At 42.8% G+C, this 57,671-nt stretch carries 51 protein-coding genes, 1 tRNA gene and 4 pseudogenes (1 of these 56 running past the window's edge); 28 read left to right on the top strand and 28 right to left on the bottom strand.

Going from position 1 to position 57,671, the window contains the following annotated elements; all coding sequences use genetic code 11:
• Both BIY37_RS01720 and BIY37_RS01715 read right to left on the bottom strand, forming a co-directional pair.
• On the bottom strand, positions 1-78 hold the 5' portion of the coding sequence (locus BIY37_RS01720) for a UDP-glucose dehydrogenase family protein (RefSeq protein WP_070066119.1). It extends 1,227 nt beyond the left edge of the window; only the first 78 of its 1,305 coding nucleotides appear in the window; the start codon lies at positions 76-78; the stop codon falls past the left edge of the window.
• Between the two features lie 111 nt (positions 79-189).
• Positions 190-912, bottom strand: coding sequence for a hypothetical protein (locus tag BIY37_RS01715; RefSeq protein WP_070066118.1), 723 nt, complete (start codon positions 910-912; stop codon positions 190-192).
• A 459-nt stretch (positions 913-1,371) separates the two neighbouring features.
• On the opposite strand from BIY37_RS01715, the pseudogene BIY37_RS01710 reads away from it, so the two are divergent.
• A pseudogene (locus BIY37_RS01710) lies at positions 1,372-1,932 on the top strand (ISNCY-like element ISCku10 family transposase); the annotation flags it as partial.
• Between the two features lie 132 nt (positions 1,933-2,064).
• Here the strand turns inward: BIY37_RS01710 and BIY37_RS13330 are convergent.
• Positions 2,065-2,226 carry a hypothetical protein gene (locus BIY37_RS13330; RefSeq protein ID WP_179129219.1) on the bottom strand — a complete coding sequence of 54 codons (162 nt, stop codon included), beginning with the start codon at positions 2,224-2,226 and terminating at the stop codon, positions 2,065-2,067.
• A 308-nt stretch (positions 2,227-2,534) separates the two neighbouring features.
• On the opposite strand from BIY37_RS13330, the gene serS reads away from it, so the two are divergent.
• The gene (gene serS, locus BIY37_RS01705) at positions 2,535-3,815 is read left to right on the top strand and encodes a serine--tRNA ligase (RefSeq protein WP_070066116.1); all 1,281 of its coding nucleotides are present in this window, start codon (positions 2,535-2,537) and stop codon (positions 3,813-3,815) included.
• Between the two features lie 48 nt (positions 3,816-3,863).
• Here the strand turns inward: serS and BIY37_RS01700 are convergent, their stop codons facing one another.
• The 4 genes from BIY37_RS01700 to BIY37_RS01685 all read right to left on the bottom strand — a co-directional run bounded on the left by BIY37_RS01700 (position 3,864) and on the right by BIY37_RS01685 (position 7,334).
• Positions 3,864-4,415 carry a hypothetical protein gene (locus BIY37_RS01700; RefSeq protein WP_070066115.1) on the bottom strand — a complete coding sequence of 184 codons (552 nt, stop codon included), beginning with the start codon at positions 4,413-4,415 and terminating at the stop codon, positions 3,864-3,866.
• Between the two features lie 25 nt (positions 4,416-4,440).
• Positions 4,441-4,917 (bottom strand): 2-C-methyl-D-erythritol 2,4-cyclodiphosphate synthase, encoded by a 477-nt coding sequence (gene ispF, locus BIY37_RS01695; protein ID WP_070066114.1) that lies wholly within the window; start codon positions 4,915-4,917, stop codon positions 4,441-4,443.
• 34 nt (positions 4,918-4,951) lie between these two features.
• Positions 4,952-6,697 carry a dynamin family protein gene (locus tag BIY37_RS01690; RefSeq protein WP_070066113.1) on the bottom strand — a complete coding sequence of 582 codons (1,746 nt, stop codon included), beginning with the start codon at positions 6,695-6,697 and terminating at the stop codon, positions 4,952-4,954.
• Between the two features lie 253 nt (positions 6,698-6,950).
• Positions 6,951-7,334, bottom strand: coding sequence for a RidA family protein (locus tag BIY37_RS01685; RefSeq protein WP_070066112.1), 384 nt, complete (start codon positions 7,332-7,334; stop codon positions 6,951-6,953).
• Between the two features lie 275 nt (positions 7,335-7,609).
• Here BIY37_RS01685 and BIY37_RS01680 point away from each other — a divergent pair, with 275 nt between their 5' ends.
• The 5 genes from BIY37_RS01680 to BIY37_RS01660 all read left to right on the top strand — a co-directional run bounded on the left by BIY37_RS01680 (position 7,610) and on the right by BIY37_RS01660 (position 11,875).
• Positions 7,610-8,110 carry a DUF2141 domain-containing protein gene (locus BIY37_RS01680; protein WP_070066111.1) on the top strand — a complete coding sequence of 167 codons (501 nt, stop codon included), beginning with the start codon at positions 7,610-7,612 and terminating at the stop codon, positions 8,108-8,110.
• A 597-nt stretch (positions 8,111-8,707) separates the two neighbouring features.
• A complete protein-coding gene (gene gpmA / locus BIY37_RS01675; RefSeq protein ID WP_070066110.1) occupies positions 8,708-9,457 on the top strand; it encodes a 2,3-diphosphoglycerate-dependent phosphoglycerate mutase in 750 nt (249 codons plus the stop codon).
• A complete protein-coding gene (locus tag BIY37_RS01670; RefSeq protein ID WP_070066109.1) occupies positions 9,454-10,242 on the top strand; it encodes a hypothetical protein in 789 nt (262 codons plus the stop codon). Before gpmA ends, BIY37_RS01670 begins: the two co-directional genes overlap by 4 nt.
• 63 nt (positions 10,243-10,305) lie before the next feature.
• The gene (locus BIY37_RS01665) at positions 10,306-11,328 is read left to right on the top strand and encodes a ParA family protein (RefSeq protein WP_070066108.1); all 1,023 of its coding nucleotides are present in this window, start codon (positions 10,306-10,308) and stop codon (positions 11,326-11,328) included.
• Complete coding sequence (locus BIY37_RS01660) at positions 11,318-11,875, top strand: hypothetical protein (RefSeq protein WP_070066107.1); 558 nt, start codon at positions 11,318-11,320, stop codon at positions 11,873-11,875. The genes BIY37_RS01665 and BIY37_RS01660 overlap by 11 nt, the downstream gene beginning before the upstream one ends.
• Positions 11,876-11,982: 107 nt before the next feature.
• Here the strand turns inward: BIY37_RS01660 and BIY37_RS13325 are convergent, their stop codons facing one another.
• The gene (locus BIY37_RS13325) at positions 11,983-12,141 is read right to left on the bottom strand and encodes a hypothetical protein (protein ID WP_179129217.1); all 159 of its coding nucleotides are present in this window, start codon (positions 12,139-12,141) and stop codon (positions 11,983-11,985) included.
• Positions 12,142-12,230: 89 nt separating this feature from the next.
• A complete protein-coding gene (locus BIY37_RS01655) occupies positions 12,231-12,929 on the bottom strand; it encodes a DUF445 domain-containing protein (protein ID WP_070066127.1) in 699 nt (232 codons plus the stop codon).
• 489 nt (positions 12,930-13,418) lie between these two features.
• Here BIY37_RS01655 and BIY37_RS01650 point away from each other — a divergent pair, with 489 nt between their 5' ends.
• The 5 genes from BIY37_RS01650 to BIY37_RS01630 all read left to right on the top strand — a co-directional run bounded on the left by BIY37_RS01650 (position 13,419) and on the right by BIY37_RS01630 (position 16,556).
• The gene (locus tag BIY37_RS01650) at positions 13,419-13,907 is read left to right on the top strand and encodes a bactofilin family protein (RefSeq protein ID WP_070066106.1); all 489 of its coding nucleotides are present in this window, start codon (positions 13,419-13,421) and stop codon (positions 13,905-13,907) included.
• 45 nt (positions 13,908-13,952) lie between these two features.
• The gene (locus BIY37_RS01645; RefSeq protein WP_070066105.1) at positions 13,953-14,507 is read left to right on the top strand and encodes a bactofilin family protein; all 555 of its coding nucleotides are present in this window, start codon (positions 13,953-13,955) and stop codon (positions 14,505-14,507) included.
• A 324-nt stretch (positions 14,508-14,831) separates the two neighbouring features.
• A complete protein-coding gene (locus BIY37_RS14455) occupies positions 14,832-15,101 on the top strand; it encodes an AAA-type ATPase lid domain-containing protein (protein WP_478210138.1) in 270 nt (89 codons plus the stop codon).
• 234 nt (positions 15,102-15,335) lie between these two features.
• Complete coding sequence (locus BIY37_RS01635; RefSeq protein WP_070066103.1) at positions 15,336-16,040, top strand: glycosyltransferase family 2 protein; 705 nt, start codon at positions 15,336-15,338, stop codon at positions 16,038-16,040.
• Between the two features lie 165 nt (positions 16,041-16,205).
• Positions 16,206-16,556, top strand: coding sequence for a hypothetical protein (locus BIY37_RS01630; RefSeq protein ID WP_070066102.1), 351 nt, complete (start codon positions 16,206-16,208; stop codon positions 16,554-16,556).
• A gap of 158 nt (positions 16,557-16,714) precedes the next feature.
• Here the strand turns inward: BIY37_RS01630 and BIY37_RS01625 are convergent, their stop codons facing one another.
• A complete protein-coding gene (locus tag BIY37_RS01625; protein WP_070066101.1) occupies positions 16,715-17,329 on the bottom strand; it encodes a DinB family protein in 615 nt (204 codons plus the stop codon).
• 89 nt (positions 17,330-17,418) lie between these two features.
• Complete coding sequence (gene proB, locus BIY37_RS01620; protein WP_070066100.1) at positions 17,419-18,561, bottom strand: glutamate 5-kinase; 1,143 nt, start codon at positions 18,559-18,561, stop codon at positions 17,419-17,421.
• A 450-nt stretch (positions 18,562-19,011) separates the two neighbouring features.
• On the opposite strand from proB, the gene BIY37_RS14235 reads away from it, so the two are divergent.
• A complete protein-coding gene (locus BIY37_RS14235; protein WP_143299125.1) occupies positions 19,012-19,155 on the top strand; it encodes a DUF4160 domain-containing protein in 144 nt (47 codons plus the stop codon).
• Positions 19,156-19,161: 6 nt separating this feature from the next.
• Here the strand turns inward: BIY37_RS14235 and BIY37_RS01615 are convergent, their stop codons facing one another.
• The 5 genes from BIY37_RS01615 to BIY37_RS01595 form a co-directional block, all read right to left on the bottom strand.
• A complete protein-coding gene (locus tag BIY37_RS01615) occupies positions 19,162-20,919 on the bottom strand; it encodes a B12-binding domain-containing radical SAM protein (protein WP_070066099.1) in 1,758 nt (585 codons plus the stop codon).
• On the bottom strand, positions 20,919-22,214 hold the full coding sequence (locus BIY37_RS01610; protein ID WP_070066098.1) for an argininosuccinate synthase: 1,296 nt from the start codon (positions 22,212-22,214) through the stop codon (positions 20,919-20,921). The genes BIY37_RS01615 and BIY37_RS01610 overlap by 1 nt, the downstream gene beginning before the upstream one ends.
• A gap of 409 nt (positions 22,215-22,623) precedes the next feature.
• Positions 22,624-26,391: an SBBP repeat-containing protein gene (locus tag BIY37_RS01605; RefSeq protein WP_179129216.1), complete on the bottom strand. Its 3,768-nt coding sequence runs from the start codon at positions 26,389-26,391 to the stop codon at positions 22,624-22,626.
• 255 nt (positions 26,392-26,646) lie between these two features.
• Complete coding sequence (locus tag BIY37_RS01600; RefSeq protein ID WP_070066096.1) at positions 26,647-28,515, bottom strand: response regulator; 1,869 nt, start codon at positions 28,513-28,515, stop codon at positions 26,647-26,649.
• A 19-nt stretch (positions 28,516-28,534) separates the two neighbouring features.
• Positions 28,535-30,259, bottom strand: coding sequence for an FAD-binding protein (locus BIY37_RS01595; protein ID WP_070066095.1), 1,725 nt, complete (start codon positions 30,257-30,259; stop codon positions 28,535-28,537).
• A gap of 627 nt (positions 30,260-30,886) precedes the next feature.
• Here BIY37_RS01595 and floA point away from each other — a divergent pair.
• The 3 genes from floA (at position 30,887) to BIY37_RS01580 (ending at position 33,621) form a co-directional block, all read left to right on the top strand.
• Entirely contained in the window at positions 30,887-31,924 is a 1,038-nt protein-coding gene (floA, locus tag BIY37_RS01590; protein ID WP_070066094.1) for a flotillin-like protein FloA, read from the top strand.
• A 47-nt stretch (positions 31,925-31,971) separates the two neighbouring features.
• Positions 31,972-32,057, top strand: a tRNA-Leu gene (locus tag BIY37_RS01585).
• A 196-nt stretch (positions 32,058-32,253) separates the two neighbouring features.
• Positions 32,254-33,621 (top strand): bifunctional folylpolyglutamate synthase/dihydrofolate synthase, encoded by a 1,368-nt coding sequence (locus BIY37_RS01580; protein ID WP_070066093.1) that lies wholly within the window; start codon positions 32,254-32,256, stop codon positions 33,619-33,621.
• 249 nt (positions 33,622-33,870) lie between these two features.
• Here BIY37_RS01580 and BIY37_RS01575 read toward each other — a convergent pair.
• A pseudogene (locus BIY37_RS01575) lies at positions 33,871-34,362 on the bottom strand (ISNCY-like element ISCku10 family transposase); the annotation flags it as partial.
• Positions 34,363-34,835: 473 nt separating this feature from the next.
• Here BIY37_RS01575 and BIY37_RS01570 point away from each other — a divergent pair.
• The 8 genes from BIY37_RS01570 to BIY37_RS01540 all read left to right on the top strand — a co-directional run bounded on the left by BIY37_RS01570 (position 34,836) and on the right by BIY37_RS01540 (position 40,273).
• The gene (locus tag BIY37_RS01570) at positions 34,836-35,624 is read left to right on the top strand and encodes a LysM peptidoglycan-binding domain-containing protein (protein ID WP_070066091.1); all 789 of its coding nucleotides are present in this window, start codon (positions 34,836-34,838) and stop codon (positions 35,622-35,624) included.
• 51 nt (positions 35,625-35,675) lie between these two features.
• Entirely contained in the window at positions 35,676-35,801 is a 126-nt protein-coding gene (locus tag BIY37_RS13995) for a hypothetical protein (protein WP_261340823.1), read from the top strand.
• 113 nt (positions 35,802-35,914) lie between these two features.
• Positions 35,915-36,082, top strand: a complete 168-nt coding sequence (locus BIY37_RS13630) for a CBS domain-containing protein (RefSeq protein WP_080324771.1) — start codon at positions 35,915-35,917, stop codon at positions 36,080-36,082.
• Positions 36,083-36,109: 27 nt separating this feature from the next.
• A complete protein-coding gene (locus BIY37_RS14230) occupies positions 36,110-36,343 on the top strand; it encodes an FmdB family zinc ribbon protein (RefSeq protein ID WP_080324770.1) in 234 nt (77 codons plus the stop codon).
• 51 nt (positions 36,344-36,394) lie between these two features.
• Positions 36,395-36,871 (top strand): HIT family protein, encoded by a 477-nt coding sequence (locus tag BIY37_RS01555; protein WP_070066089.1) that lies wholly within the window; start codon positions 36,395-36,397, stop codon positions 36,869-36,871.
• A gap of 12 nt (positions 36,872-36,883) precedes the next feature.
• Complete coding sequence (locus BIY37_RS01550; RefSeq protein WP_070066088.1) at positions 36,884-38,038, top strand: deoxyguanosinetriphosphate triphosphohydrolase; 1,155 nt, start codon at positions 36,884-36,886, stop codon at positions 38,036-38,038.
• A 211-nt stretch (positions 38,039-38,249) separates the two neighbouring features.
• A complete protein-coding gene (gene ispD / locus BIY37_RS01545) occupies positions 38,250-38,930 on the top strand; it encodes a 2-C-methyl-D-erythritol 4-phosphate cytidylyltransferase (RefSeq protein ID WP_070066087.1) in 681 nt (226 codons plus the stop codon).
• A gap of 170 nt (positions 38,931-39,100) precedes the next feature.
• Positions 39,101-40,273, top strand: coding sequence for an FprA family A-type flavoprotein (locus tag BIY37_RS01540; protein WP_070066126.1), 1,173 nt, complete (start codon positions 39,101-39,103; stop codon positions 40,271-40,273).
• 35 nt (positions 40,274-40,308) lie between these two features.
• Here BIY37_RS01540 and BIY37_RS01535 read toward each other — a convergent pair whose 3' ends face one another.
• The 6 genes and pseudogenes from BIY37_RS01535 to BIY37_RS13990 form a co-directional block, all read right to left on the bottom strand.
• On the bottom strand, positions 40,309-42,528 hold the full coding sequence (locus BIY37_RS01535; protein WP_070066086.1) for a GGDEF domain-containing response regulator: 2,220 nt from the start codon (positions 42,526-42,528) through the stop codon (positions 40,309-40,311).
• 527 nt (positions 42,529-43,055) lie between these two features.
• Positions 43,056-44,591: a multiheme c-type cytochrome gene (locus BIY37_RS01530; protein WP_080324769.1), complete on the bottom strand. Its 1,536-nt coding sequence runs from the start codon at positions 44,589-44,591 to the stop codon at positions 43,056-43,058.
• 75 nt (positions 44,592-44,666) lie between these two features.
• Complete coding sequence (locus BIY37_RS01525) at positions 44,667-45,143, bottom strand: nucleoside deaminase (RefSeq protein WP_070066084.1); 477 nt, start codon at positions 45,141-45,143, stop codon at positions 44,667-44,669.
• An 83-nt stretch (positions 45,144-45,226) separates the two neighbouring features.
• Entirely contained in the window at positions 45,227-45,841 is a 615-nt protein-coding gene (locus BIY37_RS01520) for a hypothetical protein (protein WP_070066083.1), read from the bottom strand.
• A 478-nt stretch (positions 45,842-46,319) separates the two neighbouring features.
• Positions 46,320-47,103 (bottom strand): annotated as a pseudogene (locus BIY37_RS14225) (ISNCY-like element ISCku10 family transposase); the annotation flags it as partial.
• Between the two features lie 801 nt (positions 47,104-47,904).
• Entirely contained in the window at positions 47,905-48,027 is a 123-nt protein-coding gene (locus BIY37_RS13990) for a hypothetical protein (RefSeq protein ID WP_261340822.1), read from the bottom strand.
• A gap of 309 nt (positions 48,028-48,336) precedes the next feature.
• Here BIY37_RS13990 and BIY37_RS01510 point away from each other — a divergent pair, with 309 nt between their 5' ends.
• A complete protein-coding gene (locus BIY37_RS01510) occupies positions 48,337-49,104 on the top strand; it encodes an MBL fold metallo-hydrolase (protein WP_070066081.1) in 768 nt (255 codons plus the stop codon).
• A gap of 31 nt (positions 49,105-49,135) precedes the next feature.
• The gene (locus BIY37_RS01505; RefSeq protein ID WP_230402405.1) at positions 49,136-49,678 is read left to right on the top strand and encodes a cysteine hydrolase family protein; all 543 of its coding nucleotides are present in this window, start codon (positions 49,136-49,138) and stop codon (positions 49,676-49,678) included.
• Positions 49,679-49,772: 94 nt separating this feature from the next.
• On the opposite strand, the gene BIY37_RS01500 is transcribed toward BIY37_RS01505, so the two are convergent.
• The 4 genes from BIY37_RS01500 to BIY37_RS01485 form a co-directional block, all read right to left on the bottom strand.
• On the bottom strand, positions 49,773-50,153 hold the full coding sequence (locus tag BIY37_RS01500; protein WP_070066080.1) for a c-type cytochrome: 381 nt from the start codon (positions 50,151-50,153) through the stop codon (positions 49,773-49,775).
• A 50-nt stretch (positions 50,154-50,203) separates the two neighbouring features.
• Positions 50,204-50,614 (bottom strand): cytochrome c, encoded by a 411-nt coding sequence (locus BIY37_RS01495; protein ID WP_143299123.1) that lies wholly within the window; start codon positions 50,612-50,614, stop codon positions 50,204-50,206.
• A 611-nt stretch (positions 50,615-51,225) separates the two neighbouring features.
• Positions 51,226-51,756: a hypothetical protein gene (locus BIY37_RS01490; protein WP_070066078.1), complete on the bottom strand. Its 531-nt coding sequence runs from the start codon at positions 51,754-51,756 to the stop codon at positions 51,226-51,228.
• A 677-nt stretch (positions 51,757-52,433) separates the two neighbouring features.
• Complete coding sequence (locus tag BIY37_RS01485) at positions 52,434-54,155, bottom strand: phosphohexomutase domain-containing protein (RefSeq protein WP_230402404.1); 1,722 nt, start codon at positions 54,153-54,155, stop codon at positions 52,434-52,436.
• Positions 54,156-54,376: 221 nt separating this feature from the next.
• Between BIY37_RS01485 and BIY37_RS01480 the strand changes: the two genes are divergently transcribed.
• Positions 54,377-54,811 carry a PPC domain-containing DNA-binding protein gene (locus BIY37_RS01480; RefSeq protein ID WP_070066077.1) on the top strand — a complete coding sequence of 145 codons (435 nt, stop codon included), beginning with the start codon at positions 54,377-54,379 and terminating at the stop codon, positions 54,809-54,811.
• Positions 54,812-54,886: 75 nt separating this feature from the next.
• Here BIY37_RS01480 and BIY37_RS01475 read toward each other — a convergent pair whose 3' ends face one another.
• A complete protein-coding gene (locus BIY37_RS01475) occupies positions 54,887-56,125 on the bottom strand; it encodes a COG1470 family protein (protein WP_080324768.1) in 1,239 nt (412 codons plus the stop codon).
• A 224-nt stretch (positions 56,126-56,349) separates the two neighbouring features.
• Here BIY37_RS01475 and BIY37_RS01470 point away from each other — a divergent pair.
• Positions 56,350-57,671 (top strand): annotated as a pseudogene (locus BIY37_RS01470) (IS1634 family transposase); the annotation flags it as partial.

Here is a 57,671-nt window from a genome sequence, read left to right as displayed (position 1 = left end):
GACATCATTTCCCATATCTGCCAGACAGATACCAGCAACAAGACCTACGTAACCACAGCCGATGCAACAAATTTTCACATAACCCTCCGTACCAACAAAAGGACTTTCTTAAAAAAGAAAAAGCAGTAAAAAAAATAAATATTTATTAATTATTACTGCTTTTTAAAACTTCTAAGAAACACTTTAAGTTTATTGTAAAGGATTTTTTACCAACTTCGTTCGAAAAGCATTTGCAGTTTTTCCTATACGATATTCACCATCTACAGCTATAATTATTTCCTTAACCATGCTATTGGATGAAACATTTTCTGGTTCACCATCATTCAAAATGGCGTAGTACGATAAAGACCAATCTTTTATATCTCTATCCGGATCGACAAACAAAGATCCGATCTTTTTTGAAAGTTCGTTAACCTTTTCCGTAACAAAAATAAGACGAATGTTGTTAAAATTAATCAAACGTTCTTGAAACACCTTAGAGCATTGGAAAGCTGGTTTAAACTCGGGTATAAATTCCACAACTTTTCCTAAAGGGATAGGATTGTTGAGAAATTTTATCGTGCATTCCTTAACCCGGAAAGTTTTTTGCCCCTCAGACAGATCCTCGCCATAATAAAATCTATACTCAAGATCATTGCCATTTTTTTTAAGATAATAAAAATCGTGAATTGTAACGTCATATAAAAATGTTGCCCTTAGGCTGTTTTCATCTTCCGGTTTAACTATCATATACCGACGGAATGGTTCCTCTTCACAGTACAAATAGCTCGGCTTCCCAAACTTTTCATTAATCTCTGCCTTCGTTGACCAAAGGATACCATCTTCGAGACTTTCTCTTGCATGAAGGTTATTCACCTGCAAAAGACATGCGCCAAACAAACTAAAAAGAGCAAACGCTAAATTTCTTTTCATAAAACTTTCATCCCTTTCTAAAATTATTTATCCAATACTTTCCAGATTGAACAGAAACTATTTCAAGACAATAAAAAAACAAGACAGAAGTATATAACGATGTATAATATTTGTCAATTAAATAAATGCACGGCTGTTTTCAGGTTTTTTTGTGTGTTTTCGTATTCTTTGATTTCCTTTGATTTTATCAGCATTCTCAAGCCATACAGGGGAATTTATTTCTCGTTTCTTTTTATCTGTTTTGATATGTTTTTACGATTAGGTACGAAGTAATTAGGGTCTGAACGAAAACCAGCCAAAGGCAGATAATACAAGAGAAAGAAGGAAAAAGAACCAAATAAAAGCATGGAATATAGAAAGTAGGAGAGGTAAACTTATGGCGGAAAATGAGGATTTCGCTTTTAGCGAGACGGGAAAAAGGGCAAATATTCGATAGAAGATGAGAATGAGACCTGTACTGAGTTAATCGAAGTAAGGGTGATACAGGGTGAGCAGATACCGGCAGGTGAGAAGGTATATTCGTTATTTGAGCCGCATACGGAGTGGCTGTACAAAGGGAAGTCAAACAAACGGGTGCAATTGGGACATAATATTTTGGTGGCAAGCGATCCATGGGGATTTATCGTAGAGCATCAGGTTATTGAGAAAGAGGCGGAGGTGTTATTGTCGATTCCCCTGTCAGACAGGTTATTGAATCGATTTGGAGACGATGCGATAGAGAGCATAAGTTTTGACAAAGGTTTTTACAAACGGGAGAACAAGGAATTGCTCAGTTTGTATATACCGGAGGTAATCATGCCCAAGAAGGGCAAGAAGAACCAGGCGGAACAGACAGAGGAGTCGGGCAGGACGTTTAATAAGCTAAGACATAAGCACTCAGCGGTAGAATCGGACATCAATCGTTTGGAACACCACGGCCTGGATAGGTGTCTGGACAAGGGGTTGCATGCATTTAAAAGGTATTGTGCACGGGGAGTGGCGGCTGCGAATTTACGCAAGCTGGGGAACGTGCTTCAGGAGGGACGCAAAAGAAGCACGAGAAGCTGCTTAAAAATTACAAGAAACAGCATGACAAGGGAGATACTATCTCCAGACAAGTCTAAAATGAAGGGAAATGAGTAAGAAATACTTATTTCTGCCAAAAGTCTAATATCAAATTTTATGAAAAGATTTTAGTAAGCGTAAAATCATCCTGATGCCTTTCAAAAAAAGGGATGTTTCCGTTCTGACACGAAATACCTCTGCCCATTCAACGACGGTTGTTGTGATAAAGTATGGATAACCGGAATAGTTCCACCGGTTTCTTAGTCCCATAGTACCTCCTGTTGTTGTTCCTCGTGCAGCCAGGAACTACCTCCTGACTGCAACCGTGCCGCAACCGTATCGGGGGCAAGGTGGCAGGAGTTTTCCCACAACCCGTGCTGTCGGGAGTTTCCTCCTGACAGCAACTTAACCTGTGTGTGCTATTGTATAAAAGGCATATGGGGGAAAAAAATTGAATTCCCTTGAATGCTTTAAAATTACTTGTAAAATAAAAACAATTAAAAAGGCCTTGGAATGTATCACTTAATAATAAGATACACATTAAATATATTCAAAACTTTCGGAGGCATATTAAACCTATGCTTGACATCAATTTTATCAGGAACAACCCAGAGAAGGTAAAACAAGCGATCGCCCACAAGCAGGAAAATGCCGCCAGCGTAGACCAGCTCCTGGAGCTTGACGCGCAACGCAGATCTCTGATTCATACCTGTGAACAGTTGAAAAGCAGGCGGAACGAGAAATCGAAAGAGGTCAGTGAACTAAAAAAAAGGGGACACGATGCCTCCGGCATCATCGGGGAAACAAAAAAGATCGGCGATGAAATAAAATCTTTCGAGGAAAAGCTTAATGGACTGGAACCACAGATCCAAAACTTGCTCCTTCGCATCCCCAATATTCCTGCTGCGGACGTGCCTATTGGCAAAGACGCCAATGATAATGTCGTTGTTAAGACCTGGGGACAACGAAAGACCTTTGATTTTACCCCTTTGCCGCACTGGGAGTTGGGTCACATGCTAAATATCCTGGACCTGGAACGGTCATCCAAGATTACGGGTTCCGGTTTTATCCTTCTGAAAGGACCAGGCGCAAAACTTGAACGCGCCTTATTTTGTTTTATGCTGGACCTCCACACCCGGGAACACGGCTATACGGAATTGTTTCCCCCGTTTCTCGTTAACCGCACATCTATGACAGGCACAGGGCAGCTACCAAAGCTGGAGGAGGATATGTACCGCACTTCACCAGACGACCTCTTCCTCGTTCCTACGGCAGAGGTTCCGGTTACCAACATCCACCGGGATGAGATCCTCCCATACAAAGATCTTCCCGTTTATTACACCGCCTATACCCCCTGTTTCCGGCGCGAGGCGGGTTCTTACGGCAAAGATACGAGGGGCATTATCCGTGTTCATCAATTCAACAAGGTGGAATTAGTCAAGCTCGTAAGACCTGAAACTTCTTACGATGAGCTCGAATCGCTGCTCGGCAATGCGGAAAAGGTGCTTCAACTTCTGGGTCTCGAATACCGGGTGGTAAAACTCTCTACCGGAGATATGAGCTTTGCGGCTGCAAAATGCTATGATATTGAGGTCTGGGCGCCGGGGGCAGACAAGTTTCTTGAAGTTTCTTCCTGCAGCAATTTTGAAGACTTCCAGGCGCGACGCATGAACATTCGTTTTCGGGATGAAGACGGAAAATTGCGGTTTGTACACACTTTAAATGGTTCAGGATTGGCGTTACCTAGAACGGTTATTGCAATCCTTGAAACCTATCAGAATAAGGATGGTTCTATTACAATACCCGACGTTCTCCAGCCATATATGGGAGGAATCAGAATCATTGCCAGACAAGGATGAACCAGCACGTCTTAAAAAAACCGATTCTTGTAAAAAGTATCTCTATTGTCATTCAAATGTGTAGCGCTTCCCAAACATTTCAATGCTAAACCACTTCCCTTCCGAAGCAATAAGTAATCTGCCTTTACCGGTAATAAGCAAGAACAATATAAGAAGCGGAAAGAAGACAGGAAGTGCAATAATAAAGATGAACAGGGTTATAAAGACCGCAGGAATCAATGCAAAGAGTACTATTGCCAGTAAGGGGAAAACAAGCATGCAGACAATGACGAGGATGCTTAAAGGAAATATCAATACCGGCGGCAGGACGAATATCGACAATACACCCCAGAATCCCTTGACAAAAAAACCAGAGATCTTTCTGTCGCCTACGATTACTCCTCCGTGTATATATCTCTCAAATTCCACTCCTGACTCACGGTCTTTACCTTCCGGTGGTTGTTCAGGATCGGGCTCTTTATTCTTTGGCTGTTCTTTTGTCAGAGGTTCTTCTCCGGATGATTCCGGTGGAATACCCAGACGGATTTCTTCAGGAACGACTTCTTTCTGAAGACTTTCTTCAGATCCCTTTTTCTTCCATTTTCTTTTCCATATTGCCATGGTAAAATCGCTTTATCCTTTAGAATTACCGTTCCTCACATAAACTTGCAATGGCCTGGGCTGCAATAGCTTCACCACGACCAATAGCATCAACACCTTCCATCGTTGTCGCCTTAATGTTAACCCTGCTAACATCTATACAGAGCCACTCCGCAATATTTTTTTTCATCTCAATTTTTTTTTGTCCAAGCTTCGGCCTTTGGGCAAGGATCGTTACGTCCACATTGTTAATCAGACAGCGGCGTTCTTTCAAAAGGTCAACAACTCTCAAAAGAAATACCTTACTGGAGACACCTTTCCATCTCGGGTCAGTATCAGGGAAGTGCTCTCCAATATCACCAAGTGCAGCCGCTCCGAGTAACGCATCGCAAATGGCATGAAGCACGACATCAGCATCAGAATGACCAAGCAATCCCAGCGGGTACTGGAACTCAACCCCGCCTAACACCAACTTACGATTTTCAACAAGTCTATGAATATCGTATCCTATCCCGAATAGCATCTGATCTTTGTTGAATAACGGTTTTCCATTTTCATTAACTCAAACCACTTTTTCGCATGAGACTCTTCACATTTTCCAGCAAGGTGTTTACCTCAGACACCTGACGCACCGTCTCTTCACGTTCTGTCCATCGGAGATCGCGGTATGATGAAATATTGTTACTGATATCTTCTATCACGCGATCGATCGCCTTATTAACCTCAAATTTCATAAACTCTACAAACCGTTCACAGATTGCATCGGTACGTTTGGTAAATTCGTTACGGAACGACTTCCTTCTTTGAGGAAAAATAGCAAACCCAATACATGCCAGCGCCACGGCTATTCCAATGGGTACCGGAGGTGGTATAAGCCACGAGAGCACCATGGTAACCGCAACTCCAATACCAATGGCAAACACTTCCATCGTCAAAAAGCCAATAAACCCCGCCTGAACCGAACTGTTTAATTTCTCTGCTTCACGTTCAATATCCAGCTCTCTGAATTCCCGGGAACGCGCCTTTAAGGCAACTTCTATTTCATGCTTCCGGTCATCATAGTGCCGTTCCACAGGTCCATCAAGGATACTCCCTGCCCTGCGGTCGTACCCAACTTCCTTCTCGATATGATCGCGTGCCAAATCCCATAACGCACGGCTATTTCTCGAAACGTAGTCCATCATATCGTCGACAATCCGGTCCAGATCTGTTTGCGGATTTAACAGTCCGTATACTTCTTTTTTAAACCGTACGTCAATCTTTTCCCGTCCTACTTTGGAAAGAACTACGGACTTCATCGTAACGTAGGAGTCCAGGAAGTTGTCCAATTTCTCTTTTAAGCGCGAGAATACAAGTTTGATTTCATCCCGATATTTCAGGGTATACTCTTGCATATCCTGCTTTTTATTCTTCAGCCGCGTCTCAAACCGCTCGATACTTTTAATGTCGGTGTTGCACTTATTGACCTTCTCACTGAGATTTTGATGCAGATCATGAAACACATTGTGAAGGTATTTTAACGGACTCACCAGTTTAAAGTCGATCTTCGTATCGAGGTCAAGTTTATCAAAGATAAAGGCTTCGACCTCCTTGATCCTGCTTTTTTCCAGTCGAAGTATATCATTTTCTACCTTCGCCCAGTATGCCTCCTTTGCAGATACCAATAAAATCTTTGGTTCAAAACCGAGCAGCCGGTAACAATTCTTTTCCAGAAACGATACAATCTCATTAAGTTCTTCAGGAGTCTTTAGGTCGATCTTGTTCAGAACAAACAACACCTTTCGCCCCCATTTTCCCTTTAAAAATTGCAGAAATTGTCGCTCACTCTCGGTAAAGGGATGATCCGATGAAGTTATAAAGAGTACCAGTTCCGCCCTGTGAACAAAACTTTCTGTTAATGCAGCATGCTCAACAATAATTGAATTCGTCCCGGGGGTATCAACAAGGGTAATGTTTTTCAATGCTTCCATCGGATAGGTCGCCTGACACAAATGGTCGCTCACTTCCCTGATTTCCACCTTCTCACCATACGTCAACAGGGTGATTCGATTGGTCGTTGGCGTCGGGCCGTCCTGCAGGACGTGCTCACCACACATTGCATTGATAAAACTGGATTTCCCCGAGTTGTATTCACCGGCTACCAAAAGATAAAAAGGCTCTTCCAACTGGGTGCGCATTTCAACAATCTTTTTCTCCATCTCAGAGGCGCCAATTCGTTCAAAAAACTTCTTCGAGTTGTCAAGGAGGTTTACCACCTCAGGGAAAATATCTCTATGTTTTGCTTTTGCTGTTATCGTTAACATAAAAACAAACGAACCGAATATAAAATATTGATCATAGACGCGGGAATATTCTAATTAGGTAGATTTTAAAAGACAATAACCCAATAATTTTTTACCCATCCCTAACCCTTCCCGGGCAGGGAATTACAAAGACTCCTCTCACTCGGGGAATTAAGGAAATAAAGAATGGCACAGGGAAAAATCTTAAAATTCCTATACATTCAATATAAGTCACGATGTTAACAGTTTTTGTAATGCAAGTCAAACTTTTCTTTTAACCGCCAAAGGCAATAACTTCCATCTCCACGCCGGCGTCTCTCGGCAATCTTGCCGCCTGAACTGCGGATCTGGCCGGAGGTTTATGAGAAAAAAATTCCAGATAAACAGCATTCATTGCCGCATAGTCATTCAGATCTTTCATAAAAACAGTCGTCTTTACTACTTTGTCCAGTGATGAACCCGCAGCTTCCAGGATGTGTTTCACATTCTCCAATACCTGTCGTGTCTGAACCTTGATATCCCCTTGCACGATTTCGCCTGTTGCAGGGAGTAAGGGGATTTGTCCCGACAGAAACACCATATTTCCCATCCTGATTGCCTGAGAATATGGCCCAATTGCTGCAGGGGCATTATTCGTAGAAATGACCACCTTTTCCATTTCTGCCTCCTTTTGAAGAGATTTTTCAAAAAAAACGATTCAACCAGAAATAATTATTGTAGCCGTTCTGACAAACCGAGGTCAAGCATTTCCCGGAGTTCCTGCCGGTTTTCCCCGTCTCTGCCGGATGCCCAGCCCGCTCTTGCATTTTTTGTCTTTTAACAGTATCATCACCTTATCTTTAGAAACCATCGCAAAACGAAGTAAAAGTTTATATCAGTACACCCTCTGAAAGGCTTACTTTAACGACACTTTGTACGAATTGTAAAAACAACATGGCTATATTCTCTTTAAAAGACAAAGAAGGATGGAAGAACGGAAGCAAGATTCTCCTCCTGGCAGGTTTGCTGTGGTCTGTTTTTTCATTTCGTCTTTATGCGAATGATATAATTGTTACCGTAGACAGGTTTACAGATATCGAAAATAAAGCCCCCGTGCGTTTTTCAATCTGCAACGGTAATGAATGTCACAAAAAAAAAGACGAGGGTTATGCGGAAATAGAGGCGCACCTCATCGAACAAAAGGAATACATCAGGAAATACAAGATTCAAAATATCGCACCAGGAGAATACTCGCTTTCAGCCTATCACGATCTTAATAACAATGGCAAATTAGAACGCAGCGCCGTCCTGGGAATACCGAAGGAACCAATCGGCTTTTCAGCGCTTGACATAGCTAAAATGCAGCGATATCCAAAATGGGATGAAGTTAAATTTGAAGTAAGAAAACAGGAAACATCCGTTAATGTTCATCTGATACAAAGATTCGGATTGTAAAGGGGTGTCCCCATTTATCGAGGGCAAACGATACTTGGCTAGTCTGGCGTAAAGGAATTACAAACTGATATTTTTCAGTATTCCATTAACTCAGAATCCGCTGAATTTTTTTGTTCTATCATCGCAGGGTTTTGTATATAATGGGATTTTAAATTCTCTATCGTATAAAATCGGGCTGTCTGTAGCGGTGACCTTAAGCTTCCCTCTTTTGGTAGGTCAACCGTCCCCGCTTGTCATGATGGTATTAACCGGGGACGGTTGACCTACCTACAGGCATGGGAGGGGGTGTCAGTATTTTACACACCCGTGATTCACCCCTTCCTAAAGGGGAATCATGGGCATGTGCCCTCTTTGGAAAAGGGAAACTACCCGTCTGAAATTCCATGATATCACGTTATATCTTCGGCTACAGGGTGGCATGGACAAACTTGTTTGTCCATGTTGTTTGAATATACTCACGGATTTGGAATATATCACACGGACAAACAAAGTTTGTCCGTGCCACCCCGTTACCCGCTTAAATAAAATGGAAATTCCCATATAATTAAATTACTTTTACTGATAAGCAGAATAACAACAGAGCGAGGAATCGAATCCATGTATAAACTTGTAGTGGTGAGACACGGAGAAAGCATTTGGAACAGGGATAATTTATTTACCGGCTGGACCGACGTTGACCTTTCAGAAAAAGGCGTTGAAGAAGCCAAACAGGCCGGAAAAACTCTTAAGAAGGAGGGATATGCCTTTGATATTGCCTTTACCTCCGTGCTCAAACGGGCAATACGCACGCTGTGGATTATTCTGGATGAAATGGACCTTATGTGGGTACCGGTAACAAGGGACTGGCGGTTGAATGAGCGGCATTACGGCGCCCTGCAGGGACTTAACAAAGCAGAAACAACGGAAAAGTACGGAGAACAACAGGTTAAACTCTGGAGACGCAGCTATGATATTCGCCCCCCCGCACTGGAGTTGCACGATCCACGGAGCCCGGCTTTTGACCAACGTTATAAAGAACTGGCAAAAGAACATATCCCTTTCACGGAATGCCTGAAAGATACTGTAGCACGGTTTCTTCCCTGCTGGCATGAAGTGATTGCACCCACAATTCGTTCAGGAAAGAGAGTGATTATCTCTGCTCATGGCAACAGCCTCAGGGCATTGGTAAAATACCTGGACAATATTTCTGATAAAGATATTGTTGAACTCAACATCCCTACCGGCATTCCGCTGGTTTACGAGCTTGAGGACAATCTAACCCCCCTGCGCAGTTACTACCTCGGAGATCCGGAGACGGTAAAACGGGCTACTCAGGCCGTTGCCAATCAGTTGAAAAAAACAAAATGAAACGTTCTGTCGTAACAAGTATCAGTATCATATCGATCATCACAATGGTTTTCGGAGGTAACGTATTTCCCGAAGGAAGTCCGCAAGCCGGGATCCGGAAATTATCCAAAGACATCAACAACTGCAGTCTGAGCAAAGAAGAAAACGATGGTAGTTATCAGGAAAACTTCTCAATTGACTTTTCAGATTATTTTGAAGGTTCCGTCAAAAGATGGTTAGCGTCGAAGGGATTTTGTTTTAATGGCGGAATACGAGACAACAGAATAATTGAATTATCTGCAAATAAACAGGCACTATCGGTTAGGACGAAACAACCCGGCAGAGTATTTATTTTCAACAACTCCGTTGATCTTAAAGAATTTTCGAAGGTAAAGATTGAATGGGGAATTATTCAATACCCAAAAGATGCCTCCTATGAAAAAAATATTAATAACGAGGCATTGATGGTTTATATTTTTTTTGGCAATGTTAAACTGCCCAGTGGATGTTTTTTAGTACCGGACAGTCCGTATTTCATCGGTCTGTTTCTTAGCAAAGAGGACCAAATTAACAAGCCTTACACGGGGAGATATTTTAAAGAAGGCGGCCGTTTTGTTTGTTTAGGAAACCCTGAACCCAGAGATACGGTAATTTCAGAATTTGATTTGAACCGTGCGTTTCGATTATATTTCAATGATGCTGTCCCCCCAATATCAGGGATTAGTCTCGAAGTTGATACCTCTTCATCGAAAGACGAAGGAAAAGCCGAGGCATTTATTAAACGCATCGAATTCCTCGGTAGATAGTCCGGATATAAACCCCATTATTCCTTTATAAATCCATAAATCCCTATAAAGGAGAACGCAGGTATGGCAAAGATTATTTCATGTATTAACTATAAAGGTGGCGTTGGTAAGACAACCACCACCTATCATATCGGATGCGCCCTGACCCTGTTCCACAACAAAAAGGTATTGCTTGTTGATGTCGATCCTCAGGCCAACCTGACCTTTCTCTGTACTTTGCCCGACCGGTGGGAATTATTTAAAAGGGATAACGGAACAATTGCACAACTCTTTGAGTCGTATTTAAAAGATTCTTTTGATCCTTACCAAGTTGAAAATATTATATGGAAATCCCCTGTTGAATTACCCTCAAAGAGCAAGGGCGCAAAAGATGTCGTGAAGAATCTTGACCTGATTCCTTCTGACGTCGATCTGCTGGGCGTTGACCTTGAATTGGCATCAAAGACGTGGAGGAAGATAGAGTCGGGTTTTTATCAGGAGCAACTCCAAATCCTCCGGCGGACAATCAACGGGATAAAAGGGATATTTGGCATGGATACTTCCGGTGATATGCGGGACGCCCTTCTTTACTTAGAACAGCGCCATATTTTGAAAAATGCCCTCCACCGGATAAAGGACAACTATGATTACATCCTCATTGATTGCCCACCCAATCTCTATCTGGTAACTCAAAACGCACTTGCTGCCAGCGATACCTATATCATAACGACCATACCAGACCATATGTCAACCATAGGAATAAACATACTCATCAAAAAAATCAGGGAACTTCATGATAGGATAAATCTCAAATGCCGGTTGACGAATGCAGAAACAGATGACATAGCCCTGAAAGGAATAGTATTTACCATGGTGCGTACCGCTGGCCAGGGTATTGTCAGCACCCACAAGGACAAAATGAACGAACTCCGAAAAGACTATAGCGGCCTATGCTTTGAAAACGCTATTTCATGGGGGGCTGGCTATACCGAGGCCTCTGCGCTGGCGGTTCCCGTGTTTGCAATGAGCGATGAAAATGCAATGCGGGTAGCAGAACAATACAAAAAAGTTACAAAGGAATTTTTAGAGAAAGTCGATGGCAATTAACATGGCGAAAAGAGTAAAAAAACTCGAACTGATTGATACCGTCACAAAAATAAAAGAATGCCTGTCAATACTTCCTGGGGAGGAAGACCGGCAAAGAATGACAAACCTTATCACAGAGGTAATGCAAGAGCTGGAGGTATTACGGGAAGGCATTGGTCGTTTTCCCGATGCATCTGAAGCGCACCAGGTATCACATGCCATCCATACCCTGGTATCATTCTTTGATACCCTGAAAGACAAACCCCTCCTTGCCGAACTACTCCTTCCGAAAACTGCAAAGCCCCGAAAAATCCAGAGGAGTGCCGTTGACGTTCATGCTTTACAAAGCCAGTTAGAGGGGCTACCCACGGAGAAGATCATTGAAGAACTCACAAAACACAAAAAGGATGTCCTTGTTGAGTTATCAACCAGGATGAATATAACCGTAAATAAAAAACAGACAAAAGACGCCTTGGCGGACAGGATTTTCAAGCTGGGTTTTGCAAATAAGAGAGGCTACGACCTGTTAAGCGGCAAGCAGGCTGAACAATCACAGCGGCCATTGTGAAGAAAACACATCCTCAAACCGGGCAAGGGCAAGGTTGCAAAAAACCCGTCCATCGGAAGATGGCTCAGAAACTCATTCGTAAACTGGCAAATCCTTTTCTTGCGTAGTCATCTCATCCTCCGTTCAATATGACACCCCAGAAAGTCAAATCCTCGTTTTGGGGTGGTGTTTACTATTCTGGTGTTTGTTGAATGCAGTGCTAACGCCCTTGCTTCAAGCATTCCTTTCATATCTTCCTGCACTCTCAGGCGTACTGGCTTGTTCAAGCCCAGTCAGACCTCCCCTCACTCCAGCATCTTCAATAAAAATCTGTATGACATTACACCTGATTTTTTCCCGTCGTGACCCCTTCGCATCAAAAAAACACGGCACTGATAAAACCAATCAAGGCGCCAAAAACCCCGCCCCAAACGACCAACCAGCCTAAGTGTGCACGCATTATTTCCTCTACGATTTCCTTCACCCGTTGTGGGGTAAGTTCACTTACGGTAGTATTCACCATAGCAGCAATTTTTGACCTGAAAGTTTCAAAATCGGTTTCCTTTTGCAGAATAGAGGCGACGTCAATATTTCGCAAAATTTCAGCGGTCTTTCTCTCAAATTCCCTTTTAAAAGGCTCACGCAAGGGGGTGAGGGCTTTTTCTCCCCCAAACAAGATAAACATACCACCGAAAGACGAATTTTTAATCACCGCCACAAGACCACGAAACACATCATCAAAATTAATCTTGTCCAGAACCATCTCTGGCTGAATCGTATGGGGAAGCGCATTTTGGGTAACCTTCACAAAATTTTCTTTGGTAAAAAAATTTTCCATAATCAGAGAACGAATACTCTCCTTAAATTGATCAAACCTCAGGGTAACAATACCTGAACCATAAAGTCCTGGTATTTTTTCAAATAACATGTAAACGGCCAGCCAGTTAGTTAATGCGCCCGACAAGGCAAAAAGGCTGGACAGCATAATAGCGTTTCTGCCAAAAAATCCTGGCATTTCATAAGAAACACCAAATACCACAGCCGCAATGGCATTGGTCAGGAAACTTTTATTCATAAAAGCCCTGCCCCTAAGAAAATCTATCCATGCGGTTCCTTCACGAAACACCCCCGATGATAGTTTGTACGAAATTGATTCCGATTTTTCTTTTGTTATCATTTCAACAACCCCTGGCTCTGAAAAGTTTGCCTGTTATCGTAATTTATCTTTCCGGCATAATGCCATGAAGTCACCGGTATAAGCATCGCTCCGCGCAATATGCCGGTTTTTCCTATGAATGAATTATATCTTACGTTCTGCTTGACTGACAAGACCATTTTGTCATCAGACACGCCTTAGATTATGAATGAACCTCCGTTCATGCTACCCTGTCATCATGATTTAAAGAAGGTTATCATCAAAAAAGGTTGCAATTTTTTTAAATTTTGTTTTTAATATCTAATCGCGGGTAAAAGGCGATTTTCTGTCACCCATCATTCGCTCCCCGTAGAAACAAATAGTTCATAACCATTTAATACCATGATTAAGAAAAGAAAGGGATAGCATATGAGTTTGTTCCGGAAAAGTGCGAATGAGACAAAAACAAACGATGGGTCAAAAGATGTGTCTGAAATAAAAAGAGAAATCAGAAAGGAGAGTAAAATGGCTGAAGAAAAAGCAGCAACCCTGACGCAGGATGTTGAAATCAAAGGTACTATCAAGTTTAGCAATGCCATGAAAATCGATGGAAAGTTTGAAGGGGAAATGTTGACGGAAGAGGGAGAATTATTTATTGGTAAAACGGGCAGTGTTAAAGCAAACGTTAAGGTAAAAAATGCCGTTATTGAAGGTCGTATGGATGGAAATGTTACTGCAACAGAAAAAGTTGAGCTGAAGGAAAAGGCGCATCTTGTTGGCGATCTGAAGGCAAGAATCCTGGTAATTGAAGAAGGGGTTGTTTTTGTTGGAAATTGCAATGTAAACCCGGATGGATTTAAGACAGAAAATACCAATTTTAAGGAATGGAAAAAGGAAACAAAAAAGGGGCCGGAATAATTTTGCAGTGAGGAATGCGTAATTTATCCAAGATAGAATCAATTTATGAATTCTAAAGCAGGCGAACTGCCGGAAACCAGAGATATTGTTTGCCCCTATTGCCATCGGAATTTTCCGGTTTCAATTCGTTGCATTTCAATACCATGCCGTTACTGTAATCGCCATATCAATATCCAGGAAGTGCTTTTTCCCCCTAAAAAAAGGGAGAAACCTTCCCGTGGAGAACGGAGGATATTTTGTTATAAGTGTGGAAAGGAAATCTATACTCACGCAAAGGCTCAGGCAATACGGTGTAATCACTGCTATCATCAAAATGACATGAACGATTACAAGATAAAAGCCCTGCTGGGAAAAATAATCGAGACGCATGGCACCTTATACCTGAAAAAAAAAGGGATCATTGAAATCTCAAATATCCGGGTTGGAAATGCTATCGTAAAAGGGAAAATTCATGGGGATCTTTATGCAAATGGTACGGTTGAAATTTTAAAGCCTGGCGAAATTTACGGTAAAATTACCTGCCGCAAATTAATTATAAAAAAGGGTGGAACGTTCAGCGGAAAGGTACAGATGTTACCGGCAAATCAGGAATTTTCGTAAAAAATATTACTGCACGGGTTTTGCTTCGCTTGCGCCAGGCATGAAAAAACACCTGCCAATGAATCATTCCTGTCCGACATGCGTCATAAACTATCAAGTATGCAAAGACAGAAAAACGCCAAGTGGCAAACACATAATGATGAAATGATGTGTCTTGTATCTGCAAGTACCCGTTGAAACTATGAAATACATTCAACGTTATTTACATCATCCTTCTTCTCAGCCTCTTCACACAACGATCATGAATACGGTTATATACCAAAGAAGGGGATCTTTGCTCAAACCCTCCATTTGAGAAATCCACAGTCATATAAACCATTTGTAGTGGCTAACGGTGCTACTTTGCAGGAACGAAAAGAGGACCTGCCGCTTTTTACTGACCCTTATCTCCAGGGCTTTTTCCAGAATATGCTACAAAAGAAAATGCTTCCGGCGACAATAGCAACAATGACTCATTATACTCGGCCAGGTAACGTATATAAATTGGAAAACCCCATGAAGCGTCTCGCAATAATAACGGAAGACGAGAACATTTCCGTTGAGAATTTACCCGAAAACACTTGCGGGACATCCTCTTTTCCGAATACAACCTAACATACGAAAGGTACCCTCCCGGAGGTGGAGAAGAAATACGTCCTCAAGGCATAATACGAAAAACGATGGAACAAAACCCTACTGCAGTAACCCTTGGTACATCTCTGAAAACGTTGTACAATAAATTAAAGTTTACCCTATTGATCGGGAATGAATTTTTTCATCATTGAATATCCCAGAATATATTATCAACTTGAACCCTTGTAAACATCGTGCGACGATAAAAGACGAATAATGAATCCGGATATTTCCATTGTTATCCCTGTCTATAACGAGGTCGATAATATCGAACCTCTTGGTCATTCTATCATCAACGCTATGCAAGGCCAGAACTACGAAGTAATCTTTGTAGACGATGGAAGTACCGATGGCAGTAACCAAAAACTCGATGAATGGTGTGTCAGATATACAAACTTCCGCACCCTTCATTTTAAGATAAATGCGGGTCAGACAGCCGCCATGGATGCCGGTTTTAAACATGCCTCAGGAAAATATGTGATTTCCATGGATGCGGATATGCAGAACGATCCTGCAGACATCCCGAGACTGATTGAAAAACTCAGCAGGTATGATCTGGTATGCGGATGGAGACAAAAGAGGAATGACCCATGGCTCAAACGCATCTCATCGAAGGTAGCAAATTTTATTAGAAACAAACTTTCCCAGGAAAATATTAAAGATACGGGATGTTCTTTGAAGGCGTACCGGAGGGAATGTCTCCGTCAGATCAAATTATATAACGGTATGCATCGTTTTTTGCCAACCCTGTTCAAAATGGAAGGTTTCACGGTTACCGAAATTATTGTAAGCCATTATCCAAGGAAGTTTGGAAAATCGAAGTATGGTATATCGAATAGGGCATTCAGGGCATTTATCGATTTACTGGTTGTACGATGGATGAAGAAACGGAAACTTAATTACGAGATAGATACTGGCTAATCGTGCCAGGCATATCGATGTATGAACGACTTAGACTTTCCTGGATACTTTATATTTTGTCTGGGATTTTTTGCAGAATACCTTGTTTTGGAAAGGTGTGGCGAAAGTATTATTTCAGAGATATCTGGTATCTGAACATAGCAGGAATCACCATAGTTCCAACATATGCAATCTACCGGTATGCATTCCATGAATTTCCGGTACAACGCAAGCCCTCTGTTTTTTGTATGTTTTTTATTACGCCTGTGTTTTAAAGACACATATTTTGACTGCTGTGACAGGGCAGACTTTGTCGCGGGGCTCAAGGATTACAAACGGTCCCTCTTCAGCTATATTTCCCGGGCCATCCCGTTAATACATCTCGTAATACTTCATGGCATAGACGGCCAGATCATGTTAGACATTGATTTGATAAATCTTACTGCTCATACGGAAGCGGTCTATCTATTTGGCGCAAGATTCAGGTATGCGTCTGTAGTCAGAAAGATTTCTCAACGACAGGAAGAGGCACTCTGAAAGATTTGAAAGTCCAAAACGCCATCAAAAATCCTGGAACTCATTGAAAATAGTGACCATTTTTATTGGGGATAAGAAGGCCTTGTTTTGCAAAAGGTTTGCACCCTTTTCACAGATCAAAGAAAAGAGAGTACCCGATAATATTGGCATGAGAGCATTCATGATCCGTCATCAGGTCGCTCTGTACAGGGTTTGTCGCCGGGTCCCGGCAGCGGGGCTTTGATTCCTCCCCGCGATTCACCATCAATAAGCGCTTCTATGGTGGGGTAAGGATATATGGTTGGAGCATTATGTATCATCAGTCCGCCGGTATCAGCGGAAGGGCCGTAGGTACTGTAAATTTCACGCCCCAACATTCGCAACATCACGGTTAGCTGCCCCCGGTGATGTGCTGAATGTGTGATCCTCCTCGTCATGATCCATGCCTTCGACCGTTTTGCATCAAAGAATGGCATAACCTTTTCCCACCATGCCTTATCGGTCTTTTGTAAGGCTGCAAGCCGTTTTAATGAATCCTCCGCATAGCGTTTTATAAACTCCAAACGAGACTCCTGCTTTGGTAAAGGCGGAGCGCCAACGTCGATCTCCAGCATATTACGAAACCAGAGGTTTTCACTCATACACTGATGCACCATATGCTCCAGGGCATTTCTTCCGCGCCTGTCGTTGGGACGTGGGCGCACATGCATATCCTCATCCTGAAACATGCTCCAGGCGCTCAATGTCTTCATCCGCTCGGTCTCATAGGTATCGATTAGAAATTGATATTCCATGTGGAACGTCCTTGTGTAAATGTGTTGTTAAAACTTGCCAAAACGTGTTCTTACAAAAATGAAGAAAAAGAAGATTTTGCAAGGCAATACTATAAAATTACCATATTGTCCCGATGAATAACCTCGTCGTATAACTTATAACCCAGCACTTTGGCAATATGAACGGTACTACAGCCCTTAATCTTCTCAATTTCTGCTGAAGAATAGTTGGTCAAACCGCGTGCGATGATCACCCCGTTCCCTTTTCCGCTAATCGAGATAATATCACCTTTAGAGAAAATCCCTTCCACGGACACGATTCCTGAAGCAAGCAGGCTCTTCCCCTTGTCTCTTAGGGCATGCATGGCCCCATCGTCAATATAAATCTTCCCTTTTGGCTTTATGGTATAGCCTATCCATCGTTTACGGCTTGCCAGTTTCTCATGCTTAGGAAGGAAGAGTGTGCCAAGATGCTCACCCTGTACGATCTTTTTTAATACTCCATCCATCCTCCCGTTGGCAATAATAACCGCCTCCCCGGCATTTGTTACAACGGATGCCGCCTCCAGCTTTGTCTGCATTCCACCCACACCCCTTTTGGTCTTTAAATCAAAGGCCAATTGCCGTATCTCATCCGAAACATTTTCTACAACAGGGATAACTGCCGCCTTGCTTTTTCCTGTGGGATGTTTATCATATAAACCATCAACAGAAGAAAGAATAATCAGCAACTCCGCATTCAGGAGGTTCGTTACCAGTGCTGAAAGCGCGTCATTATCGCCGAATTTGATTTCGTCCACGGAGATTGTATCGTTTTCATTCACCACGGGAATAACCTTAAGTTGAAACAAGGTATGGATCGTATTGCAGGTATTCAGGTATCTCTGCCGGTCCTCAAAGTCTTCACGGGTAAGGAGTATCTGCGCTGCATGGTAGCCATGTAATTTAAAGCAATCATCATACATGCTGATTAATTTGCTTTGACCTACTGCTGCAACTGCCTGCAACTCAGGCAGCGTAACGGGCCTTTTCTCAATACCGAGTTCCCCCATGCCAGAACCAACAGCACCTGAGCTCACAACGACAACGTGATATCCCATCTGGTTCAATTCCACAGCCTGCCCTGCCAGGTTCTTTATCTGCTCTTTATCCAGATGCCCATCATCGGTCGTCAGAATACCGGTACCTATCTTAACAACGACCTTCTTTACCTTAGATAAAATCTGACTTCTTAAATCATCCTTTAGTTTCATAAGTATGCATCAATCTGGTAAAATTCTTCGCTTTGCCCAGAATAACCCTATTTATCATTTTGAGGAATGAATCGATGAAGAATCCTAAATTTACGTATAAGAATTTTCATTTTATTTAAGCGGGTTACCGGGTGGCATGGACAAACAAGTTTGTCCATGCCACCCGGTAACCGAAGACATAACTTAATCGCTTCGAAGCCTGTTTAAACTGGATGCGGATCTTTGCAGGCACATGATATTGGGGTTTAAGATTTTTAACCCCTGCATTTTAAATAATCTGTATTTACCCGTATTTGTCTGTGACCCACAGATAATCGTTACAAAGAAATGTATTTTATTCGTTTTATCTTCGGAACCGCCTGAAACCTCATATTTCTATCAATTTAGTCTCATTAAGGTAGTTACAATTTCAGAAAAAGTCAAGTAATATGTCAATGAAAGATACGGCGAATGCCTGAAATCAGCCTATTCTACGGTATCGCTATCTTAATGCATTATAATAATCACGAACTACCACATTTTCATGCCTGTTGTCCAGAACGGGAAGTTACTAGTGAAATCAAGCAAACGAAGATTCCGGAACAGACGCTTTGAACGTTTTTAAAACGGTAACGCATGTCTTCTGTGGGTAATGTATAACAGCCCGTCAGACAAAGAATAATTATAGGGAAACGGACACAATTTCTCACTTAGCCGGCTTATTACGTAATGATACATTCGTTCGGCTTCTTCCGGGGACATTCCCTGTTCTACTTCATAAAAATAACCTAATCCCAGGTCCTCACCGGAGGGCGCCATAATACTCCTTAATCCATGTGCCGCCGGATTTTGAGTAATCGGAGAATCTTTCTCCATTCCATAAAGGGACGGCAAACAGGAAAAACCCGGTGAATTCAGATAATCTTTATTCAGTACAAAGTCGAGCGTCTCCAATGCTTCTTTTTCCGTTTCCGTCGGAAACCCAATTATTACATAGAGGTGGAATGATATACCGGTCTTCAGGCAGTCACCCAGTATTCTTTTCACAACATCGACGTTTATCCCCTTTTTCATGAGATCCAATATGCGTTGATTGGATGACTCCAGTCCAAAGACCAGTTTCCTGCATCCGGACTCATACATCTTCTCAAGCACGTCCCTGCTCAAGGCATTCTCAAACCGTACCCCACCCATCCATCGTATTTCCCATTGGTTTTTCAATATCCCTTGCGATATCTCACGTAATTGATTGACAGGAACAGATTCGTCCGTAAAGAAAAAATATGGGGTGTGATATTTTTGCGAAAGCACATGGATATCCTCCAATAGCAACTCCGGCCGACGCAAGCGGAAATTTCTGTGATCCAGGTGCAGATTGCAAAAGGCACACTTCCGGTAATAACACCCCCGCGAGGTCTGCACCGGCAGGATGGACGCAGGGGCATAGTAAAGCTTCAAAGGAAGCCCATCAAAGTCCGGTGTGGGAAGTCTGTTTAAATCCTCCGCAAAAAAAGGCTCATTGACCCTGACACCATTGCTATCCCGATAGATCAGATTGGGCACTTTCCTGAAATCTCTTTTGCCATCCAGCTGTCCGATAAGTTCCAGGAGGGCATGCTCACCCTCAAAAACAATAAAACTGTCAACAATGGAAAATAACCCATGTACATTTTTTATATTTTCAATGAGCTTGGTAAAGACACTTCCACCAATGGTGATGTGAATTCCTTTGTCCCGATCCTTTATCAATTTTGCCAGGGTCAGCCCGGGAATGATCTGGGAGGTGCTGGTTACGGAGATACCCAGCACCTTGGGAGAAAACTCCAGGATAGAAGCAAGAATGTAGTCCTGGTACAGATTGAGAAAGATGTTTTCTTCTTCATCATCAAGCGCTTGAAAAATCTCCCGGGACGAATAAACGGAATACCGCATATCATTATTGAGCGCAGTCATAGACGAAGGGTAATACAGGGCAGAAAGCATTCCAAGCGCTTCATTTATGATACTGACACTTTCCATATACCTTTTGAGGTCATAAAATCCTTCTGACCTCAGGGTGTTTTTTGCAGGTTCCACCTTTTTCGCAAAAGCAGGAATTGTTTCCACCGCATGAATTAATACCTGGCGTTTTTCCTGCTCTCCCGGGATATCCCGGCAGGGGGACCCGGGACGATCCAGGTATTTTAATTTATCAAGAATTTTCTGATAAAATTCACGGCAAGTCTTTTCAGTAAGGAGGATATCCAGTAATTCGATGTTGAGATCCCGCTGGATAACATCAGACACACCATTTTGTCTTAAAAAGGCCGTTAACGAAGGCAGGCTGAGGTAGGGTTGTGAAGGATGCCACGACGGTGGGAATAGTAAAAGCACTTTCATTACTTCACCTTTTTATCCCCCTCGGCTTTTTCAAGAGATTTAACCTTTGGCGGCATGATCGAATCCAGACGCAAAGCCTCTTTGCCTGCTAAAATATCCATCTGCTTCTGTGCCTGTATCTTTACCGGCAGCCCATATATTTTAATAAATCCAAGAGATGCGCTGTGATCGAAGGTGTCTTCTTTCTGATAGGTTGCCAATTTTTCGCTATACAATGACAATGGCGACTTGCGTCCCACGACGGTGCATGTCCCTTTCGACAATCTGACGCGGATGGTCCCCGTCAAAAGACGCTGACTGCTCAGCACGTAGGCCACCAGATCCTGGTGAAATGCAGAGAACCAGAGTCCGTTATAAATCAAATCTGCATAATGCGCCGAGACAATATCCTTAAAGCGCAGGGCATCCTTTGTCATAATCATGCCTTCCAGCGCCTTGTGGGCTGTATGCAAAATGATCGCCGCCGGGGATTCATAGATTTCCCTGGACTTAATACCCACCAGACGATTCTCCAAATGATCAATACGGCCTACGCCGTGCTTTCCTCCCCGCGCATTCAGGGTGTTAATCAGAGTCACTCCATCCATTTCATTCTCATGAATGGCTACAGGAATGCCTTTTTCAAAGTAGATCTCCAGATATTCCGGTTCATCCGGGGCGTCCTTTGCATTTTTTGTCCACGTGTAAACCTCCTCCGGTGGCTCTGCCCATGGGTCTTCCAACACGCCGCACTCAATGCTCCTGCCCCAAAGATTTTCATCCGTGCTGTAAGGGCTCTTAATCTTTGCTTCCACCGGGATATTATGTTCCTCCGCATAACGAATCTCCTCATCCCGGGTCATCTTCCACTCCCTCACAGGGGCAATAATTTGTAACTTCGGATTCAATACCTGCAAAGACACGTCCAGCCGGACCTGATCATTTCCCTTTCCCGTGCATCCGTGAGCCACGGCATCCGCCTTCTCCTCATGTGCCACGTCTGCCAATAGCTTCGCAATGAGCGGTCTGCCCAGGGCCGTTGCCAGTGGATAAACTCCTTCATACAGGGCGCCAGCCTGCAGGGCGGGAAATATAAAATACTTGACAAACGTGTCCTTCGCATCAATGACAATCGCCTTCTTCGCACCAATTTTTAGCGCCTTTTCCCGAATAGCATCCAGATCCTTCACTGCGCCAAGGTCGATGGTCACCGTAATGACATCCATATGATATTTTTCAGGAATCCATCGAATCGCTACTGAGGTATCCAGCCCACCTGAATAGGCCAGCACGACTTTTTTTCGTTGTTCTGTCATAAATACAACCCTCCTGTTGCTTGCTTAAAAACCATAATGCAGTAAAGCTTTAACCAAATTCCCTATATTAAATGGAAAAAAGATAGGATAAAAACTTCAAAAAAGGTAATCGGTCAGTTTTATAAAAAATCCCGGAAACATGGAAGATTTCTGCACTCTATAAAAATACGGCGTTTGTCCGTACCAAACACACCCCCGGCCCTTCTTTTTAGAGAGGAGAACAAGAGTCCCCCTCTAAAAAGAAGGGATTTAGGGGTGTGTCACAAGGCGGCAAATGTTTCTTCTCTTGTCGTACACATGAAATACATAGGAAATTCCTTTCAAAAAACGAAACGACCATTTTTTTGCCTTTGAATTGAGATTCGGCCCTTTTCATTGCTCAACGTGTCAATCCCGTATTGACAGATCATTACTTTTTCTTCACCTTTACGGTTACATCGCCTGTCAGGTTTTTATATTTGAATCGCACTACTGCATTACCCGTCTTCTCTGTAGCGGTAATCGTAAACGCGGCTTTGCCATGCTCGTCAGTCTCTTTCATGGCTGGTAAAACCGTCACGCGTTTTTTGCCACTCACTATTTTAACCTTCACCAGACGGTTTGCCGATGGTAAACCTTTTTTGCAGGTTAAGGTCACGATTTTTTGCACACTCGTCAGCCTTGCAAGTTTTAAAGACTTTGGACTCACGTGAAGTTTTTTCGGTTTACAGGGTTCCGGAGTTGGCGATGGGGTTGGGGTCGGCGTGCCCGGGGTTGATGTTACCATAGGCGTGGGTGTTGGTGCGCCTGGCGTAGCTGTAACAGTTGGCGATGGTGTTGGTGTAGCAACAGGCGTAGGCATTGCGTCTGCGCCTATCTTTGTCACAAAGGCATCGGTATAACCACCATTATGGGTTCCGTACATGGCGTTTTTCGTTGAGAAATCGGAAGAATCTGTCTCTCCCGTCACATATGCATTGCCGGCGCAGTCTATCGCTATGCTATTACCAACATCGTAATCACTTCCCCCGAGGTACGTGGAGTAGGAAAGGCTTGTGCCCGATGCATCGATCTTTGTCACAAAGGCATCATAAAAACCAGTATTGCTTCCATACAGGGCGTTTACCGTTGGGAAATCGGAAGACACTGTCCACCCCGTCACATACGCATTGCCGGAGCTGTCTACCGCTATGCTATGACCTTCATCGTAATCACTTCCCCCCAGGTACGTGGAGTAGGAAAGGCTCGCACCCGATGCATCGATCTTTGTCACAAAGACATCGTAAGAACCACCATTAAAGCTTCCATCAAAGGCGTTTTTCGTTGGGAAATCGGAAGACCATGTATACCCCGTTACATACGCGTTACCGGCGCTGTCTACCGCTATGCTATGACCTCCATCGTAATTACTCCCCCCCAGGTATGTGGAGTAGGAAAGGCTTGTGCCCGATGCAGCTATCTTTGTCACAAAGGCATCGACATTACCAGTATTGCTTCCATACAGGGCGTTTACCGTTGGGAAATCGGAAGACACTGTCCACCCCGTCACATACGCATTGCCGGAGCTGTCTACCGCTATGCTATGACCTTCATCGTAATCACTTCCCCCCAGGTACGTGGAGTAGGAAAGGCTCGCACCCGATGCATCGATCTTTGTCACAAAGACATCGTAAGAACCACCATTAAAGCTTCCATCAAAGGCGTTTTTCGTTGGGAAATCGGAAGACCATGTATACCCCGTTACATACGCGTTACCGGCGCTGTCTACCGCTATGCTATGACCTCCATCGTAATTACTCCCCCCCAGGTATGTGGAGTAGGAAAGGCTTGTGCCCGATGCAGCTATCTTTGTCACAAAGGCATCGACATTACCAGTATTGCTTCCATACAGGGCGTTTACCGTTGGGAAATCGGAAGACACTGTCCACCCCGTCACATACGCATTGCCGGAGCTGTCTACCGCTATGCTATGACCTTCATCGTAATCACTCCCCCCCAGGTACGTGGAGTAGGAAAGGCTTGTGCCCGATGCATCTAGCTTTGTCACAAAGACATCGTTATAACCACCATTAAAGCTTCCATACAGGGCGTTTACCGTTGGGAAATCGGAAGAATATGTATACCCCGTCACATACGCATTGCCGCCGCTGTCTACCGCTATGCTATAACCGCTGTCGTTATCACTTCCTCCCAGGTACGTGGAATAGGAAAGGCTCGCACCCGATGCATCTAGCTTTGTCACAAAGACATCGTAATAACCAGTATTGGTTCCATACATGGCGTTTTCCATTGGGAAATCGGAAGATCCCGTCCACCCCGTTATATACGCATTGCCGGCGTCGTCTACCGCTATGCCATAACCCCAATCGCCACCAATTCCCCCCAGGTACGTGGAGTAGGAAAGGCTTGTGCCCGATGCATCTAGCTTTGTCACAAAGACATCGTTATAACCACCATTAAAGCTTCCATACAGGGCGTTTACCGTTGGGAAATCGGAAGAATATGTATACCCCGTCACATACGCATTGCCGCCGCTGTCTACCGCTATGCTATAACCGCTGTCGTTATCACTTCCTCCCAGGTACGTGGAATAGGAAAGGCTCGCACCCGATGCATCTAGCTTTGTCACAAAGACATCGTAATAACCAGTATTGGTTCCATACATGGCGTTTTCCATTGGGAAATCGGAAGATCCCGTCCACCCCGTTATATACGCATTGCCGGCGTCGTCTACCGCTATGCCATAACCCCAATCGCCACCAATTCCCCCCAGGTACGTGGAGTAGGAAAGGCTTGTGCCCGATGCATCTAGCTTTGTCACGAAGGCATCGACATTACCAGTATTGGTTCCATACATGGCGTTTTTCGTTGGGAAATCGGAAGACAACGTAATCCCAGTCACATACGCATTGCCGGCGCTGTCTACCGCTATGCCAAAACCTACATCAGAACCACTTCCCCCCAGGTATGTGGAGTAGATCAAGGTAGGGTCTATGACGAGCGGGTAGCGTTTGTCGTACGAGGCGACGGTAAAACCATAAATGAACGATGAGGTTTGGTTATTGGCCCGGCTCAGCCCATCACAGGTCTCAGATTTCCGATTCCTAATCCCATGCCCTGAACTCAGGACCCTAAACTTCCCGTCAATCTCTACCTTCTTCCCATCGATGATTTGATAGACATAGGGTTTTTTCTGTAGGATCGCTCGTTCATTTCTTTCACGGGATTCCCCGGTTTCCACGGATACTCCAGCTTCCCCCTTAGCAAAGGGGGATTCAGGGGGTTGTCTTTTCTTGACTAATTTACGTTGTGAACCCTCCGCCGCCCCCTCTTTCAGAGACGATCCCAGGACGATCTCCATATCGCCATTCTCATGGATCCGCACATCCTCTACGCCCTCGTAGGACAGTTGCACGCGGGACGGACTTGCACCCGGCTTTACGATGATATCGTATTCCATCTGGCGGTTGTTCCCGTAAAACTTCATGTCGATGCCTTTGTAAAGCTCCCGGTAAACGACCGACTGATACGTGGGGATACTGGTCTTCCACTTCGCCGGATCGTTGCCGATGAGGTAATTGACCTTGCACTCCTGCTGGCCTTCCGCCACGATCTCCGGATTCTTCTTTGCGCCCAGGGGAACGAGTTTAACGAGTTGAGGAGTTGCCGTGTTGTGAGTTGTATGCACGGTGTGCGGTCTTTCTCTTTTCGATGCTGCATCCTTGTCATCTGTCGCCAATCGTCGTTCCTGCAGCGCGGGTGAACCTGGTTTGATTGTGTCACCTGCAGTTACCGTCTTGCTCCCTTCTTCATCTCTGTCGCTTGTCTCCTTTTCCTGTTTCCTTGATAGCGACAACGTTACACCTCTTCCGGTAAAGAAGGTGGCATGCCCGCTGCCCTTCTCGTAAAACTTCACCTCTCCATCCATCTGTCCGTCGTTCCGGATGAAATACAACGGTAATTTACCGTAGGTTTCCACGACCCGTGATGGTGCAGTCTCTCCGGTCGATTGTGGATTTGAGCCAGCGACAGAGCCGGATATTACCTGATGTTCGGCCGATGCCCGTGTCAATGCGGTATCCATGATCATTGACGTAACAAACAGGGAAGATACCACGACACAATACCGGAACACCTTGCTCCTTTTGCGCACGTGAAGACCCCGAACTGTATTATCCTGCATATTCGTATGTCCCATTTCACAATCCCTCCCATTCAAAAAGACCGAGGAGACCAAAAAATTTCCCATACAAGCGGGTGACAAACTGCCCGCGCTGCTCAAACAATCTTCAGCATCAGGGTGGCACGGACAAACTCGTTTGTCCGTGTGATAGATCCCAAACCCGTGTATAGATTCAAACATCGCGGACAAGTGTAACCGCTTAACGCTATGAGATAGCTGGGTCATCAAACGTATGAGATAATAAAAATATATGGCTGCTTGCTATGATACCTAAGAATGTTTATTTGCTGGTAATTCGATCACAAATGTTGCTCCCGAACCGGACTCACTTTCCGCATAAATCCTGCCATTATGTTGCTGGACTATGCTTTGAGCAATGGATAAACCCAATCCGGTGCCCTTACTATGCTTAATATTTTTTGCAGTAAAAAATGGTTCAAATATCCTCGTAAGATATTCTCTTGGTATGCCGGGACCCGTATCCGACATAACTATCCTTACTTTCTCACTCTCCCATTCTGTACGGATGGTTAAACATTTTTCATTTTTTATTTCTCCCATCGAGGCACAAGCGTTTTCTATGACATCCAGGAAAACCCGCCGGATTTGTTTCTTATCTACAAAAACTGCGGGTAACTTTTCATCCAGAAATTTGAAAATCGTAATGTTTGCATATTCAAATTGATTCGACTTTTGCTCGATAATTTCTTCAAGAATATCGTTCACATTGATCTGTTCTTTTGAAAGGGTGTAGTTCCCGGTAAGGGTCAACAAGCTTTTTATAACACTCTGTATTTGGTCCGTCTCTTTTTGTATCCTGTTTAAATATTTCTTTGCCTTTTCACTAATGGAAGGTTCATTGAGCACAAGATCTGTGCAGAGCTGAATACCTGCCAGGGGATTGTTTAATTCATGAGCTGCCCCTGCGATCAGATTACTTACGGCAAAAAGTCTTTCCGTCTTTACCACCTGGTGTTGCAACTGATATTCCCGCGTTACCTCCCTGAGCACAATAACGATATCGGTTTTCTCCCCACCTACTCCATGTAAAGGGGAAATAACGACAACGAAGTATTTTTCTTCGGTTTCTTTCGTACGTATTTCATACGAAACGTACTGTTGTTTTTTGACAAATATCTCGTTGTAAATTTCTTCGATTTCAAGATTATTAAAACCAAGGATAGAACCATCATCGGCCATCCTGACATCCAGATGCCGGGTCATTTCCCTCCCCGCCCTGTTTATTAACGTTATTTTACCCTGTGTATCCAGCAGAATAATACCGTCAACCATGCCCTCTATCACGGAATGTAATTTTAAATCCACTTCTTTCAAATGTTTCTCAAGGCGATTCACATGATACTTTTTTACCGCACGGTTACAAACGCCGGCGACCGCCATTTCATCAAAAGGCTGGAAGATATAGTCATCTGCGCCCGCCTTCATCCATTTAATTACCATGACCTCTGCACCCCTGTTTGCTATTACAACCACTATGGCTTCAGGTATAGTTTCCCTGATCTGCCTCAGTATATACGGATCATCTTCTGCCATCATATCAGAAGACAAAAAGATAATCTGCGGTCTCTCAATTTTCAACACATGCAGAATCTTTTTTATATCAGGCACAGCCAGAATTTCATACCCTTCCAGGCGCATAGAATGTTCTAGAATCCTTACTGTATCGGCATCCTGTGTAGTAACCATTACTTTTGCCGGATATTGCAAAAACCCGACTTTACCAGTAGGAACCTTTTCAGGATAAAACTTATGATTAATCAGATTCAGCAAATCTTCCATCGCTACCGGCGCATAGAGAATACCATAAGCGCCTACCGACCTTGCTAATTGAGATGTCAAATAGGTTTGATATGTTCCCGACAACAGAACGACGGGAATGTTGATGCAATTCTTGTATACTGCAGATTTCATTATCCTGCACAATTGAAATCCGTCCAATACCGGCAGGTTTACATCCAGGATGACAAAATCGGGTACATGTTCATTAAGATGTCTTATGACTTCATCACCATGGGTTGCAACCGTGATATCTGAAAATCCATTTTGTCTCAAATATCCGGCAATATCTCCGTACTTTTCTATAATATCTGTTGCAAATAATATTTTAATATTTAACATGTTTGCTGTTATGCCACCGTTAATATTTTCTTTCCTTAGGTTCAAATGGCCCGATGTTAACAGGCTTATAATCCAGTCTTACACCATCCGGGGTGAAATACGCTAACGTGTGTTTTAGCCAAACTATATCATCTCGTTTTGGGAAGTCTGTCCGGAAATGAGAACCTCGGCTCTCCTCCCGTGCGAGTGCGCCTGCGACAACAGCTTCAGCCACATCAAGACTGCCCTTAAGCTCTAATGCCCATACCAGGCTGAAGTTGCCTCGTTTTCCAGTATAATTCAGCTTAATTCGTTGATACCTCTCTTGCAAGATCCTGATATCGTTCACGGCCTCTCTCAATCGGGAGGCATCGCGGAAGATACCTACCTTGTTATCCATAACCTTGTTGAGGGCAACTTTGATATCTACGGGAATTTCCCCTCCCCCGGATTTACCCAATGTATTGATCCTTTCCTCTGCACGTTTTAAGACGTCAGTGAGAGCGCCTTCACCCTTTTTCCCCTCCAATCCTTGTATATACAAGGCGGCATTACTGCCAGCAATCGCACCAAAAACAATGGTATCCAACAATGAATTTCCCCCCAGCCGGTTCGCTCCGTGCACACTTACACAAGCCACCTCTCCGGCTGCATAAAAACCTTTTACCGCCGTTTCTCCTTCCGTATTACAATCAATTCCTCCCATGGTATAATGCTGCCCTGGCTGAATAGGAATGGGATCGACAACCGGGTCTATTCCGGCAAATTCTCTACAAATATCCCGTATACCAGGCAACCTCTGATCAATCTTTCCCTCTCCCAGGTGTCTTAAATCCAAATGCACATAGCTTTGGTTAAAACCACCGCCTGCCATAATCTCGTGCATGATATTTCTGGAAATGATGTCACGCGGAGCCACTTCCATATCCTTTTTTGAATCATGGTATTTGGCTAAAAACCGCTCGCCTTTGTTATTCAATAAAACTCCCCCTTCACCGCGACACCCCTCGGTAATCAGGATATTTTTACCCAACAATGTCGTTGGATGGAACTGAACAAATTCTATATCCTTAAGTGGCACACCTGCCCAATAGGGCAATGCCATACCCATGCCGGTATTAATCAGCGCATTCGTGCTATTCCCATAAATACGGCCAACACCTCCCGTTGCAAATATTACAGCTCCTGCATGGAACGCCTCCAATTGCCCGCTCATCACATCCAAGGCTATTACTCCGGCACAGACGCCATCCTCTACCACCAGCTCTACAACCAGCCACTCTTCATAAATTATCATTTCCTTCCGTTCCGCCGCTTGTTTAAATTTTATGATTTGCTGGTACAACGTGTGCAAAAGGGCATGCCCGGTTTTGTCCGCTGCATAGCAGGTACGGGGAAAGCCTGCGCCACCAAAGGGACGCTGGGCGATCCTTCCTTCAGGAGTCCGGCTGAAAGGACAACCCCAGTGCTCCATCTCATAGATACGACGGGCAGCCTCCTTTGTCATACGGATAACAGCGTCCTGATCTGCAAGATAGTCACTCCCCTTTATCGTATCGAAGGCGTGTTTTTCCCACGTATCGTACATGCCACGCGGATGATTGCCCAGAGGGGCATTAATTCCGCCCTGGGCAGCAACGGAATGCGACCGGATGGGATGAACTTTTGAAATCACCGCAACCTTCACATTGTGCTGATTGAGTGCGATGGCAGCCCTTAAACCTGCCAACCCCCCGCCTACTACGATAGCATCATGGTATTTCATAAAAATTGTCTTGCTACAAAATAACTCACCATCTGCCCGACTACCTTTTCTTGCGTTCCTTTAAGGTACGTAAGTTAAACCGGAGGCAAATAATTTATTTCGTCTTTATCGGTGAAGTAAAAAATATAGCACAAAAGAAGACAAGAAAACAACCAAAAATACCATGGGAATGAAAAGGACAGAAAAGAAACAAAAAGCACACGGATCCATGTATCGTCTCCCGCGCTTTGTTGTTCGAATTACACGCGCAGCAATTCGGCAATCTTTCACACGGGGCCTTGCTCTCCCCCAATTAGAACCGACTGCTGCCTGAAATGCTTGATTTCAACATTGAATATAATAGAAATCCGGCAATGACCAGCACATCTGCTATTTTGGTCTTTTCTACAGACAGGATGCCGTCATCCTTGAATCGCACATTGGTTATTATTCATGCACCCTGAATATACTTTGCACGGCATAACCGTGCAATCCATTACGTTGGTCCTTTTTCTTTTGACGTGTTTTCACGAAACTGATATATTACCTATTTATTACTATGAAAATTTTTTTTGTGCTTGTCCGGGCTGGACAACAGAAAAAAACCTAACATAAATAGAAAAGAGTTTTTAGAGAGGGGAAAAAAATATGCAATATATGCCACTTCTTGTGATGAGCACAGGTGCATCTATATTTTTGTATGTCTTGCTCTTTTTTTTTATTTCTGCCTGTGCATTTATCCTCTTTAAATACGGTGGGCTTTATATCAAGTCCATTATATCGGATGCCCACGTATCTCTTACACAAATGATCAGCATGACCTTTCGGAACGTCGATATACGGTCTCTCGTGGATCATCGTATTATGGCAAAGAGGGCTGGAATCGATCTGGCCTCATCGTCCCTTGAGGCGCACAGCCTGGCAGGTGGAAATGTTAATCATGTTGTTCGTGCCCTTATTGCCGCCCGAAAGGCGAACATCCAACTGAGTTTTGATCATGCCTGCGCAATAGATCTTGCAGGAAGAGACGTGTTTGATGTCGTGAAAACCTGTATCAACCCGAAGGTAATTGACTGTCCGGACCCTTCGAAAGGTTGTACTACGCTGGATGCGGTTACCAAGGACGGTATTCAGGTAAAACTGAAGGCGCGAGTCACCCTTCGCACAGATATTGAAAAAATTGTAGGCGGGGCTACCGAAGAGACCATCATTGCACGCGTTGGAGAAAGTATCCTTGCAACTGTCTGCACGTTTGAAACTTACAAAAAAGCGCTAGAAAACCCTGATTTACTCTCCAAGATGGTCATGGAAAAGAAATGTGATAGCGATACCACATTTCAAATTCTTTCGGTTAATATCGTAAGCGTTGCGATAGGCGACAATATCAATGCAAAACTGCAGACAGATCAGGCAGAAACAGACAAATGCATAGCACAGGCAGACGCCGCAAAACGCCATGGTATGGCTCTTGCCCGTGAGCAGGAGATGAAAGTTCTTACCGAAGAAAATACAGCAAAAATACTTGCAGCCGAGTCTGAAGTGCCGAAGGCTATTGCTCAGGCCCTTCGCGAGGGAAACCTTGGGGTAATGGATTACTATCATCTTAAAAATATCCAGGCAGATACCGAGATGCGAGTAGCGTCGGTTTCAAAACCAGGCATTCTGCCCCCCACAACAAAACCATAAAATTTTCTTTGATTCCCGAAGAGAAAACATTATACTAAGGAAATTATGCCAGAGTGGTGGAATTGGCAGACACGCCAGACTCAAAATCTGGTCCCCGTCACAGGGGGTAAGGGTTCGACTCCCTTCTCTGGCATTTATAAAAAATAAGACTCCTATTGCAAAATTACCCGCCAAAACACAAAGAAGAAAAAAGGCATTTGACTCGAAATCCATACACCTTCTTTTCTCAGTTGATTTTGTTGTAACCGTTGCATTGTTATATCCGCTTAATCGGCACAGTCGTGAGCCCGTCGCTATTAAAAATACGCTTGATACCACAAACATAGCCCATGAATAACCAACAAGACAAACCTATTTCGCTCTCATATCAGGATGCCCTGGCCTTTCTTTACAAAGCTATCGATTATGAAAAACTGATCAGCTTTCAATATAATGCATCCACATTCAGTTTGGACAGGATGAAAAAACTGCTTGCATATATAGGAAATCCCCATCAAGGGCTCCCCTGCATTCACATAACCGGCACAAAGGGAAAGGGCTCCACAGCTATCATGACAGCCACGGTCATGGAATGCGCTGGTCTTATCACCGGACTTTTTACCTCGCCCCACCTCATCGATCTAAAAGAACGTATTCAAATAAATCGTCAAAAGATATCTGAGGCTGAATTTGCCAGCATCATGCATGAATTCCAGCCGTACATCCGGCACTTACAGGAAACAGAGCCATCCGCATCTCCCACCTTTTTCGAAATCCTTACGGCAATAAGCATGGTGTATTTTAAAAGGAAGCGGACAGAGATGGCTGTTTTGGAAGTAGGACTCGGCGGACGCCTCGATTCCACCAATGTTGTCGTGCCAATGGTATCAATCATTACGAATGTCGGGCTCGATCATACGGCAATTCTGGGCAATTCTCTTTCAAGCATTGCGTATGAAAAGGCTGGTATCATCAAACATCGCGTTCCTGTTGTATCCGGTATCGACAGCGCAGAAGCCCTCTCCGTCATAGAAAACACCTGCAGGGAGAAAAACGCTCCCCTGTACCTTTTCGGCAGAGATATCCGGGTTGAAGCAGTGAAACATCTTGTAAAAGACGGTACACAGGGAATGCGGTGCATGATAAAGACCTGGCGAGGTTCCTATGATAACATCTATTTGCCTCTTGTTGGCATTCATCAGGCAAAAAACTGTGCCCTGGTTCTCGGCACATTTGAAATTCTCAGAGAACAAGACAACCTTGCTGTAAACCCCGACATCATCCGGGAAGCCCTTGCTTCTCTCCATTGTCCGGCAAGGATTGAAGTTGTTGCAAAAAATCCTACCATTATTCTGGACTTTGCGCATACCGCAGATTCTATGCGATTCCTTAAAGAGACACTGATAGAAAATTTTACATTCCGGCGGTTAATCTTGATCCTGGGTTTCTCACAAGACAAAGACTTAAACAACATTCTGAAGGAAATCGTTATGGAGGCAGACTCAATTATTATCACTCGGAGCAAAAACCCCCGCGCCGCCCCTCCCGAGGATTTATATGAGAAAATAACGAAACTCTGTGGCAAACAACCAGACACGGCAAATACCGTTCAGAGTGCCATAACTATGGCAAAACAAATGGCATCCAAAGAAGACATGATCTGTATTACCGGTTCCGCATATGTAGCGGGAGAAGCAAGACAAGCGCTGGATACCTGATAAACGATCTCCAAAAAACTCTATCGTTATAAAAATAGCCTTTTTGTAGTAAACGAAACAACTACGTAGTGTTTGAACGAAAAACATCCTTTTTTTGAAAAGCATCAGGGCGATTTTACACTTACTAAAATCTTTTCATAAAATTTGATGTTAGGCTTCTGGCAGAAATAAGTATTTCTTACTCATTTCCCTTCATTTTAGACTTGTCTGGAGATGGTATCTCCCTTGCCATGCTGCTTCTTGTTGTTTTTAAGCTACTTTTCTCAATTTATCATGTTTCTTTCGTACCTTCTCCTGAAGCACGTTTCCCAGCTTGTGTAAATTCGCAGCCGCCACTCCCCGTGCACAATACCTTTTAAATGCATGCAACCATTTATCCAGACACCTATCCAAGCAGTGATGTTCCAAACGATTGATGTTCAATTCCACTGCTGAGTGCTTATGTCTGAGATTCTGAAACGTCCTGCCCGACTCCTCTGCCTGCTCCTCCTGGTTCTTCCGACTCTTCCTGGGCATAATTACCTCCGGTATATACAGACTCAGCAACTCCTTGTTCTCTCGCTTGTAAAACCCTTTGTCAAAGCTGATACTCTCAATTGCGTCTTCTCCAAACCGATTCAACAATCTCTCTGCCAGGGGAATCGACAATGACACCTCCGCCTCTTTCTCAACAACCTGATGCTCTACGATAAATCCCCATGGATCGCTTGCCACCAGAATATCATGCCCAATTTCATCCCGCATCTCCCCGTCTATTTCTTCCCCTTCAGTACCTTCACCTCTAATACCCTGAACACCTCCTCGTTCAATTCCGGTTTGACAGAGATATGTGCAATACTCTCAGTATCGATGGGAGCCCACCTCAGCTCTTTATTGGCAGTTATACTTTTGAAATGGATATGACTCCAAGCTTCCCCTGCTGCTCAAATCCCTTCCTTTTTTATAAATTCAATGCTTTTATTCAATTCTTTTGCCTTCTTACCTTTGTATAATCGGCCTTCGGCTGGTTTTCGTTCAAGCATTAATTACAAAGCAAAAAAGAAATCTATTAAAAGAAAGATTATTTAGGTGAATAAATATTGTCAACTATTCTTACTTGAATTTGTTTACAAGCGCTGATAAAATTGCAACCAAACAAGATTAAATCTGATCAAAAATGTAAAAGAGAAAGTGTTAGATAGCATGAGTTAGATATTTTCTGTAGTAGGGATGAGATGAATAATTATTTTTTAATAAATCTTACAGTTAAAGGTATTCTCATTATTTCTGTATTAACTCTTGCGGGGGGTTGTGCTACGCAAACTAAGAAAACAGAAGTGCCAGCTCCACTGGAGAGTGAAATGAGGTCCATTGCTGATCAAAAGGCTAGCACAACATATCAACCTCAGATTCAAAGTGAGAAGGCAACGTATTATGTTGTAAAAAAAGGAGACACGTTATGGCGTATATCAAAAAATTATGGAGCATCTGTGAATGCAATACTAAAGGCTAACCATATGAAGAGTACAAAGGACTTGAAGGTAGGCCAAAAACTTACCATTCCTGTTTCTGGGAAATCGCAGAAATCTCCTTCGTCGATATCACGTTCAAGTCGTCTGTCAACAGGAAAAACTGCAAGGGATGCGTCCTCCCGCGGTTTTACATGGCCAGTAAAAGGGAAAGTCGTATCACAATACGGTGAAGTGAGAAATGGAACGAAAAATCATGGTATCTCTATATTGCCTCAGGCAGGACAAAACGTTGTTGCTGCTAAAGAGGGCACCATTGAGGCAGTTTCTGGCGCAGGAGGTGACATATCTGTCATTGTGATCAAGCATGAGGGGGGAATACGCACTCTATACGAATCGTGTTGTAGTCCCGTAGTGGGAGAAGGCAGTCACGTGGAGACGGCACAAACCATTGCAAATATTCGTCCAACGAGCGCCGGAAAATCGCAAGAGATTACTTTCAAAATTTACGTAAAAGATAAGCCTGCAAATCCCATGACTTATTTACCAAAATGATCGATAAACAAGCGTTTTGATGTAATTCGAGAGGAAATAAGGAGAATATGATTGTTGATGTTATCGATTACGACCGGTAAAGTGGTCGTGGTAGAAATGGACGATATCCTCCTGACAATCCGTATGATCTTTTGGCGCGTCAGGTTTCATCATCTGACGGTTGTGGAAAACCGATAACCTGTGGGTGTAATATCCGACCGTGATTTTCTCAAAGCGGCAAGTTCTTTTTAGGAAAAATTATTGAGACGACCCGTAACTTAGATACCTTGAAGAAGAGAACGCGTTAGAGTATGACTCGAAATCCTGTTACCATATATCCAGAGACGGGCATTGAATCTGCCGCTGACCTTCTTCTGAAAAATAATATGTCATGCCTTCCCGTTATTTCTTTCCAGGGCGATGTTGTGGGAATTGTGACCTGGAAAGATATTCTGAAGTTTTATTTAGAAAATAAATGAAATTTGGTCTGTACCGGAGCAATCACTGTGCCAATATACGACTTTCAGTGTAATCAGTGCGATACAAAATTTGACGAATATTTTCGGAGTGCATCTGAACGAAAAAAATTATTTTGTCCGTCCTGTAAAAGTGGGAATGTCAAAAAAATATTTTCTGTATTTGGAATGTCTGTAAAAGGGGGTGGAGCTGCTGGTTCTGACGGTGGTTCCGGTGGTTGTGGAAGTTGTACTGCATCTTCATGTACGGGATGCGGGTCGTAACATATTTTATTGTTAAATTTGTTTTCCATGAAGATGCGTGAGTGATAATCGATGAAAAATCTCTGGGCACCATGGCGCATTACCTATATTCAAGAACATCCGAAAGATAATGGGTGTTTCCTTTGCAATTCATTTCTCGACAATCATGATGAAAAACATCTCATTGTGGTTCGGCGAAAAGAATGTTTTTGTATCCTAAACAAATATCCGTATAACAGCGGCCATCTTATGATTGTGCCCAACCAGCACAAGCCTGATATTTCAGATCTTACTGATCATGAAATGCTGGAAATCATGAGACTAACAAGAGATATGAAAAAACTTCTTGCGACCATGATGAACCCGGATGGTTTTAATCTAGGCGTGAATTTGGGGAAATCTGCCGGAGCAGGGCTTGTTGGTCATTTCCATCTCCATATCGTACCGCGCTGGGATGGTGATACGAACTTTATGCCTGTCATTTCTGACACAAAAGTTATTCCACAATCTTTAGAAGATATTTATAGAGAATTCAAAAAACACGTGTAACTATCCACCCACATGCTAACCCGTAAGGAAATAGAGTTAAGAGAGGAGCGGGAGCTTGCCTCCTACGCAATGAAAAGTAAGGACTCACGGGGCAGAAAATATCCTGAGCCGGAGCATGAGTACCGCAGTGTTTATCAAAGAGACCGGGACCGTATTATTCATTCAACGGCCTTTCGGAGACTTGAATATAAAACCCAGGTATTTGTGAATCATGAGGGAGATTATTACCGTACCCGATTGACTCACACCATGGAAGTTTCACAAATCGCACGAAGTATTGCTCGGGTATTGAATCTGAACGAGGATATTGCAGAAGCTATTTCCCTCGCGCATGATTTGGGACATACACCCTTTGGGCATTCCGGCGAGGACGCTTTAAAAAAACTTATGGAAGGGCACGGGGGATTTGAGCATAATCTTCACGGACTGCGTGTTGTTGATATCCTCGAGCGCAAATATCCCGACTTCCCCGGACTGAATTTGTCGTGGGAACTCAAGGAGTCCATAATCAAGCATAAGTCTCCTTACGATAGTACATCAATCGCAACCGAGTATCATGCCAACGAGCAGCCATTGCTGGAGGCACAAATTGTGGATAAGGCAGACTCCATTGCCTATGACAATCACGATTTGGATGACAGCCTGAAGGCAGGTATTATCACAGATGATGATTTGCAAGTTGTTGATTTGTGGCGGGAGACACAGAAAAGAGTAAAACATAAATATACAATTAACGATCGTGATATAGTCATTGCACAAACGATTAAGACGATAATTGACCTTGAAGTTACCGATCTCATTGAAAATACGATGTCCAGGATTAGACAGGAAGGTATCAAAACGGTCCTGGATGTCAGACAGTATCCCGGCCTGATCGTGTCCTTTTCTCCCATCCTATCTAAGCAAAAGAGAAACCTTCAGGAATTTCTTTTTAAAAATGTTTATCAACACTATCGGGTAGTCCGAATGGCTGATAAGGCAAAACGATTTCTGGAAGAACTTTTTATTGCGTTTATTAAAAATCCCAAACAACTTCCTATCGAATATCAGAAATGGGTAGAAGAGGCAGGTCTTTATCAGGCAGTGTGTGACTATATTGCTGGAATGACAGACCGTTTTGCACAGGATGAATACAAAAAACTTTTTTATCCATATGAAAGGGTTTAAGGCGGCTCAACACAAAGGTACTCGGGACACATTAAAGGTTATTAAAACTTAGCGTTTTTTAATATCTCCGTGATAAAGCCTAATCCGAACGAATCGGAAAAGATAAAATCAGAAGCACATAATTCATGAGTCAACTATGACAGGGTTAATTTTATCCATATTTTTGTTAAAAATGTCAAAATATTTATTGTAAGATACTACCGGATTTAACATGAAAGTGTCTGTTGTATTGGTTGGGGCAGGACTTGGATTACGCATGGGAGGGGGTATTAAGAAACCTTTCCTGCAAATTCATGGCAAGCCAATTTTCCTCTATACCATTGAGCGTTTTTCTCATATAGAAACGGTTCATGAAATCATCTTCGTCGTTGGACAGACGGAGATACAAACCCTTTGTGATCGATGGCAGGACACCCTCAATGCACACAAGGTAAAGAAAATTGTTCCCGGAGGAAAAAGACGACAGGATAGCGTGTATAACGGACTTTGCCAGACTGGGATTGATGCTGAAATCGTATTGATTCATGATATAGTGAGACCGCTCGTAAGAAAAGAGCATATTGAGGCTGTAATAAACAGGGCGAGAGAATCTCATGCTGCTATTCTTGCTGCACCGATGAAAGCTACCGTCAAAGAGACTGGAGATAATTTGTACATCCAACGAACTATTCCTAGGAATAACCTGTGGATGGCACAAACGCCTCAGGGATTCAAAAGGGAACTGATCCTAAAAACCTTCAATCAATTTAGAAACGGGGATAGGGAATTTACGGATGATGCGGAAATGGTGGAAAAGGCCGGCTACAGGGTAGAGATTGTGCCAGGTACAGATGACAATATTAAAATTACAACGCCTGATGACATGCGTATTGCGGAGGCGCTGCTTGGGTAAGTGGTTAGGCATGTGTTCTTACCGGCAACGCTGAGAATGGTCCAGCGCTTTTTTGTTTTCTATTCGTGCTAGAATGTGCTAGTATAACAACAATTAAATGTTTTCGGTTTGGTTACAAGTAAAACACAATAGAGTATTTATTGAATGTTTCTGTTATTGGAGGAAGATTCGTGAATCCGATTAAACTAAAAGAGGGGATTTATTGGGTTGGAGAAGTTGACTGGGAATTAAGGAATTTCCATGGATATTCAACACAGAGGGGTTCAACCTATAATGCGTATCTGATTCTTGATGAGAAAATCACTTTAATTGATAGTGTAAGACCATACCTCTATGACAAAATGATGCAGAGGCTATCATCTCTCATAAACCCCGCAGACATTCATTACATTATTTCAAATCATGTGGAGATGGATCATTCAGGTAGCCTTCCACTTCTCACAAGGACTGCAAAAAATGCCACAATTATCACTTCTCCGCATGGTCAGAAGGGATTATTGGCTCATTATAAAAGAAATGATTGGAATTTTAAAGTTGTCAAGACTGATGAAACTATTGCTCTTGGTAAGAAAAATATCAAATTTGTTCTTACTCCGCTGATACACTGGCCCGATAACATGATGAGTTTTTTGATCGAAGATGGTATTCTTTTTTCTAATGATGCTTTTGGACAGCATATCGCATCTTCAGAAAGGTTTGATGATGAATATCCTCTTGGTATCATCATCGATGAGGCTGAAAAATATTATGCAAATATTGTTTTGCCCTATTCAAGCCAGGTTCAAAAGGCCATGGATTTAGTTTCTCCGTTAAGGGTAGACATGATTGCCCCAGGTCACGGGATCGTCTGGCGTTCACATGTAAAGACTATAGTAGAAGAATATAAGAAGTGGGCTTCCAATCGGGTAGATAATAAATGTCTGATAATTTATGATACCATGTGGAAGTCTACAGAAAAGATTGCCAACGTTCTTCAAGAAATTTTTGAATCTCATGGAATTCCCGTAAAAATGACGAATCTTAGGAATAGTCACATTTCGGATATCGTGGCTGATGTATTGACTACCAGATTTATTTGTGTTGGTTCTCCTACGTTAAATAGCAATATGCTCCCGACAGTAGCTGGTTTTTTAACCTACTTAAAAGGTTTGTCTCCAAAAAACAGAATTGGACTAGCTTTTGGTTCATATGGTTGGGGTGGTCAGGCAGTTGGTCATGTTGAAGACACCTTGAAAGAATGCGGTTTCGAAATGATGGAGAGCATAAAGATTCAGTACGTTCCTGATGAAACACAATTGCAAGAAATCACCAATAAAGTGAAACAGGATCTCCTTAAGCGGTGATGTATCTTCAATAAGCCGATAGTGGAAATTCATGTTTAAGAGGCATAATTATGAGGAAGTAGGTGGTGCCGAAAATGGGTTAACAAAGCTCTTTCGAATGGATGTTCTGTTGATACGCTTTTTTTATCGTTCGATATCTTGTAATGCATTGAATTTTTTTCCAATATTCTCACTAGTTCACTAGCCGGCATGGGTCTACCGAAAAGGTAGCCCTGTGCCATATCGCAATTATGGGAACGTAAAAATTCCAATTGTGCATCCGTTTCCACTCCTTCAGCTATTACTTTCTTGTTAAGGCCGTGCGCCATATTGATAATTGCCTTGGCTATCGTTGCAGCGCCAGGACTCGTAGCAATATCTTTCGTTAAAGACAAATCTATTTTTATTCCGTTCACCGGCAAAAACCGTAGGTTGTTTATTGCAGAAAAGCCTGTACCAAAATCATCAAGCATGATTTTTACACCCATGCTGTTCAACTCTTCTAATGTTTTAATGCTTCTGTCCATATCCTCCATGACAGTGCTTTCCGTGATCTCCAAGTCAAAAGCCATAGAATCCATGCCGGTTTCTTCTAATATCCTTCGTATTATTTCCGGCAAGTTATGGCTCCGGAATTGTCGTGCAGAAACATTTACTGAAAGAGACACGTTTGAATATTCTACATTGTGCCAGATCTTACTCTGAGAAAGAGACTCCTTTATTACCCATCTGCCAATTGATTCAATCATTCCCGTTTCTTCTGCCAGTGGTATGAATTCTGCCGGAGAAACTAAACCCTTCTGTGGATGTTCCCAACGGATAAGAGACTCAACACCGGTAATATTACCATCTGCTAACGACACAATGGGCTGATAATACAATTTGAACTCATTGTTCACAATCGCTCTTTGAAGGTCAGCCTCCATCTGTAAGGTCTTTACCGCATGAGCGTGCATCTCTTTGTCAAACATTGCATAATTCGATCTGCCATTCATTTTTGCACGATACATTACGGTATCGGCATCTCTCAGAATATCCTCTGGCCGATCGTAGTATTCCTCACTCAGAACGATCCCAATGCTCGTGCCGGTAAATACGCTGTGCCCATCAAGGCAGAAAGGTTCTTTCAGTTTATTTAAGATTTTTTCGGCAATTACTTTTGCACACGAACTCTCTTTTATATCACTAAGGAGTATAACAAACTCATCTCCGCCAAAACGTGCAACAATATCATTATGGCGCAGACATTCCTTGAGTCTTTCTGCAATCGAAATCAGTAATTTGTCACCTATTGCATGGCCGAGACTATCATTTATGACTTTAAAGCGATCGATGTCGAGGAAAAGAACAGCAAATAAAAAACCTTTATCCATTTGTGAGAGTCTTATCACTTTTTCCAGGTGATTCATAAAAAGTTTTCTATTTGGAAGACCAGTCAATGAATCATGAAAAGCATTATACAACAGTTGCGCCTCAAGACGCTTTTGCACAGTAATATCACGTGATATGCTAATAATTCCCACCTCACCACCTTTCAGATCTCTTAAAACAGATGCAGATAAATATGAATGAAAGGTCTCACCATTTTTCTTTTTCTTGATTACCTCTCCGGAAAAACACCCTTTCTGCTCAATTTTCCTGTTAATATGCTGCCATTCATTTCCGTCAGCAAAAAGAATGCGAAAGGGTTTGTATAGCACGTCGTATTTGTTGTACTCAAACACCATTTGTGCTGCGGGATTAAACTCGGTGATCAGACGATCCGTATTTGTAGCTATAATCATATCAATCGAGCTGTTGATAAGATTCTCTGCATAATCTTTAGATGCCACCAATGCCTCTTCTGTGCGTTTACGCTCTAAAGCGTGACGAATAGAGCGCTCGAGCAAAGATGAACAAATTTGTTCCTTGACGAGATAATCTGATGCGCCTGCTTTCATCACCTCTTTGTCAATTTCATAATCGCCTTGTCCAGTCAATATAATAACCGGTCCCTTGTAACCATTTTTTACTACTTCTTGTAAGAGATCCAACCCTGTTTTTGAGCCTAGTCGATAATCGAAAAGACAGAGGTCAAATTGATTATCATTTAATAGCTTGAGCACATTCTCGTGTGTCTTTTCCCAGTACAAATCAAATTTCATCCATCGTATTTCAGAAAGTAGATCTTTTGTTATGACGTAGTCATCTTCATCGTCATCGACTAGAAGTATTTTCAACTTCTTTTTGCTCATAACTTTCTCCATGCCCCTGGGTATCTTTTGAATTCTGGCCATAGTAAATATCCTCTATAATCGGAAGGTACAAACAAAATGTTAATAGTAAATAAATTCCAATATTTATAAAATTACTATTGCCGGTTGTGATTATAAGAGTGTTTTGCAGATGCAGACCTGTAGCTTAAAATGCTGTGATAGTCGGTAGACAATAAAAGATTTGTATTTATTTGAAATGTAAAATATTTGGGCTTACTAAGCTATGTATGGGTAAAATCTCAAGTTGCTAGATACGTATGCATTGTAAACTAGCCCTGCTTTTATTATAGTCTCCCTTTCGTGCTTTTGCTAGCCCTCAATGCGATAAATCTTACCAAGGCATCTTTCATTCCACGCAATTTTGGAAAATCCCAGGAGTAATTCAGGCATGAAAAAATTTTGAGTTCCTATTTTATCCGAAAAGCCTTTGTTTTGTCGTACTAAATAGAAGGAATAATATTGAAAATTTACTCACACAAAATTCTGCAAAGGTAATGATGTAAGGGGATTTACTGTCTTGAAGTATTTTCAACTGTAGAAAATGAAAATTACCGTAATTTCATTTTCATCTTTCTCTGAAATTCTACCTCTTCATGGATCTTCTTTACCTCTTCTCTCATATCACTCAAATCTTCCTGGAGTTTTGACCACCCGCATAAGTTTGTATAACCTGGATTCTCATGAAAAGCTCCTTTCCAGCTAACAGCGGCGCTCTGTGTTAATTTGATAAACAAGCGTTCTGTCCTGGATTTGTTTGTGTACGATGGTAAGGTCTCCTGAACGGAGGCGTGGCTAGGCAAAAGCATTCCCGCTGTTTTGATCATTGATAGAGACAATAGATTTTCTCTTTCCAACTCAGAGACGATATCCCGAGCCTCTTTTATAACAGCCTCAACGTTTTTGTATACGTCATCAGCATCCAGTAATGTCTTTTTTGCAAAAGGGAATGAGTGGCATATATTACAGATCGACAGCATGTCTATTCTTTTCTTTGTAAATTCAACTTCATCTATAGCGGCTCCGTTTCTATTGATATAATAGGGTCCATTTCCAGCAACCGGGCCATGGGTAAGTCCGAAACTGAGATCATGAGTACCCTGAGGCATATGGCAGGTAACACAGACAGGGGATCTTAGGGAGGAAACGGTTTGAGATTCTTTTAATATGCCAGATTGACTTGCCATATAAACACTTCCGTGTTTGGAGGAAATATACATCTCATAATGCGGATTATCTGAACACGTGTGACATGTTCTGCATGCCTCCGGAGTTTTCGCCTCAAGGGTGCTAAAGGTGTGTCGGGTGTGGCATGAATCACATTTGAATTGGATATTGTGGCACTGTCCACATTTTGTTGAACGGATGTCCTTTGGAATTGACATGAGGTTTCCGCACTCAAGCATTCGCTCCCAGCCAATGGAGTGTCGGCTTTTCATAAATTCCTGGTATTCTTTTTTATGGCATTTGCCACACATGCTGGCTGCGACATGACGGCGAACTTTTTTGTCCTCACAATTGCTTCCTTGTGAGCCAAGATATTCCAATTCTGTGGCTTCCATTGTTGCCAGTTCTGTGACAGAACTGATATGACACATCTCACATCCCACACCTTTTCTTGCATGCTTGCTACCTTCCCAATCTGCTACCCACCCATGCGTAATGCCATGTTCTTCATGACACGTTATGCATTTCAAGGATTCTTCAGTGATTCCTCTCTCCTTTTTGGGAATGGTCAATGTCACTTCACTTTTGGTAAGTGCAGGTTTTTCCTCACGAGCAGAGATGACCGTTTTCTGATGGGTGATCGTCGTTTCCTTTTGAGTCGAGCAACTGGCAAGCAAAAACAATCCGGCAAAAATGATCACAAGGGTGAAATGTTTTAGAGATACATTTGCGATATTATAATGTACAAGATACATGTTTGAGAAATTGTTTTTATCCACCCGTATCTTCCTTGATGAGGACAAGAAAACGGAAGTCGGGGAATCAAAAGCCGCTCTGTTTTTTCTTGTAATGGGATTTAAGATGGAGGGCGTATGATGGTTGCTATGCTGTGCTTCGTAATAATCTAACGGGTGAGTCATCTTATCTCCTTTGGCAGAATTGGACAAGTAAATGCCTCATGTGGTTTCATGTGTGTATTGACAATGATGAGCAAGCTAATAAATCCTCTTGTCCTTTTGTTTATTCCAAAATTCAAAAAGTGCCAAATTCTCATCTCGAAGGCAATCTGAAACTATTTCTACCGGACTGTTGCCAAACTGTTTCATTGTCATATTCGAAATGGTAAGCTCAGCGAATCCTAACTTTTTTGCATCATCGATTTTTGTGCCATACACAATCTTCGAGATTTTTGCCCAATGGCAGGCGCTAAAACACATGGGACAAGGTTCACAGGTAGAATAAATTATACAGCCCGTCAGATCAACGGTATTCAATGCTCTGCCGGCCGTTCTGATTGCATGAACCTCGGCATGTGCAGTGATGTCCATATTTTCCCAAACGGTATTATGCACACAGCAAATGATTTCTCCATCTTTTATGATACATGCCCCAAAAGGTGTTTGCCCATTTTCAACGCCTTGCTTTGCTTTGTCTATGGCAAGCCTCATGAATTTTTCATTCGGTACATTCATCCGCGTAAATAGTGTTATTTCATTTTTGCATAAAACCAGGAATGTGAGATCAGTTTACGTCGTTACAGTTCTCTTCTGTTAGCTTAGGTATCCCTAATTTTTGATGACAATTCGTAGTCAGAAATGAGTTCATCAAACGTATTGGGATAGTTTTCCTTTAATTCGATAGTGTAATCCAAAAATTTTTGAATACCAGAACCTAACACCTTTTTTGCTTTTTCCATAAATAACACATTTTTCTCAGCTTCATAAATGAAAAGTTTATCAGGGTTATTATTTTTAAATAATTTGACATCGTGGATAAAGTTCAAGATAAATATCATATCGCGAAAACTCTCCTCAAAATTATAGGTAATCGTTCGTTCCATAAAACTACGCCAAACGTGCTCGGCCTTGACGTACTCCATAATTACCGGCTCCATCAACTCCGGTGATTGATATTCTATCGTATTGGCTTCCTTTCGCATGTGTTTTAGTTCTTCTAAGGTTGCATTTCTGATTTTTGACATTGTTAGAGACGGGGACTTAAGTGCATCAAAATTAACAATAAAAAGATTAAGCAACTCTGACCGAAACACATAACTTTTTATGAACATGAGTTGCCTTCGTTTCTCCGTTTTTTCACTGTTCTCTAAAAATTTTTCTACAATAAAAACACCAGCTAATATTTCAAGCGGAATTGCGGATAAATGGAACATAAACTCCAGATGTGTCAGGTACTCGATGAACAAAAAGAGCAACGAAATGGAGACTAAAACAATACAAATTCTTGTATTAATATTTTTTGTAGTATGTGTTATTTTCAATGGACGAGATAGCTAAAATATTCTTTTGAAGATGCAGAAAGAACTGTAGAAATGATACAATAAATGTGGAAATTTTCAAGTCCTATCTCTAAGCTTATCAGACATTAAGTTTCATCGCTTCCCATTTGTATGAATACTATATGTTAACAAACCCTAAGCAAAAAAGCATAGGCACAGAGTCATGTGCTAAAGGTGACTATGATACTCCAGACTACCGGTGGAACGTTACAATTATCTAGTGTCTGAACGAAAACACAGACTTTTGTTATTTCGACCGAAGGGAGAAATCTTCAAACCCTACAATTTCAATGCTCAAAAGATTTCTCGCTCCGCTCGAAATGACCTGTTTGGTACTTTTCGTTCAGACACGGCTCAGCAACTCCTTGTTCTCTCGCTTGTAAAAACCCTTATCAAAGCTGAAACTCTCCATTGCGTCTTCTCCAAATCGATTCAACAACTTGTCTGCCAGAGGAATCGGCAACAATACCTCCGCCTGTCTCTCAATAACCCGTTGCTCCACGAAAAAGCCCCATTGATCACTTGCCACCAGAATGTTATGCCCTAATTCCACCCTTTTGTTTGCCTTGTCTTTGTACAACCATTCCGTATGTGGCTCAAATGACGAATACACCTTCCCTTCCACCGGTATCTGCTCACCCTCTATCACTCTTGCTTCGATTAACTCCATACAGGTCTCTTCACCAGGTTAATGTGCTTTTTCGATATCCCGTGAAAATACTCAGGTCTCTCCATTTTTGCAGCATATACCTTCTATCTGATTTGTTGAGAGCACCCTTTCATAGATTGCCAACATACTTGCCTCTATCTTTTCACTTATACTACTCGTCAATCCACTCTCACCACTGCCTTATTGATTTTGTTGATGGTCTCCTCATCCAATAAACTTGCCTTGTCCTTGATACCCTGCCTTGAAAATCTCTTGCCCTCTCCAAACGTCGTCTCTACCCCAAGAATCTGCCTGATAAGCTTATGATGGTTGGCGAAATCATCCAGCCGGCGTAATCAGCATCCAACACCCTAATCTTTCTGCTGATAAGACCAGGATATGCCACAAATCCATCCCGTATCTCCCCGTCTTTTTCTTCTCCTTCGGTACCTTTCCCTCTAAATACCCTGAATACCTCCGCGTTTAACTCCGGTGTGACACATGGATATGTTGCAATACCCGCAATATCGGCGGTAGCTCATCTCGGCTCTTGATTGGCGATTGTACCGCGGAAATGGGTATGATGCCAAACTCCTGTTGCGGCTCAAATACTTCGATTAACTCAGTACAGGTCTCTTTCTCGTCTTCTGTCGAATGTCTTTTGCCTTTTTATTGTCGTATCGAATATTTGCCCTTTTTACCGCCTCGCTAATAACGAAATCCTCATTTTTTGCCATAAGTTTACCTCTCCTACTTTATGTATTCAATACTTTTATTCAATTCTTTCGCCTTCTCTACTTTGTATTATCTGCCTTCGGCTGGTTTTCGTTCAAATACTATATAGAATGCGTTTAGGTTGGCCACTGAATTCTTGGACAACCTGTCAAGGTTTACGCGTCCGGACAGGTCGGTCTGTAATGCCGACCTTTTTACATAACCTCCTGATTTTGCTATCTCAGCAGGTTGCACCCTCCCCAAATTGCAAAAGTAGGGGTAGGTAATATGGACGTCTTAAACTTCCCTTTCTGGTCTCCCGGTACTTTAGTGTTTAATTGCAATAATACGCTATAATATATTACTACCTCGAATGCTTGAAAAATACACGGATGTTAGTTAAAAAATGCTAGCAGCAATTTATGTAATTAAGCATTAGCAGCAACCTCCCATATGCCTTTCAGGGTAAATCGCTGCTTATATCAGCAATTCCGGTGATTTACTTTGTCCTCGCCTCGCCTCTGATATTGCTCCCGCCCTATATAATACGTCGACTCCGCTTCCATTAATTCACTCAAATATTGGTCCACATTCTCTCTGACATGGTAACGTACCATACAAAAATCTTACCAGGCGTTTCTATTAACCCCTTGATATACTTTTTAACTTCTGCTACATTAATGCTAAATTCTGTCATGGCGTATTCTTCTTCCCTAGTTTATAGTTATTCAAATTCCACAACTCCAAGTATAAAGGTGAATGCGTCTTTTTCTAACCTATCTTAAATTTGCACAAAACATTTTACGCTACCCGATGCCAGAAAGCTGTCAAAACTCTTGCAATGAGGTTTTCTTGTTAACAAGGATACTATTTTTCTTGATATGCTTTTTCATAGACTACACTTGCGGGAATACTTATTTATTACGTTTACTGTAGTAAGGGCGTTTTTAGTAGCATATATATTTACGATAATACCCGGTGGCATGGCTGGAAAGAATTTTGTAAAATGGAATTAACCATTATCGGTTCTGGTACGGGAACACCATCGAAGACGCGGGCATATCCCTGTACCCTTGTAAAGATAAAAGAAAAATATTTAGTTTTTGATACCGGCCCAGGCTCTTTACGTCAGTTGTTCCTTGCGGATGTTACCTATTTAGATATTGACCACCTATTCTATTCCCATTTTCATCCTGATCATTCGTTAGATCTCGTTTCCATCCTTTTTGCGATGCGATATAATGACCCAAAAAGAACCAAGCCACTTTATGTTACTGGACCTATGGGATTAAAGACATTTTATGAAGGTTTGCTATCAGTGTTTGGTGAAACTATAAAACCGAAGACCTTTGACCTGCATTTCTGCGAAATTGAGAAAGGGGAAAGAAAATTTGACGGCTGGAAAATTATCGTGGAACCAGTACAACATACAATACACAGTATCGGCTACCGTATAGAATCCATGGATGGCAAAACTTTAACATACTCAGGCGATACGGGGTATTGCGACGGGATTCTTCGCCTCGCTGAAAAAGTTAATACGTTGGTTCTTGAATGTTCTCTTCCAAACGATCAAACGGCAGAAGGGCACCTAACGCCACGTCTTTGTGCACAAATTGCGCATGAATCCCAATGTGATAGATTGGTCTTATCGCACTTTTATCCCATATGCGATACCTTCAGAAAGAATAATAGCCATTTGAATAATGCCCTGAAAGACGTTTATAAGGGTGAGATCATTTTTGCGGAAGATTTTACCCGTGTTATAGTATAAGGCTTGGTTTCTCTGAAGAGGTATAAAAATATTGAAACAACATGATAAAGCACGGTGTGCACTCCTTATTTGTGACATGTTAAATGATTTCGTCAAAGAAGGCGCTCCCTTGGAGGTACCAAAGGCACGAGCCATAATCGATAACATTAAAAAGGAACTTAAAAAATCAAGAAAGAAGCGCATTCCCGTTATTTTTTGCTGCGACGCGCATAAAAAATTTGATAGAGAATTTAAGCTGTGGTCCAGACATGCTGTAAAGGGAACCGATGGCGCTCAGGTTATCAAAGAACTTCATCCACACAGACAAGATTATTTGGTTAATAAGACCAGTTATTCCTGTTTCTACAAAACATCTCTGGACAGGATATTGAAAAGGTGTGGTATCACTCACATAATCATAACCGGGGTTGTCACCAATATCTGTATATTATATACCGTAGCGGAAGCCTATATGAGAGGCTATCAGATTGTAATACCTGACAATTGTGTTGCCGCACTTACACAACACGAACACCAATTTGCTATAGAGCAGATGCGTCATCTTTTCCATGCTGATATTATTTCAGCGTCCTGATTTTACAAAAAAAGAAAGGGCATACGAAATGAATATTTCATATGCCCTTTTACCTTGTATCCAGAAGAAGTTGTAAGGCACGCTCACGAAAAGATTATTTCGAGCCAAAATTCCTTACAATCTCCACCATCTTCTCAATCATTTCCGGTGACATCTTTCCCTGATACCCAGGGCATTTTCCTTTTCCTGCATTGATGTGTTTTACAAGCGCTTCATCTGTCCAAGCACTTTGAAAAGCCGGATCTGTAAAATCTGGCACTCCATACTCATGACCCTTGGCAGTGCCCTTACCACCATTTCCGTGGCAATAATAACAGCTCTCCTGAACCGCAAAACCAAGACCAGCAAAAATCGTATAAGGGCTCTTTGTAGTGTCGCCAGGGGTATGGTGCGTTAATGCCCATACAGAACTCGCCAAAGATAACCCTAAACCTGCAACAACAGGCACTATATATGATAAACGGAACAATTTCATTATTCAAACCCTCCTCATTTAGATTATGTAGGATATGATATTTAAGTATATTACGGAACCAGTTTCAGCTCTGATCTATAAATCTTATGACAATTCCTGCAGGCTATGGTTAGCCTTCTGAATTGTACCTGGATTTCTTCCAAATCTTTGTTTGCTGCCGCTTTATCAATTTCGTTTGAATGATAAATGACCTCGTCATTCAATACGTTATAATTTTTATCCGTTGCAAATTTGCTCTTGGAGATCTCCGTATCTGCGGTAATTGCCTTTGCTGCCGCCGAAAATTTACCAAAATTACTATCATCAGCCGCGGAAAGTCCGGTCATTGCTCTCATTGCCTGAAAATCATCCCACATTTTTTTGCATAACTCGGCTTGGCTTGCCTGTCCATAACTCACTGACGACATCGCTGCAACGAACAAGGTAATTGTTCCTGCAAAAATACCTTTTTTTAACCTCATTTTTTCCTCCTCACTTTCTTTTTTTAAATTACTTACAATCTCCAGACTCTTATCGAATTTCTTCCAAGACAATCATTTCCCATAATAAATAGACTAAAACAAAAAGGGCCGCTATTCTTCAATCCGTGTTTAGACTCTGAAATATTAGAATTCACCCCTAAGCTTCTGATTTTTCACTTCACCTCCCTTCGTTACTAAAAATCTGAGCGCATCACTGTGTCAAGTTACAATTTCACATTCTTTAAAAAGCAAGAAAAAAATCTCTGCCCTTTTTTTCTCATTCTTGCATCTTTCGGCTTTTTATGTAAAACGCTTTCCTTTTCGTTCTGTGAAAGACAAACCAAAAATAGATCAAGATTATTACAGAGCAATGGCTCATGCATCTTTAATGCAGAAAGAAGTATGGGAAATATGAGGCACAGCGGATAGTAGCCAGCTCTTACTTATGGTACTCTATAGTATAACGATCAGATTAGTTTTTAAACTCCCAAGTCCCGACACTATATCATTGAAAATAAAACGAGTCAAGCAAAAACTTTACTCAACGGTAGCGGCAACACAAAGCTTATCAAAGATTATTTCAAAAACTTAATACGCTCTTTGAGTACTCATTACCAATCTTTTGGCACACCGGTTTCTTTTGGAGCCGGGATTTCTTCCTGGCCAGGTTGCAATTCGTCCTTTTTACCAGGATACAACTGTGGATAAAGATGAATCCCCAAGTGTTTGTGACATACTGCGCATGTCTGCCTTAACCGCCGCACCTGCCATTGCGCATCTTCCAATGCACCCTTTTCATTCCTACGCTTTGTAACTTCTAACATCTTTTCGGCCTCAGACAACATCGATTTATTAAGATCCTGATACTTTTTATCATCAGGCCGTGAAAACTTACTAATCACCACTTTTGTAAGTTGAACGATGTTTGCACTCGCTTCTGCTAAATCACTCCAATCATTATCATTGTATTTATAATATCCCGATATCCGTTCTGCAGCTTTATAGTTTTTATCTATTTCACCCATAATCTTGGCCAATTCACTTTTTTCTTTTTCCTCCTTCAGTTTATCTTCAGCAAAGCCATGGGCCGCAATCACACATATACCAGCAATTAAACCCGCAAAAAGACTTTTTCTTACCAATTTCTTTGACCTCCGTCAATGAAGTAACCTTTAATCCTTTCCCAACACCTAAAATAATTTATTATATTACCGTCATGCAATTCCTAAAGAGAATAGGACACATTACCGATAATATATCCCATGCTTAATCGCATAAATTTTTTATACTGTACTTGTGCTAGTCTTATCGCAATTAAGCAACTGTACAAATAATTTTCAGTACCATACCCTAGGTTACTTCGAAGTCCAATTCTTTGTACCACAGTAAGAGCATCTTTCGTACCAAAATAGAAAAAAAACTACAACCTATTCATTGATAATAAGTTATTGTCATTAAGGTAAAAAGACCCGTCTGTTTTATTAAAAATCTTTGGTTCAAAGTAACCAAAAAAACAGGCGATTTGTACTAAAATTTACCACATAAAACAAAGAGGGCTAATTATAAAAAAAACCTACGATATGTCAAATATTTAATTCAAGGTTTCGGGGACAGGTAAGTCCTCCCAGATAAATGTTGCAAGATAATATCGTCGTCTATACATCAATTAACTTCCATCAGCTTTCACTTAATGCCCGGGCAATAGTGATTAAAGCTACCATCCCTAAGATGCTTTGAATAATCACAATCTCTGCCCGTACTGTCTCGCATAAACATTTACCCGGGTAAAAAGACAAATCCCAAATACGTTCAAACGTAGTTACGCAAGCGACTCTCTTGTCAAACGGTCAGCCGTCTCAATCATATCTTTCAGAGTTTCGGAAGACCTTGTTTCTACATAGAATCTTACCTTTGGCTCTGTGCCTGATGGTCTTATCAAAAACCACGAGTCATCCTCGAGCACTACCTTGATTCCATCAATGCTTATAACGGTCTTAATACTTTTAGAACTTTTTCCAATGGTTACTTTTCCGCCGGCAGTAAGCTTACTTTTCAGGCGCGAAAGTTTTTCTAAAAGAGGGGCGCCTGCAAGGGAACGCTCAACCTCAATATTAGCTCTTTCAGGAAAATAAGCTCCGAACTTTTCCTCAAGTTCGCGGAGATATCCACCGAGGTTTTTTTTCGTTACAGATAACATCTCAATTGCGAGCAGAAACCCGAACATGGCGTCCTTTTCGAGCGTATTATTATAGCCGGAGATCCCGTCGCTTTCCTCGTAGGAGACGATAGCCCGCTCCCGTGCATCCTGAAGCATATACGGTCTGAAGTTTTTAAAGCCAACTGCCGTCTCCCGTACAGGGATTCCAAGCTTCTCTGCAATGGCATTTCCAAAATTACTTGTGGCTACCGATTTTACTAATACACCAGATATATTCTTATATACGGCGAGAAAATGCAGCGCCATAGCCCCAAAGTGGTTCATCGTGATATCCATTTCTCCATCCGTAAACCGTATCCTATCACCATCGGGGTCCATAATTACCCCCAACTTGAATTTTGACCGTTCCCCTTTTAATGCATCCATTACCGGCTTTATATTCTTTGCTGATGGTTCAGGCGGTATACCTCCAAAGAGATAGTCGTCCTCCGTCCTCAGATATTTTATTTTTGGACTCTCACCAAGAAGAACATTGGGCCTGCTCCGTGTGGCGCCATGAACGTGGTCGATATAAATACAACAATCCTCGCCTTCGATAAAACGTCGTATCTTGTTAAGGTTCAGCGTGCCCCTTTTTTTAAGAAAGTCCTCGTAAATCCTTGTTGTATCAATTCTCTGAAAATTTATGGGTTTTATTTCCTCTATAATTGTCTTCTCCGTCATCAGCCGGTTTGCATGGTTCTCAATAACCTCGGTAATCTCCGGGCCGGCAGGGCCGCCGTCCGCCGGATTAAACTTAAATCCTGCATAATTTGCCGGATTGTGCGAGGGGGTAAGGTTTATGGAACATGCTGCATGAATCATGCTAATAGCAGCAGAAAGTTCAGGGGTAATAGCTTCCCCTGCGTAGAAAACCTTGATACCCTCGTTCGCAAGCAACCCCATCACCGATGAAGCAAATTCTGGCCCTAAAAACCGGTTATCGTGGCCCACGATAATGCCGCGCCTTTTAATCTCATCAAAATCCTTTACGCCAAGCGACTCCATTACGCCTTGCCCACTCGTTTTAAACATTTCTATAAGTGCGGTGGTTACAATGCGCACATTGTTAAAGGTAAAATCGGTACCTATCTCACCCCGCCATCCGGAAGTACCGAAAGTAATCTTTGCCGGATCTGTATTTTCTGTTGCAAATCTTTTTATTTCTTCAAGAAAGCCTACGTTCCGTTTTGCATCTGAAAGGATAGCCTTCCAGCATTCGCCTGCATCTTTAAAACCATTGGTTTTCATTGGTGTCTCCGGAATAAGAGTAATATATTTCTCATTATGATCGAGTTTGCCAGTATGATTATTTTCCCCGAATGCCCTTGATTTTACCTGCATCTTCAGGGCTTTCAAGAAAATTTCATAGATTTTATCAAATGGTATTCGGGCTGGCTGCAGTTTTTGTCATTTTTTCTTGTGAGCGCTTCCACCGCATCTGTCAATAAGGAATTAACTTTATCTATTAACTTGACATCATAATTTTATTTATTTAAGCTAAACCACAATGAGCCAACCGGTACACCTTGTAAATCGGTCATGTATGCATGGAGGATTGTAGAATGAAATATCAGGTAGGAAAGATAGGGAGGGTTATTGCTGCGAAATTTGAAGACAAGGAGGACGTCCTTGGGAATCTCTGTAGTATAGCCAAAAAAGAGGATGTTCGTGCAGCCGCATTCTATCTGCTAGGAGGGATGCGTGAGGGAAAGATCGTTGTAGGACCAGAAAAAGATGAACTCCCGCCCGCTCCCATATGGAGAGCGCTCGGTGAAAGCCATGAAGTCGTCGGTTTTGGAACTATCTTCTATCAGAACAATGAGCCAAAGGTTCATTGCCATGCAGCATTCGGGAAAAAAGACACGGTAAAAGTCGGGTGTCTGAGAGAAAATTCCCAGACGTATCTTGTGCTCGAAGCGGTAATTATTGAACTCGACGGAATCGATGCAGTGCGGGAGTTTGATCCTGTAACTGGGTTAAATATACTGAAGCTTTAGAACGTTTCATACTGGCAATTGCAAGGTCAGGAACAACCATAAACCAAGAACGGCTATGGTCAAGCCAATAGCGCTTTAATATTGCCGTGTTGCCTCTGTTTCATTGATTGGACGCTTAAATTGATCGCTCGTGAGTTCTGCCGAAAAGCGCACATCACCGGCGGCAAGGGCCTTCACAATGACCTGCCATTTAGCGGTAGCTTTCGGTGGGAGCATGGCCAGTGGAGCAAAGGTTATGATATGACCTTGCGCTTGGGCAGTCGTTACACCTGTGCCCGACACAAACTCCTGGGTGTCCTCCAGTGCGCAAACGATTACCACATTGGTAAGCGCAGTCGAACCCTGGTTAACCACGCTGAGTTCATAGGTCTCTGTCCGGCCTACCTCGATAGGATCATCAACGTCAACAACTTCAAGTAAAACTGCAGGGATGCCGGAGACGCGGGTAACGCACATTGTGTCCACCTGATGGGCAACAGTACCAAACGCCGTGGGGGTAAATGTCAAGTCACCGGGTTGCTGCACGGTAAAGTTTGCGCAGAGGTGCCTGCTCGCATAAGGTGCAAAATTGGAAATACGCCAGATCACGCGACTTGCAGCGGCATTGGTCTCTCCGGTTGATTGTGTGAATATCGCACCCGCGGGAACCGGCAGTGTTACGGTAACCAATTCGTCCGGCATATCACCGGTATTTTTCACAGTAAGGCATACCCGCACGGGGCGGTGGATCGGAACCTCATCCGATGTGTTACACTCAATCGTCAGGACGGGGACACGACTATCCGGCCCAAGGTCTTCAACCCAAAAATTGCAGCATAGTTTAGGTGTTACACAACGGTAACGACGACCTTTCGAATAAAAGGTGAATTCATACGCATCAATCGGCTCCTCTCCTCCCCAGACCAGACCGCGAATCAGAATTGGTTCTCCATTCTTGCGTGAAGACATTGCCGGCAGATGAGTACCAACGGGAATCTGCAGCGCCGTAATCGGTGCAGTTGCTGCTGCATGGCGGAAATCTTCAATGCTACCCTGCCAACCGTTGCAAAGGTTCAATATAATATCTATGTCGGCAAAGAGATCCTCTGAGGTTAACCTGGCACGCAGTTCTTCAGGTGTGTGGATTGGATCGGCAAAACGCGTAGAGGGATGCCCTAGCCGGCGTGCGATGTGTTGGGCTTGGAGTGGTGTTGCCATCAGTACTGCCAGCATCATCAACAATATATAAAAGGTGTAGCGCTTTTTGATTATAACCATCTCAAGTAGTTTCCATTCAGAACTCAACGGCATTTTATAGAGAATTATAGGAATCATTCTTTCCACTAGTCAACTAATCTAGCAAAAGCAAAAAAATTTGCAAGTATTTTTGTTTTATTTGTCCTGTTAGCCCGACTTTCGCAATTCGCGGCAAAAAAAGTTTATTTTTGGGCAGGAATCGCTGTGAAAGCCTCGATATTCAAGGAGTGAGTTTTGAAAACGGCTTGTAGTGCCGACCTACCCTATTGACGCATGCGGGGGGGAAGTGCGAAAATGTCCGCATGTTTCTCCGGGAAAAGACACGAACGAAAGACGGGAAAACCCACCGATATTGGAGCGTGGTAGAGAACCGCCGGGTTAGCGGAAGAAGGGTGGTGCAGCGGCAGGTTCTCTATTTGGGAGAACTCAATGACGATCAACGCGCGGGGTGGGTTCGGACGATAGAGGCGGTGTCGGGTAAAGAACCCCAGCCAAGACAACTGGCATTATTTCCGGACGACCGGGAATCCTTGCCGATACCGGATTGTGAGACAGTTCGGGTGAGGTTGGACAAAATAGAGTTGCGCCATCCACGGGAGTGGGGAGCAAGCTGGTTGGGATTGTATTTATGGGATATGCTGGAACTGGACGCATTTTGGAGGATGCGTCTGCTGTCAAGCCGGAGTGGTAGTGGTGTTGGTATTGACGCCGGAAGGATTTCCCGTTGCCTACGAAGTGTATCCTGGCAATACCAGAGATAGCGCTACATTAGGGGAATTTCTGGATCGGATCGAAAAGCGATATGGGAAATTCCGGCGCACCTGGCTCATGGATAGAGGTATTCCAACGGAGGAGATGTTGGAAAAGATGCGTGAGCGAGGGATTGATTCTTTGGTTGGTACTCCGAAGGGGCATTTGACGCATGTAGAAAAACCGTTGCTGGGAAAGACGTGGATTGAGGCGAGGGAGAACGTCCGCGTGAAAATTCTTCAGCAAGAATCGGAGTTTTACGTTTACGTGGAAAGCCAGGATCGGGTGTCTAAGGAGCGTTCCATGCGTCGGCGCAGACTCAGACGTTTGTGGGTGGGTTTGCGCGAACTTCGCAATCGAAAGGCCCTCACGCGCGATGACCTGCTCATGCATATTGGCTCGTTCAAGAAAGAAGCCGGACGAGACTTCAGACTGGTCACTATCTCTATTCCCAAACCGCAGGGGCCCGTTAATGAGAATACGTTCCGGTTCCGTTTGGATCGGGAACGCCTGAGGCAGGCGTATTGGCGCGAGGGGCGTTATTTGCTTCGTTCCAACATGCAGGCCACCGCGCCGGAAACCGTCTGGGAAAATTATTTGCTGTTGACGCGGATAGAACAGGCATTTAAGGATTTGAAGGGGTCTCTTTCCGTCCGCCCCATCTGGCACCAATGGGAACGGAGAATTGAAGCCCATATTTTTGTTTCCTTTTTGGCTTTTTGTCTCCACACGACACTGCGCAATCTTGCGCGGGGGAGAGCCGGCGGGCTGACGTCTGAAGCGATTTTGGAAAAACTGTCGGGCATTCAAATGATAGAAGTTCATTTACCGACCACGGATGGCCGTCATATTGTCATGAGCCGTTATACCCAGC

The organism is Candidatus Brocadia sapporoensis (assembly GCF_001753675.2).
In the GTDB taxonomy this organism is placed as follows: Bacteria; Planctomycetota; Brocadiia; order Brocadiales; family Brocadiaceae; genus Brocadia; species Brocadia sapporoensis.
Note: the sequence above shows the minus strand (reverse complement) of the source record. Positions and strands in the feature narration are given on the sequence as shown.

Coding starts and splice junctions, on each gene's coding strand:
- BIY37_RS01700 (WP_070066115.1), bottom strand. CDS start 4,415: ATGGCAATATGGAAAAGAAAATGGAAGAAAAAGGGATCTGAAGAAAGT.
- BIY37_RS14235 (WP_143299125.1), top strand. CDS start 19,012: ATGCCTGAAATCAGCCTATTCTACGGTATCGCTATCTTAATGCATTAT.
- BIY37_RS01485 (WP_230402404.1), bottom strand. CDS start 54,155: ATGCAGGTAAAATCAAGGGCATTCGGGGAAAATAATCATACTGGCAAA.
- BIY37_RS01680 (WP_070066111.1), top strand. CDS start 7,610: ATGGCTATATTCTCTTTAAAAGACAAAGAAGGATGGAAGAACGGAAGC.
- BIY37_RS01645 (WP_070066105.1), top strand. CDS start 13,953: ATGAATTCTAAAGCAGGCGAACTGCCGGAAACCAGAGATATTGTTTGC.
- BIY37_RS01655 (WP_070066127.1), bottom strand. CDS start 12,929: ATGAATAAAAGTTTCCTGACCAATGCCATTGCGGCTGTGGTATTTGGT.
- BIY37_RS01480 (WP_070066077.1), top strand. CDS start 54,377: ATGAAATATCAGGTAGGAAAGATAGGGAGGGTTATTGCTGCGAAATTT.
- BIY37_RS13990 (WP_261340822.1), bottom strand. CDS start 48,027: ATGACAGAATTTAGCATTAATGTAGCAGAAGTTAAAAAGTATATCAAG.
- BIY37_RS01530 (WP_080324769.1), bottom strand. CDS start 44,591: ATGACTCACCCGTTAGATTATTACGAAGCACAGCATAGCAACCATCAT.
- BIY37_RS01650 (WP_070066106.1), top strand. CDS start 13,419: ATGAGTTTGTTCCGGAAAAGTGCGAATGAGACAAAAACAAACGATGGG.
- ispF (WP_070066114.1), bottom strand. CDS start 4,917: ATGCTATTCGGGATAGGATACGATATTCATAGACTTGTTGAAAATCGT.
- BIY37_RS01520 (WP_070066083.1), bottom strand. CDS start 45,841: ATGTTCCATTTATCCGCAATTCCGCTTGAAATATTAGCTGGTGTTTTT.
- BIY37_RS13330 (WP_179129219.1), bottom strand. CDS start 2,226: ATGGGACTAAGAAACCGGTGGAACTATTCCGGTTATCCATACTTTATC.
- BIY37_RS01600 (WP_070066096.1), bottom strand. CDS start 28,515: ATGTTAAATATTAAAATATTATTTGCAACAGATATTATAGAAAAGTAC.
- floA (WP_070066094.1), top strand. CDS start 30,887: ATGCAATATATGCCACTTCTTGTGATGAGCACAGGTGCATCTATATTT.
- BIY37_RS01550 (WP_070066088.1), top strand. CDS start 36,884: ATGCTAACCCGTAAGGAAATAGAGTTAAGAGAGGAGCGGGAGCTTGCC.
- serS (WP_070066116.1), top strand. CDS start 2,535: ATGCTTGACATCAATTTTATCAGGAACAACCCAGAGAAGGTAAAACAA.
- BIY37_RS01495 (WP_143299123.1), bottom strand. CDS start 50,614: ATGAGGTTAAAAAAAGGTATTTTTGCAGGAACAATTACCTTGTTCGTT.
- BIY37_RS01580 (WP_070066093.1), top strand. CDS start 32,254: ATGAATAACCAACAAGACAAACCTATTTCGCTCTCATATCAGGATGCC.
- gpmA (WP_070066110.1), top strand. CDS start 8,708: ATGTATAAACTTGTAGTGGTGAGACACGGAGAAAGCATTTGGAACAGG.
- BIY37_RS01630 (WP_070066102.1), top strand. CDS start 16,206: ATGCAATCTACCGGTATGCATTCCATGAATTTCCGGTACAACGCAAGC.
- BIY37_RS01615 (WP_070066099.1), bottom strand. CDS start 20,919: ATGAAAGTGCTTTTACTATTCCCACCGTCGTGGCATCCTTCACAACCC.
- BIY37_RS13630 (WP_080324771.1), top strand. CDS start 35,915: ATGACTCGAAATCCTGTTACCATATATCCAGAGACGGGCATTGAATCT.
- BIY37_RS01555 (WP_070066089.1), top strand. CDS start 36,395: ATGAAAAATCTCTGGGCACCATGGCGCATTACCTATATTCAAGAACAT.
- BIY37_RS01525 (WP_070066084.1), bottom strand. CDS start 45,143: ATGAATGTACCGAATGAAAAATTCATGAGGCTTGCCATAGACAAAGCA.
- ispD (WP_070066087.1), top strand. CDS start 38,250: ATGAAAGTGTCTGTTGTATTGGTTGGGGCAGGACTTGGATTACGCATG.
- BIY37_RS01595 (WP_070066095.1), bottom strand. CDS start 30,259: ATGAAATACCATGATGCTATCGTAGTAGGCGGGGGGTTGGCAGGTTTA.
- BIY37_RS01500 (WP_070066080.1), bottom strand. CDS start 50,153: ATGAAATTGTTCCGTTTATCATATATAGTGCCTGTTGTTGCAGGTTTA.
- BIY37_RS01610 (WP_070066098.1), bottom strand. CDS start 22,214: ATGACAGAACAACGAAAAAAAGTCGTGCTGGCCTATTCAGGTGGGCTG.
- BIY37_RS01715 (WP_070066118.1), bottom strand. CDS start 912: ATGAAAAGAAATTTAGCGTTTGCTCTTTTTAGTTTGTTTGGCGCATGT.
- BIY37_RS01690 (WP_070066113.1), bottom strand. CDS start 6,697: ATGTTAACGATAACAGCAAAAGCAAAACATAGAGATATTTTCCCTGAG.
- BIY37_RS01510 (WP_070066081.1), top strand. CDS start 48,337: ATGGAATTAACCATTATCGGTTCTGGTACGGGAACACCATCGAAGACG.
- BIY37_RS01475 (WP_080324768.1), bottom strand. CDS start 56,125: ATGATTCCTATAATTCTCTATAAAATGCCGTTGAGTTCTGAATGGAAA.
- BIY37_RS01605 (WP_179129216.1), bottom strand. CDS start 26,391: ATGGGACATACGAATATGCAGGATAATACAGTTCGGGGTCTTCACGTG.
- BIY37_RS01685 (WP_070066112.1), bottom strand. CDS start 7,334: ATGGAAAAGGTGGTCATTTCTACGAATAATGCCCCTGCAGCAATTGGG.
- BIY37_RS01635 (WP_070066103.1), top strand. CDS start 15,336: ATGAATCCGGATATTTCCATTGTTATCCCTGTCTATAACGAGGTCGAT.
- BIY37_RS01665 (WP_070066108.1), top strand. CDS start 10,306: ATGGCAAAGATTATTTCATGTATTAACTATAAAGGTGGCGTTGGTAAG.
- BIY37_RS01660 (WP_070066107.1), top strand. CDS start 11,318: ATGGCAATTAACATGGCGAAAAGAGTAAAAAAACTCGAACTGATTGAT.
- proB (WP_070066100.1), bottom strand. CDS start 18,561: ATGAAACTAAAGGATGATTTAAGAAGTCAGATTTTATCTAAGGTAAAG.
- BIY37_RS01625 (WP_070066101.1), bottom strand. CDS start 17,329: ATGGAATATCAATTTCTAATCGATACCTATGAGACCGAGCGGATGAAG.
- BIY37_RS01570 (WP_070066091.1), top strand. CDS start 34,836: ATGAATAATTATTTTTTAATAAATCTTACAGTTAAAGGTATTCTCATT.
- BIY37_RS01670 (WP_070066109.1), top strand. CDS start 9,454: ATGAAACGTTCTGTCGTAACAAGTATCAGTATCATATCGATCATCACA.
- BIY37_RS01535 (WP_070066086.1), bottom strand. CDS start 42,528: ATGGCCAGAATTCAAAAGATACCCAGGGGCATGGAGAAAGTTATGAGC.